This window comes from Streptacidiphilus sp. PAMC 29251 (assembly GCF_054208735.2).
The window spans coordinates 2,834,256-2,890,874 of the sequence record NZ_CM135725.2; the positions used below are offsets into that span (position 1 = coordinate 2,834,256).

Annotated in this window: 47 protein-coding genes, 9 pseudogenes and 2 riboswitches (1 of these 58 cut by a window edge); of the genes and pseudogenes, 30 read left to right on the top strand and 26 right to left on the bottom strand. The window is 71.3% G+C overall.

What is annotated here, in order from left to right:
- Positions 1-104: 104 nt before the first annotated feature.
- The 6 genes and pseudogenes from ACXKR8_RS13230 to ACXKR8_RS13255 all read right to left on the bottom strand — a co-directional run bounded on the left by ACXKR8_RS13230 (position 105) and on the right by ACXKR8_RS13255 (position 6,654).
- The gene (locus tag ACXKR8_RS13230) at positions 105-1,460 is read right to left on the bottom strand and encodes an RNA polymerase sigma factor (protein ID WP_458273102.1); all 1,356 of its coding nucleotides are present in this window, start codon (positions 1,458-1,460) and stop codon (positions 105-107) included.
- Positions 1,433-1,852, bottom strand: coding sequence for a YciI family protein (locus tag ACXKR8_RS13235; protein ID WP_458273103.1), 420 nt, complete (start codon positions 1,850-1,852; stop codon positions 1,433-1,435). Before ACXKR8_RS13235 ends, ACXKR8_RS13230 begins: the two co-directional genes overlap by 28 nt.
- Positions 1,853-2,050: 198 nt before the next feature.
- Positions 2,051-3,064, bottom strand: a complete 1,014-nt coding sequence (locus ACXKR8_RS13240) for a C40 family peptidase (RefSeq protein WP_458273104.1) — start codon at positions 3,062-3,064, stop codon at positions 2,051-2,053.
- Positions 3,065-3,122: 58 nt separating this feature from the next.
- A riboswitch (cyclic di-AMP (ydaO/yuaA leader) is annotated at positions 3,123-3,280 on the bottom strand.
- Between the two features lie 284 nt (positions 3,281-3,564).
- Positions 3,565-4,575: a C40 family peptidase gene (locus ACXKR8_RS13245; protein ID WP_458273105.1), complete on the bottom strand. Its 1,011-nt coding sequence runs from the start codon at positions 4,573-4,575 to the stop codon at positions 3,565-3,567.
- Between the two features lie 212 nt (positions 4,576-4,787).
- Positions 4,788-6,118: pseudogene (locus ACXKR8_RS13250) on the bottom strand (NYN domain-containing protein).
- 263 nt (positions 6,119-6,381) lie between these two features.
- The gene (locus tag ACXKR8_RS13255; RefSeq protein ID WP_458273107.1) at positions 6,382-6,654 is read right to left on the bottom strand and encodes a hypothetical protein; all 273 of its coding nucleotides are present in this window, start codon (positions 6,652-6,654) and stop codon (positions 6,382-6,384) included.
- A 156-nt stretch (positions 6,655-6,810) separates the two neighbouring features.
- Here ACXKR8_RS13255 and ACXKR8_RS13260 point away from each other — a divergent pair.
- Together ACXKR8_RS13260 and ACXKR8_RS13265 are read left to right on the top strand one after the other, a co-directional pair.
- Positions 6,811-7,607: pseudogene (locus tag ACXKR8_RS13260) on the top strand (rhomboid family intramembrane serine protease).
- On the top strand, positions 7,604-7,885 hold the full coding sequence (locus ACXKR8_RS13265) for an Lrp/AsnC family transcriptional regulator (protein ID WP_458273109.1): 282 nt from the start codon (positions 7,604-7,606) through the stop codon (positions 7,883-7,885). Before ACXKR8_RS13260 ends, ACXKR8_RS13265 begins: the two are co-directional and overlap by 4 nt.
- Positions 7,886-7,919: 34 nt before the next feature.
- On the opposite strand, the pseudogene ACXKR8_RS13270 reads toward ACXKR8_RS13265, so the two are convergent.
- The 3 genes and pseudogenes from ACXKR8_RS13270 to ACXKR8_RS13280 form a co-directional block, all read right to left on the bottom strand.
- Positions 7,920-9,292, bottom strand: a pseudogene (locus tag ACXKR8_RS13270) (aminotransferase class V-fold PLP-dependent enzyme).
- 55 nt (positions 9,293-9,347) lie between these two features.
- Positions 9,348-9,482, bottom strand: a riboswitch (SAM riboswitch).
- A 70-nt stretch (positions 9,483-9,552) separates the two neighbouring features.
- Complete coding sequence (trpD, locus tag ACXKR8_RS13275) at positions 9,553-10,623, bottom strand: anthranilate phosphoribosyltransferase (protein WP_458273111.1); 1,071 nt, start codon at positions 10,621-10,623, stop codon at positions 9,553-9,555.
- A 78-nt stretch (positions 10,624-10,701) separates the two neighbouring features.
- Positions 10,702-11,112, bottom strand: a complete 411-nt coding sequence (locus ACXKR8_RS13280; RefSeq protein ID WP_458273112.1) for a hypothetical protein — start codon at positions 11,110-11,112, stop codon at positions 10,702-10,704.
- A gap of 305 nt (positions 11,113-11,417) precedes the next feature.
- Here ACXKR8_RS13280 and ctaE point away from each other — a divergent pair, with 305 nt between their 5' ends.
- The 4 genes from ctaE (at position 11,418) to qcrB (ending at position 15,716) form a co-directional block, all read left to right on the top strand.
- On the top strand, positions 11,418-12,038 hold the full coding sequence (ctaE, locus tag ACXKR8_RS13285) for an aa3-type cytochrome oxidase subunit III (RefSeq protein ID WP_458273113.1): 621 nt from the start codon (positions 11,418-11,420) through the stop codon (positions 12,036-12,038).
- 107 nt (positions 12,039-12,145) lie between these two features.
- The gene (qcrC, locus tag ACXKR8_RS13290; protein WP_458273114.1) at positions 12,146-12,964 is read left to right on the top strand and encodes a cytochrome bc1 complex diheme cytochrome c subunit; all 819 of its coding nucleotides are present in this window, start codon (positions 12,146-12,148) and stop codon (positions 12,962-12,964) included.
- A complete protein-coding gene (qcrA, locus tag ACXKR8_RS13295) occupies positions 12,961-14,034 on the top strand; it encodes a cytochrome bc1 complex Rieske iron-sulfur subunit (RefSeq protein WP_458273115.1) in 1,074 nt (357 codons plus the stop codon). Before qcrC ends, qcrA begins: the two co-directional genes overlap by 4 nt.
- A 2-nt stretch (positions 14,035-14,036) precedes the next feature.
- Positions 14,037-15,716 carry a cytochrome bc1 complex cytochrome b subunit gene (gene qcrB, locus ACXKR8_RS13300; protein ID WP_458273116.1) on the top strand — a complete coding sequence of 560 codons (1,680 nt, stop codon included), beginning with the start codon at positions 14,037-14,039 and terminating at the stop codon, positions 15,714-15,716.
- Positions 15,717-15,786: 70 nt separating this feature from the next.
- On the opposite strand, the gene ACXKR8_RS13305 is transcribed toward qcrB, so the two are convergent.
- From ACXKR8_RS13305 to ctaC, 4 genes are all read right to left on the bottom strand, one after another.
- Positions 15,787-16,938, bottom strand: coding sequence for a L,D-transpeptidase (locus ACXKR8_RS13305; RefSeq protein ID WP_458273117.1), 1,152 nt, complete (start codon positions 16,936-16,938; stop codon positions 15,787-15,789).
- 268 nt (positions 16,939-17,206) lie between these two features.
- A complete protein-coding gene (locus ACXKR8_RS13310; RefSeq protein ID WP_458273118.1) occupies positions 17,207-17,605 on the bottom strand; it encodes a cytochrome c oxidase subunit 4 in 399 nt (132 codons plus the stop codon).
- Complete coding sequence (gene ctaD / locus ACXKR8_RS13315; protein WP_458273119.1) at positions 17,602-19,383, bottom strand: aa3-type cytochrome oxidase subunit I; 1,782 nt, start codon at positions 19,381-19,383, stop codon at positions 17,602-17,604. The genes ACXKR8_RS13310 and ctaD overlap by 4 nt, the downstream gene beginning before the upstream one ends.
- On the bottom strand, positions 19,380-20,249 hold the full coding sequence (ctaC, locus tag ACXKR8_RS13320) for an aa3-type cytochrome oxidase subunit II (RefSeq protein ID WP_458273120.1): 870 nt from the start codon (positions 20,247-20,249) through the stop codon (positions 19,380-19,382). The genes ctaD and ctaC overlap by 4 nt, the downstream gene beginning before the upstream one ends.
- A 338-nt stretch (positions 20,250-20,587) precedes the next feature.
- Between ctaC and ACXKR8_RS13325 the strand changes: the two genes are divergently transcribed.
- On the top strand, positions 20,588-21,955 hold the full coding sequence (locus tag ACXKR8_RS13325; protein ID WP_458273121.1) for a cysteine desulfurase/sulfurtransferase TusA family protein: 1,368 nt from the start codon (positions 20,588-20,590) through the stop codon (positions 21,953-21,955).
- 84 nt (positions 21,956-22,039) lie between these two features.
- On the opposite strand, the gene ACXKR8_RS13330 is transcribed toward ACXKR8_RS13325, so the two are convergent.
- On the bottom strand, positions 22,040-23,014 hold the full coding sequence (locus tag ACXKR8_RS13330) for a carbohydrate kinase family protein (protein WP_458273122.1): 975 nt from the start codon (positions 23,012-23,014) through the stop codon (positions 22,040-22,042).
- Between the two features lie 224 nt (positions 23,015-23,238).
- Between ACXKR8_RS13330 and ACXKR8_RS13335 the strand changes: the two genes are divergently transcribed.
- Entirely contained in the window at positions 23,239-23,460 is a 222-nt protein-coding gene (locus tag ACXKR8_RS13335) for a hypothetical protein (RefSeq protein ID WP_458273123.1), read from the top strand.
- Positions 23,461-23,570: 110 nt separating this feature from the next.
- Positions 23,571-24,143 (top strand): hypothetical protein, encoded by a 573-nt coding sequence (locus ACXKR8_RS13340; protein WP_458273124.1) that lies wholly within the window; start codon positions 23,571-23,573, stop codon positions 24,141-24,143.
- A gap of 66 nt (positions 24,144-24,209) precedes the next feature.
- Here the strand turns inward: ACXKR8_RS13340 and erpA are convergent, their stop codons facing one another.
- Positions 24,210-24,563, bottom strand: a complete 354-nt coding sequence (erpA, locus tag ACXKR8_RS13345) for an iron-sulfur cluster insertion protein ErpA (protein WP_458273125.1) — start codon at positions 24,561-24,563, stop codon at positions 24,210-24,212.
- Positions 24,564-24,740: 177 nt separating this feature from the next.
- Between erpA and ACXKR8_RS13350 the strand changes: the two genes are divergently transcribed.
- Entirely contained in the window at positions 24,741-25,619 is an 879-nt protein-coding gene (locus tag ACXKR8_RS13350; protein WP_458273126.1) for a GNAT family N-acetyltransferase, read from the top strand.
- Positions 25,620-25,634: 15 nt separating this feature from the next.
- On the opposite strand, the gene ACXKR8_RS13355 is transcribed toward ACXKR8_RS13350, so the two are convergent.
- The 3 genes from ACXKR8_RS13355 to ACXKR8_RS13365 all read right to left on the bottom strand — a co-directional run bounded on the left by ACXKR8_RS13355 (position 25,635) and on the right by ACXKR8_RS13365 (position 28,870).
- Positions 25,635-26,999 carry a pyridoxal phosphate-dependent decarboxylase family protein gene (locus ACXKR8_RS13355; protein ID WP_458273127.1) on the bottom strand — a complete coding sequence of 455 codons (1,365 nt, stop codon included), beginning with the start codon at positions 26,997-26,999 and terminating at the stop codon, positions 25,635-25,637.
- A 209-nt stretch (positions 27,000-27,208) separates the two neighbouring features.
- On the bottom strand, positions 27,209-27,664 hold the full coding sequence (locus ACXKR8_RS13360; protein WP_458273128.1) for an Lrp/AsnC family transcriptional regulator: 456 nt from the start codon (positions 27,662-27,664) through the stop codon (positions 27,209-27,211).
- A gap of 30 nt (positions 27,665-27,694) precedes the next feature.
- Entirely contained in the window at positions 27,695-28,870 is a 1,176-nt protein-coding gene (locus tag ACXKR8_RS13365; protein WP_458273129.1) for a low temperature requirement protein A, read from the bottom strand.
- Between the two features lie 165 nt (positions 28,871-29,035).
- Here ACXKR8_RS13365 and nadA point away from each other — a divergent pair.
- Positions 29,036-30,206, top strand: a pseudogene (gene nadA / locus ACXKR8_RS13370) (quinolinate synthase NadA).
- Between the two features lie 93 nt (positions 30,207-30,299).
- Here nadA and pspAA read toward each other — a convergent pair.
- Positions 30,300-30,578: a PspA-associated protein PspAA gene (gene pspAA / locus ACXKR8_RS13375; RefSeq protein WP_458273131.1), complete on the bottom strand. Its 279-nt coding sequence runs from the start codon at positions 30,576-30,578 to the stop codon at positions 30,300-30,302.
- A gap of 11 nt (positions 30,579-30,589) precedes the next feature.
- On the bottom strand, positions 30,590-31,360 hold the full coding sequence (locus ACXKR8_RS13380) for a PspA/IM30 family protein (RefSeq protein ID WP_458274973.1): 771 nt from the start codon (positions 31,358-31,360) through the stop codon (positions 30,590-30,592).
- 255 nt (positions 31,361-31,615) lie between these two features.
- On the opposite strand from ACXKR8_RS13380, the gene ACXKR8_RS13385 reads away from it, so the two are divergent.
- From ACXKR8_RS13385 to ACXKR8_RS13395, 3 genes are all read left to right on the top strand, one after another.
- Complete coding sequence (locus ACXKR8_RS13385) at positions 31,616-32,212, top strand: DUF3043 domain-containing protein (protein ID WP_458273132.1); 597 nt, start codon at positions 31,616-31,618, stop codon at positions 32,210-32,212.
- A 74-nt stretch (positions 32,213-32,286) separates the two neighbouring features.
- Positions 32,287-33,060 carry a class I SAM-dependent methyltransferase gene (locus ACXKR8_RS13390; RefSeq protein ID WP_458274974.1) on the top strand — a complete coding sequence of 258 codons (774 nt, stop codon included), beginning with the start codon at positions 32,287-32,289 and terminating at the stop codon, positions 33,058-33,060.
- Positions 33,057-34,115: an aldo/keto reductase family protein gene (locus tag ACXKR8_RS13395; RefSeq protein ID WP_462100489.1), complete on the top strand. Its 1,059-nt coding sequence runs from the start codon at positions 33,057-33,059 to the stop codon at positions 34,113-34,115. The genes ACXKR8_RS13390 and ACXKR8_RS13395 overlap by 4 nt, the downstream gene beginning before the upstream one ends.
- A gap of 61 nt (positions 34,116-34,176) precedes the next feature.
- On the opposite strand, the gene ACXKR8_RS13400 is transcribed toward ACXKR8_RS13395, so the two are convergent.
- Together ACXKR8_RS13400 and ACXKR8_RS13405 are read right to left on the bottom strand one after the other, a co-directional pair.
- Positions 34,177-34,383, bottom strand: a complete 207-nt coding sequence (locus tag ACXKR8_RS13400) for a hypothetical protein (RefSeq protein ID WP_458273134.1) — start codon at positions 34,381-34,383, stop codon at positions 34,177-34,179.
- Between the two features lie 79 nt (positions 34,384-34,462).
- Entirely contained in the window at positions 34,463-34,897 is a 435-nt protein-coding gene (locus tag ACXKR8_RS13405; RefSeq protein ID WP_458273135.1) for an Ig-like domain-containing protein, read from the bottom strand.
- A gap of 209 nt (positions 34,898-35,106) precedes the next feature.
- Between ACXKR8_RS13405 and ACXKR8_RS13410 the strand changes: the two are divergent.
- The 7 genes and pseudogenes from ACXKR8_RS13410 to ACXKR8_RS13440 all read left to right on the top strand — a co-directional run.
- Positions 35,107-35,658 (top strand): annotated as a pseudogene (locus ACXKR8_RS13410) (bifunctional adenosylcobinamide kinase/adenosylcobinamide-phosphate guanylyltransferase); the annotation flags it as partial.
- Between the two features lie 10 nt (positions 35,659-35,668).
- Positions 35,669-36,733 carry a nicotinate-nucleotide--dimethylbenzimidazole phosphoribosyltransferase gene (cobT, locus tag ACXKR8_RS13415; protein ID WP_458273136.1) on the top strand — a complete coding sequence of 355 codons (1,065 nt, stop codon included), beginning with the start codon at positions 35,669-35,671 and terminating at the stop codon, positions 36,731-36,733.
- Positions 36,734-36,736: 3 nt separating this feature from the next.
- Entirely contained in the window at positions 36,737-37,579 is an 843-nt protein-coding gene (locus tag ACXKR8_RS13420) for an adenosylcobinamide-GDP ribazoletransferase (RefSeq protein ID WP_458273137.1), read from the top strand.
- 177 nt (positions 37,580-37,756) lie between these two features.
- Positions 37,757-39,268 carry a leucyl aminopeptidase gene (locus tag ACXKR8_RS13425; RefSeq protein WP_458273138.1) on the top strand — a complete coding sequence of 504 codons (1,512 nt, stop codon included), beginning with the start codon at positions 37,757-37,759 and terminating at the stop codon, positions 39,266-39,268.
- Positions 39,269-39,551: 283 nt separating this feature from the next.
- A pseudogene (gene lpdA, locus ACXKR8_RS13430) lies at positions 39,552-40,941 on the top strand (dihydrolipoyl dehydrogenase).
- Between the two features lie 57 nt (positions 40,942-40,998).
- Complete coding sequence (sucB, locus tag ACXKR8_RS13435; protein ID WP_458273140.1) at positions 40,999-42,798, top strand: 2-oxoglutarate dehydrogenase, E2 component, dihydrolipoamide succinyltransferase; 1,800 nt, start codon at positions 40,999-41,001, stop codon at positions 42,796-42,798.
- Positions 42,799-42,980: 182 nt separating this feature from the next.
- Positions 42,981-44,336 carry an esterase/lipase family protein gene (locus ACXKR8_RS13440; RefSeq protein ID WP_458273141.1) on the top strand — a complete coding sequence of 452 codons (1,356 nt, stop codon included), beginning with the start codon at positions 42,981-42,983 and terminating at the stop codon, positions 44,334-44,336.
- A gap of 99 nt (positions 44,337-44,435) precedes the next feature.
- Here ACXKR8_RS13440 and ACXKR8_RS13445 read toward each other — a convergent pair whose 3' ends face one another.
- The gene (locus ACXKR8_RS13445; protein ID WP_458266773.1) at positions 44,436-45,389 is read right to left on the bottom strand and encodes a transposase family protein; all 954 of its coding nucleotides are present in this window, start codon (positions 45,387-45,389) and stop codon (positions 44,436-44,438) included.
- 453 nt (positions 45,390-45,842) lie between these two features.
- On the opposite strand from ACXKR8_RS13445, the gene ACXKR8_RS13450 reads away from it, so the two are divergent.
- From ACXKR8_RS13450 to ACXKR8_RS13480, 7 genes and pseudogenes are all read left to right on the top strand, one after another.
- Complete coding sequence (locus ACXKR8_RS13450; protein WP_462100490.1) at positions 45,843-47,090, top strand: hypothetical protein; 1,248 nt, start codon at positions 45,843-45,845, stop codon at positions 47,088-47,090.
- Between the two features lie 413 nt (positions 47,091-47,503).
- Positions 47,504-47,590: pseudogene (locus ACXKR8_RS13455) on the top strand (hypothetical protein); the annotation flags it as partial.
- Positions 47,591-48,015: 425 nt separating this feature from the next.
- Positions 48,016-48,678, top strand: a pseudogene (locus tag ACXKR8_RS13460) (tetratricopeptide repeat protein); the annotation flags it as partial.
- A gap of 199 nt (positions 48,679-48,877) precedes the next feature.
- Positions 48,878-49,102: pseudogene (locus ACXKR8_RS13465) on the top strand (tetratricopeptide repeat protein); the annotation flags it as partial.
- 284 nt (positions 49,103-49,386) lie between these two features.
- On the top strand, positions 49,387-51,075 hold the full coding sequence (locus tag ACXKR8_RS13470; RefSeq protein WP_462100678.1) for a tetratricopeptide repeat protein: 1,689 nt from the start codon (positions 49,387-49,389) through the stop codon (positions 51,073-51,075).
- A 19-nt stretch (positions 51,076-51,094) separates the two neighbouring features.
- Entirely contained in the window at positions 51,095-51,799 is a 705-nt protein-coding gene (locus tag ACXKR8_RS13475; RefSeq protein WP_458273143.1) for a CHAT domain-containing protein, read from the top strand.
- 82 nt (positions 51,800-51,881) lie between these two features.
- Positions 51,882-52,400 carry a DUF4240 domain-containing protein gene (locus ACXKR8_RS13480; protein ID WP_458273144.1) on the top strand — a complete coding sequence of 173 codons (519 nt, stop codon included), beginning with the start codon at positions 51,882-51,884 and terminating at the stop codon, positions 52,398-52,400.
- Here ACXKR8_RS13480 and ACXKR8_RS13485 read toward each other — a convergent pair.
- On the bottom strand, positions 52,388-53,374 hold the full coding sequence (locus tag ACXKR8_RS13485) for a PfkB family carbohydrate kinase (RefSeq protein ID WP_458273145.1): 987 nt from the start codon (positions 53,372-53,374) through the stop codon (positions 52,388-52,390). The genes ACXKR8_RS13480 and ACXKR8_RS13485 overlap by 13 nt on opposite strands.
- Positions 53,371-53,901 (bottom strand): GNAT family N-acetyltransferase, encoded by a 531-nt coding sequence (locus tag ACXKR8_RS13490; RefSeq protein ID WP_458273146.1) that lies wholly within the window; start codon positions 53,899-53,901, stop codon positions 53,371-53,373. The genes ACXKR8_RS13485 and ACXKR8_RS13490 overlap by 4 nt, the downstream gene beginning before the upstream one ends.
- A gap of 41 nt (positions 53,902-53,942) precedes the next feature.
- Between ACXKR8_RS13490 and ACXKR8_RS13495 the strand changes: the two genes are divergently transcribed.
- Positions 53,943-54,869 carry a TIGR01777 family oxidoreductase gene (locus ACXKR8_RS13495; RefSeq protein ID WP_458273147.1) on the top strand — a complete coding sequence of 309 codons (927 nt, stop codon included), beginning with the start codon at positions 53,943-53,945 and terminating at the stop codon, positions 54,867-54,869.
- 355 nt (positions 54,870-55,224) lie between these two features.
- Entirely contained in the window at positions 55,225-56,505 is a 1,281-nt protein-coding gene (locus ACXKR8_RS13500) for an NAD(P)/FAD-dependent oxidoreductase (protein WP_458274975.1), read from the top strand.
- Between the two features lie 54 nt (positions 56,506-56,559).
- Here the strand turns inward: ACXKR8_RS13500 and ACXKR8_RS13505 are convergent, their stop codons facing one another.
- Positions 56,560-56,619, bottom strand: partial view of a regulator gene (locus ACXKR8_RS13505; RefSeq protein WP_458273148.1) — the 3' end only. The gene runs 1,737 nt beyond the window's last position; 60 of the gene's 1,797 nt are visible here — the last part of the coding sequence; its start codon lies off the right edge, out of view — the gene reads right to left on this strand; its stop codon occupies positions 56,560-56,562.

Below are 56,619 nucleotides of genomic sequence, written 5' to 3' on the forward strand. Positions count from 1 at the left end.
ACGCCATGTCGCCGGGGGTGGCCCCGCCCTCCGCCGGAACCCGGTCCCCCCATTGGGGGACGCCCCCGTACGGCCGTTTGGGTACCCCCCGGCGTCCGGGGGCGTCACTCCAGCGCGGCCGCCTTCTGCAGCAGCACCGTGCGCTCGCGGGTGTTGCCGCACAGCCGGGCGGCGAGCTCCAGCTCGGCCCGGGCCTCGCGGGTGCGGCCGAGCCTGGTCAGCAGCTCGCCGCGCACGCTCGGCAGCAGGTAGGAGCCGGACAGCCGGCCGGAGACGGCCAGGTCGTCGACCAGGGACAGCGCCTGCTGCGGTCCGCTCGCCATCGCCACGGCCACGGCCCGGTTGAGCTCGACCACGGGTGAGGGGGCGAGTCGGCCGAGCGCCTCGTACAGCAGCACGATCCGCTCCCAGTCGGTCTCCTGCACCGAGGGCGCGGTGGCGTGGCCGGCGGCGATCGCGGCCTGCAGACCGTACGGTCCGAGGCCCCGTCCGGCGGCCGAGGCCCGGCCCAGTGCGGCCAGGCCGCGACGGATCGCGGACCGGTCCCAGCGGCGCCGGTCCTGGTCCTCCAGCAGCACCGCCTGCCCGTCCGGCCCGGTGCGGGCCGGGAAACGCGCGGCGGTGAGCTCGCACAGCGCGAGCAGCCCGTGCACCTCCGGCTCGCCGGGCAGCAGCGCGGCCAGCATCCGGGACAACCGCACCGCCTCATAGGCGAGATCGGTGCGCAGCAGGCGGTCGCCGGTGGTCGCCGTGGAGCCTTCGGCGAAGATGACGTAGACGACGCTCAGCACGGCGCCGAGCCGGGCCGGCCGCTCCTCCGGCGGCGGTAGTTCGAACGGCACGTGGGCCGCGGCGATGGTCTTCTTCGCCCGGGTGATCCGGGCCTGGACGGTCGCGGTGGGCACCAGGAACGCCCGGGCGATCTCCTCGCTGGACAGCCCGCCGACCACGCGCAGGGTGAGCGCCACCCGGGCCTCGGGCGAGAGCACCGGGTGGCAGGCGGTGAACATCAGCGCGAGGACGTCGTCCGGGACGTGGTCGGGATCCCAGAGCAGGTCCTGCTCCGACCGGCCCGGCGCGGGGGCCTGCACGCCCGCGCTGAACTCGCCCTCGGCCAGCCGGCCGGCCAGGCCGGCGTACCGCTGCTCCAGGGCGGACCTGCGGCGGAAGCCGTCGATGGCGCGCCGGCGTGCGGTCGCCAGCAGCCAGCCCACCGGGCTGGCCGGCGCACCGTCGCGCGGCCAGGCCACCAGTGCCTCCGCCAGCGCCTCCTGGGCCAGGTCCTCGGCGAGGGCGAAGTCCCCGGTGTAGCGGGTCAGCGCACCGATGATCCGGGCGGACTCGATCCGCCAGACCGCCTCCAGGGCCCGCCGGGCCGCAGTGTCGCCCGGCGGGCCCCCGCCCGCCGGGCCGTCGTCGGCCGCGGGGGGTGTCAGATCTGGCCGGTCCGCTCGCGCCACGCCCGCTCCTTGGTGATCCACTCGTTGTCCTGCGGGAACTCGTCGATGCTCGGCACCCGGCGGACCTCGCACTTGGAGCCGGGGAGGGCGGGCAGCCGCTTGGCCCACTCGACCGCCTCCTCCTTGGAGGCGACGTCGATCAGGTAGAAGCCGCCGAACAGCTCCTTGGTCTCGCCGTAGGGGCCGTCGGTGACCACCGGGGTCTCCGCACTGAAGTCGACCACCACGCCCTGGGACGGGTCGTCCAGGCCCTCGGCGGCGACCAGCACGCCGGCCCGGATCAGCTCCTCATTGAAGCGGCCCACCGTCTCGAGCATCTCCTCGAAGGGCGTCTCCATCATCTTCGCCATGGACTCGTCCGTGCCGCGCATGATCAGCATGTACTTCGCCATCGTCAGTCTCCTCACTCGGGGGCCGCTTCCCGACCCTCTCTATCCCAGGTCGAACGGCGCCGCCACGGATCGACACGACAGACCCACCAGAACCATTTTCTTTTTTCGCCCAGCAGAAAACTCAGAGGCTGTCGCCGGGGACGGGCCGGCGACAGCCTCTGAGAAGGGGGAAGACCTGCGGAGAGTCCGGGGTGTGGCTCAGACCCGGCGCATGGCGTAGATGGAGCCGATGGTGGTCAGCGCCTCGTACTTGACGACGGTGCCGGTGTGCGGAGCGTGCAGGACCATGCCGCCGCCCGCGTACATGCCGACGTGCGAGTCGCCGTTGAAGAAGATCAGGTCGCCGATCTGGAGGTCGGAGACCGAGCCGACGGCGGAGCCGACGTCCACCTGGTCGTAGGTGGTGCGGCCGATCGACACGCCTGCCTGCTTGAAGGCCCACTGCATCAGGCCGGAGCAGTCGAAGGAGTTGGGCCCGGTGGCCCCGTAGACGTACGGGTCGCCGAGGCGGGTCTGCGCGGCGTGGAAGGCCGCCATCGCGGCACCGGAGCCGGCCTTGGTGGAGCCGGGGCTGTACGTGGTGCTGCCGGTGCTGGAGCTGCCGCTGCTGTGGCTGGTGGTGCCGGCGTTCTGCAGCTTGGTGACCGCGGCGCGCTGGGCGGCGGTCAGCGAGGCGAGCTGGGCCTTGGACGCGGCGAGCTTCTGCTGCACGGAGGCCTTGGCCGCGGCGAGCTGCTTGCTGGTGGCGTCGAGCGCCTTCAGCTTGCTCTCGGCGTCGGCCTTCTCACGGTTCAGCGTCTTCTGCTCAGCCGTCAGCGAGTCGAGCAGCGCGGCCTGGCTACCGGTCACCTGGCTCATCGTGGAGGCCTGGTTCAGGTACTCGGTGGGGTTCGCGGACAGCATCAGCTGCACCGAGGGGTCGATCGACCCGCTGCGGTACTGCGCGCTGGCGACCGCGCCGAGCGCGGCGGACTTGGCGCTGACCGAGGCCTGCTGGCGGGCCACCTGGTCCTGCAGGGTGTTGACCTGCTTCTGCAGTGTCTGCTGCTGCGACTGCGCGGCGTCGTACTGCTGGATCGCCTTGTCGGCGTCCTGGTTCTGCTGGTCTATCTCTGCCTTGAGCTGCGCCGTGGTCTGCTTGGGTGCCGCCTGCGCCGACTGGGTGGCGGTCGCGCCGAGCGCGACGGTGGTGGCTGCAGCAGCGGTAAGCACGGTTATCCGCGATCGGCTGGGACTTTTCGGACGACGATGGGACGCCACGAAGGCGAGCTCCTTCTTCCTACGGCCGCCTACCGGGTGAGCTGACGGGTTCGGGCTGGAAGACGTGCCCTACGACGCTTCACCGGCGGACCGGCCTGGCGTCGATTCACCCCGAGGGAACTTGGTTCCCCGGCTCCGAACTGACGGCTGATCCAGCGTGCCCCGCTGGATGCGGAACAGCCTGCCGTGCGGTCGAACTCGGCGGAAACCGCCGCTGCCACCCTGCTGGGTGATCGACTTCGCGGTGGTTCGATCGCTGACACTAGTGACCCGAACGTGATCTATTCAAATCCTTGTAAGTAAAAACTCTTTTAGGTTTCGAAAGAGCATCGGGTCGGCGACTGAACGTAGTCGCTGAATGACCATCCGATGACGACATGGCACCCAAATCGGTCATCTGGTCGAGACGGCAGCAACGCGTGTGACGTGAGTCACAGTCGAGTAAATAACCGTCAGAAGCGGCGAATGGCAACGATGGTGCCGAAATAGGACAGCGGCTGGATGTCCACCGTGAGCCCCGGGTGGGGAGCGCTCAGCAGCATCCCCTTCCCGGCGTAGAGGCCCACGTGGTCGCCGCCCATGTTCACGATGATGTCGCCGACCTTGAGGTCCGCGTAGGACACCCCGGTGCCCACCGTCTCGTCCGAGTACGAGTAGTGCGGCAGGGAGATGCCGGCCTTGCCGTAGGCCCACATCACCAGGCCCGAGCAGTCGAACACACTGGGTCCTGAGCCGCCGGAGACGTAGGGGGCCACATTGACCTTGCTCATCGCGGCCAGCATCGCGGTACGGGCCGCCGGGGAGATCCCGGAGAGGTCGATGTCGGACACCGACATGTAACTGCTGCCGGACGAGGGCGGAGTGAAGCCGCCGCCCCCGGCACCGCCGGTGTTCACCTGGGTGCGCTGCTTCGGGGTGAGGGAGTCCAGGATCGCCTGGGCGTGCTTGAGCTTGGCGGCGATGGCCGCCTTGGACTTCTGCATCTGCTTCAGCAGCACCTGCTGGGCGCCCAGCTCCTGGGCCGCCTCGGCCTTCTCGGCCGCCAGCGCGTGCTGCTGCGCCACCAACTGGTCCATCAGCGCTGCCTGGTTGCTGTTGACCTGGTCCTCGTCGGAGGCGCGGTTCAGGTACTCGGTCGGGTCCGCGGAGAGCATCAGCTGCACCGCCGGGTCCACCGAACCGTCCCGGTACTGCGCGCTGGCCACCGCGCCCAGGACCGCCATCTCCTTGTTCACCACGGCCTGCTGACGGGCTATCTCGTCCTGCAGGTTGTTGACCTTCTTCTGCAGCGCCTGCTGCTGGGCCTGCGCCCCGTCGTACTGCTCCGTCGCCGCCGCGGCCGCGTTGCGGTCCGCGTCGACCTGCGTCTTGGCCTGGCCCGTCGTGGTGGCCGGCGCCGCGCTGGCCGCGGTCTGCGCCGCCAGCGCGACCGCCGTGGCCGCCGCAGCCGTGAGGATGGTCACGCGGGCACGGCCTGGCTGCTTCAAACGACGGTGTGAGACCACGGAGCCGGGTTCCCTTCAGGACGACACAGAAGTTCGAAGGGAGACACTAGTGAGGAACATGTGAGCTTGTCGCCCCCGCCGGGGAGTCCGGCCGGTAATGCCCCTAATGTCCGGTACAGGTAAGAGGTTTGAAGCCCTGACCCCCGCCCTCAGGTGCGACTCTGCAGCCCTCAGGTGCGGATCAGCCGCTTCAGCAGCATCGCCGAGGGGACGGGGCGGGCCCCCGCCTTGCGGACGCCGTCGGCGACCTCGCGGTCGGTGGACACCACCACCACCGGACGGCCCTCCGGCTCGGCCCGGACCAGCCGGCGGATCAGCTCGTCCGCGGTCTCCCCGGAGCGGCTGAACAGCACCCGAACGCCGCGCGGCGGGGCCATCGGGACCGGGGCGTCCAGATCCTTGCCGTCGAACACGCAGGTGACCTCGGCGCGGCTGTGCATCGCCAGCATGGACAGGCCGTTCAGCAGCCGGGCCCGCTGCTTCTCCAGCGGCAGGGTCGGATAGCCGCTCTTGGTCACGTTGTAGCCGTCCACCAGCAGATGGGTGTGCGGCAGCGCCAGCAGCTGGTCCAGCAGCGCCGGGTCGTCCCCGTCCAGGGCCCGCCGCGCCACGTCGTGCGGGGAGGCCGTCACCGGCAGCACCGCCTCCACCGTGTCGGCCGGACGGCCCTCGGCCAGCGGCGGCAGCCCCAGCTCTCGCTGCAGCCCCTGCGCCCCCTGGAGCACCACGTCGAGCAGCAGCCGCAGCCGCATGTCCTCGGTGCTCCGCCCCTCCCTGGCGGCCCTCCTGGACGTCTCCAGGGCCGCCTCGGCCTCGGTCAGCCGGTGCTTCAGCCGGCGCACCTCGCTGTCGACCGCGCCGCGCTCGGTCAGCCCGGCCGAACGCAGCGCCTCCAGCTCGGCGCCGACCTTGCGGGTCGCCGCCTCGGCGCGCTTGGTGTCCGCCTCCAGGCTGCGCAGCCTGCGGCGGAGCGAGTCCCGCTCCTTCTTCACCTCGTCCAGCTCGGCCCGGCCCCGGTCGGCCTCGGTCCTGGACGACTCCCGCAGCGCGGCCAGCTCCGCCTGGAGCTTCTCCACCAGGCGCGCGGCCTCAACCGCCGCGCCCTCGGACTCGGCCCGCTCCACCTCGTCGCCGGCGTCGCCGACCAGCTTGCTCCAGCCCAGCGGCCGCAGCAGGTACGCCACCGCGGCGACGTCCTGGGGTCGGCGGCGGCGGGGACCTGCCCGGCCTCCAGCGCGGCCACCAGGTCCGGCTGGCCCAACCGCACCCGTTCCGCTATCCGCGACCGGAACTCCGGCTCGGTCTCCAGCGCGGACGCGATCGCGGTGGCCCCGCGCCTGGCCCGCTGCACCGGGGTGAACTTGGCGTACGGGCGCAGCCGGTGCGGCAGGTCCGCGGCCGGCACGGAGGCGAGGCCGTCCGCGGCGATGCCCACGACCCGCCGCCGCACCCCCTCCGGCAACGGCCGGTCCAGCCGCTCCGCGGCTGCGCCTCCGGGCAGAACTTCGTCTCCGACCTCGGAGGCAGCGGCGGCCTCGGAAGCAGCGGCGGAGTCGGGCGCGTCAGCCACGGCGGGGTCGGCGGCAGCGCCCCCGGAGGGGGCGTCGTCGGCGGCGGGCACCGCGAAGTGCGGCGCGGCACCGCCGTCCGGCCTGTCGTCTCTCTCCACCACGCCCTGTGCTCCGATCCGGTCCCGGCCCTCGTGGTCCGGAGGACCATTCTCGCCCGCTGTGCCCCCTACTCGTCACCGCGCCACTCGGATGCCTACTGCTCGGCCTTGGCCACCTGCGCCGCCGCCTCGGCGGCGGCCCCCGGCCGGTCCACCAGTTCGATCTGGTCCACCGCGTTGCACCAGCGGCAGCGGACCGACTCGACCACCTCGCTCAGCACCTCGCGCTCCTCCACCCGGGGCTCCCCCGCCAGGTCCAGGTGGATGAACTCCACCACCCGCGAGGACCGGGTCACGTCGAAGCGGGTCAGGTTGCCGCACAGGGTGCAGCGCCACCGGGTCCCCTCGGTGGGAAGGGGAACAGACATGGGTGGTCCTCTCGGGTCGGCACGGCTCGGCTCTGGTCGGCTCGCAGGAGTTTCCGCTCCGTCAACCCTATGGCCTCGCTGACCGGCGCGAAGACCTTCCCCCACATGGAGGGGTGGTCCGGTGTCAGATTTGTCCGATGAAGGAATGCTTACTGCATGGTGATCCCGGTACGCACGGCAGGCGACGACAGCCCGGCTCCGTACGTCCCGGTGGTGACCTGGGCGCTGATCGCGCTGTGCACCCTGGTCTTCCTGGTCGGCCCGGTCTCCGGCGTCGACCCGCTGTACGGCAGCGGCAGCGCCCGGGCCTGCTCGGAGCTGGCGTACTACCAGCACTGGGGGGTGATCCCCGGAGAGCTGCTGGACAACCGGGCGGCGGCCCCCGCCGCCGCCGGCGGCTGCCCCGCCCCGGTGCGTTCCCCAAGGTCCCGGCCCTGTCGGTGCTGACCGCGATGTTCGTGCACGGCGGCTGGATGCACCTGATGGGCAACATGCTCTTCCTCTACGTCTTCGGCGCCATGGTCGAGGAGCGGATGGGCCGGCTGCGCTACCTGCTCTGCTATCTGGGGCTGGGGTACCTGGCGACCTACGGCTACGCCCTGTTCGCCGTGCACGGCAGCAGCGGCACGCAGACCCTGGTGGGGGCCTCGGGGGCGATCGCCGGGGTGCTGGGGGCGTACCTGTGCCTCTACCCCAAGGCACGGGTGACCAGCCTGCTGCCGTTCCTGCTGTTCCTGCCGCTGCGCTTCCCGGCCTGGCTGGTGCTGGGGGTGTGGTTCGCGATCCAGTGGGCCTCGGTCGGCGCGCCCTCGGCGGCGGTCACCGGGGTCGCCTACACCGCCCATCTGATCGGCTTCGCCGGAGGCTTCCTCTTCTGCTGGCTGCTGTACTGCCGCAGGCGTGGATACTCTGGCCGGACGAAGCCGTCCATCCTGCCAGGAGAACCCCCGTGATCACCGCGATCGTGCTCATCAAGACCAGCGTCGACAGGATCCCTGAGATCGCCGAGACGATCGCCGCGATCGACGGCGTCAGCGAGGTGTACTCGGTGACCGGGCAGCACGACCTGGTGGCGATGGTCCGGGTGCGCGCCCACGACGACCTGGCCGAGGTGATCCCCGGCCAGGTCAACAAGGTGGCCGGGGTGGAGTCCACGGAGACCCACATCGCCTTCCGCACCTACTCCCGGCACGACCTGGACGCCGCCTTCGCGATCGGCCTCGACGAGTAGCCGCCGCTGGGAGGGACCCAGGCCAGGCGGCGAGTCAGGCCTGGCGGCGGGTGTCGGGCACGCAGCGGCCCCCTCGGTCCGGTAGGCCCACTGCGCGCCCTGGGTGACCAGCTCGCGCACGGCCGCGACGAAGCGGTCGATGTGCTCGTCGGGGGTGCCGGCCCCGAAGCTGACCCGGATCGCGTTGAGGCTGCGCTCCCCCGGCAGCGAGGCCTCGGGGGCGCCGCACTCGGACGGGGAGGCCTCCTCGCCGCCGAGCAGGGTCCGCACCAGCGGGTGCGCGCAGAACAGCCCGTCCCTGACGCCGATGCCGTACTCGGCGGACAGCGCGGCGGAGAAGTGCGAGCTGTTCCAGTCCTGGACCACGAAGGAGAGCACGCCGACCCGCGGGTGGTCCTCGCCGAACAGGGTCAGCACCTTGACCTGGGGGATGTCGGCGAGCCCGGCCCGCAGCCGGCCGATCAGGTACTGCTCCCGGGCCACCAGCCGGTCGAACCCGGCCTCGGTGAGCGCCTTGCAGGCGGAGGCGATGGAGTAGGCCCCGATCACATTGGGCGAGCCGGCCTCGTGCCGGGCCGGCCCCTGCTGCCACTCCACCGCGACCGAGCCGTCGGCCTCCCGGGCCACGGTGCGGCTGGCGCCGCCGCCGGCCAGGTAGGGCTCGGCGGCGTCCAGCCAGTCGCTGCGGCCGGCCAGCACGCCCGCGCCGAAGGGGGCGTAGAGCTTGTGCCCGGAGAAGGCGACCCAGTCGACGTCGAGGTCGCGGACCGACACCGGGTGGTGCGGGGCCAGCTGGGCGGCGTCCAGGACGATCCGGGCGCCGTGCCGGTGCGCGGTGGCGGCCAGCTCGCGGACCGGCCAGATCTCCCCGGTGACATTGGACGCCCCGGTGACGCAGACCAGCTTGGGGCCCTCGGGACACTCCCCCAGCGCCTGGTCCAGCGCGGCCACCGCCTCCTCGGGGGAGCGCGGGGCGCGCAGGTAGCTGACGGTCAGGTCCTCGCGGCGCCACGGCAGCAGCGAGGCGTGGTGCTCGGTCTCGAAGGCGAACACCCGGGTGCCGGTCGGCAGCACACCCGCCAGCAGGTTCAGCGAGTCGGTGGTGGCCCGGGTGAAGACCACCTGGTCACCGCCGCGCAGGTCGAGGAACTCGGCGACGGTGGCCCGGCTCTGCTCGAACAGGTCGGTGGAGAGCTGGGACAGGTAGCCGGCCCCGCGGTGCACGCTGCCGTAGTAGGGGGCGTAGGCGGCGACGTCGTCCCAGACCCGCTGCAGGGCCGGAGCGCTGGCGGCGTAGTCCAGCGCGGCGTAGGTGACCTTGTCCCCGTCGACCAGCGGCACCTCGACGTCACGGCCGAGCACGGCCAGCGGCTCGCAGACAGCGACGACATCAGAGTACGTGGACATAGCGGCCCCTCCAGGGCATCCAGTGGACCCCTGGCCAATGGCCGTACAACAGAGGGATCCGCGCTTGCCCTGCGGCAGTGTTGCCGAAGGGCCTGGTCGTCACCCGGAAGCACCCCGCCACGGAAGGAGGGTTGCCGGACAGCAAGCCGGGGCCGCTGCGGATTTTCACCGCGTGCTGTCACTCGTGACCTGTGAAGAAGTATGACAGGGGTCCGCCCACCGGGAGAACCCCTGTCCAACATGTGGAACAGCCGTTGGGACTACTTGTGCGTCGCCGCAGCCCAGCGGGCCAGCGCCGCCTCCGCCGCGCCCGAGTCGATCGACTCGGCGGTGCGCTTCATCGCCGCCGCCAGCTGCTCCGCCAGCGGGGCCGCGGTCTGGTCCAGGGCGACCAGCGCCGAGGCGGAGTTGAGCAGGACCGCGTCCCGCACCGGGCCGTGCTCGCCGGCGAAGACCCGGCGGGCGACCTCGGCGTTGTACGTGGAGTCGGCCCCGCGCAGCGCCTCGATGCCGACGTACTCGATGCCGACGTCGTGCGGGTCGAAGGTGCTGCGCTCGACCTCGCCGTCGCGCACCTGCCAGACCGTGGAGGTGCCGGTGATGGTCAGCTCGTCCAGCCCGTCGTCGCCCCGGAAGACCAGCGCGGACGCGCCGCGCCTGGCCAGCACGCCGGCGATGAGCCCGGCCATCCTGCTGTCGAAGCAGCCCACCGCGTTGGACAGGACCCGGGCCGGGTTGGTGAGCGGGCCGAGCAGATTGAAGAAGGTGGGGATGCCCAGGTCGCCACGCGCCGGACCGGCGTGCCGCATGGCGGGGTGGAACACCGGGGCCGGGCAGTAGGTGATGCCGACCTCGGCGGCCACCTCGGCCACCCGCCGCGGCGTCAGGCCCAGGTTCACGCCCAGCTTCTCCAGCACGTCGGTGGCCCCGCTGGCGGAGGAGGCGGCCCGGTTGCCGTGCTTGACCACCAGCGCGCCGGCGCCGGCCGCGACCACCGCCGACATGGTGGAGATGTTCACGGTCTTGGCCCGGTCGCCGCCGGTGCCGACGATGTCCACCGCCCGCCCCGGCACCTCGATCACCGTGGCGTGCCCGTACATGGCCTCGACCAGGCCGGTGATCTCCTCCACCGTCTCGCCCTTGGCGCGCATCGCCACCATGAACGCGGCGACCTGGGCCGGGGTGGCCTCACCGGTCATGATCCGGTCCATCGCCCAGCCGGTCTCGGCGGCGGACAGGTCGGTACCCGCGATCAGCGTGCTGAGGACGTCCGGCCAGGAGCGCGCCTGCACGGGGTCGCCGCCGCCGTTCGCAGGAAACACGTGAGCCATGGCCGTGGGCCTCTCATTGGATGGGATGAGGGAGAGGCCCCAGCCTAGCGACCGGGCACATCGCCCGGACGGGAGATCTCAGCGAACGAGATGCGCGGCGCCCCGGAGCAGGGTGGTGGCCGCCTCGGCCAGCGCCACCGGGTCGACCGGCGCGGCGATGGCCGCGTCCGCCCGGCTCCAGGCGGCCAGCCAGGAGTCCTGCGGACGGCCGATCAGCACCAGCACCGGGGGGCAGCCGTAGACCTCGTCCTTGAGCTGGCGGCACAGGCCCATCCCGCCGACCGGGGTGGCCTCGCCGTCCAGCACCAGCAGGTCGAGCCGGCGGCCGCCCTTGGCGTGCGCGTCCAGGGCCTTGATCACGGCGGGCTCGGTGGCGCACTCCAGGTACTGAAGCTCCGCCAGGTCCGCGGCGGGGCGCTTCCCCAGGGCCAGCAGGACCTGCTCGCGCGTGTTTCGGTCGTCGCTGTAGACAAGAACGTTCAGTGCCATCGTCCGTTATCCCCCTGGGATGTGATCGGGACCACTTCGGCGTCCCGCGGATGCTACTCCGCCGGAGGGGGCTGTAGCACCGGTGCGTACCGGGGAGATCGTCGGGGCAGCCGTCCGGCGGTCCGGGGTTCACCATTTCGAGGGACCCACGGCCAGTCGCGCGAGGGCGGCCCGGTGCGGGGCTCCCCGCCATTCGGGCTACCTGCCTGGTCGTCAGGGGTCCGGCACCCGGCGGAGGGTACGACAGGGTGCGGACACACCGAGGAACCACCCCCGGAGTGAAGACGGAATAAGCGACCGACATAATGGCGGTCGTGGCGACAGCAACTGCAGTAGAAACCGGACACGCTCACGGATCGGTCAACCGGCCGAACCTGGTCAGCGTGGGAACCATCGTCTGGCTCGCGTCCGAGTTGATGTTCTTCGCGGCCCTGTTCGCGATGTACTTCACACTCCGCTCGGTGACCGGGACGGAATACTGGCATTCCCTCAACGAGGCCCTGAACGTTCCCTTCGCGTCGGTGAACACCACCGTCCTGGTGCTTTCTTCCTTCACCTGCCAGATGGGTGTGTTCGCCGCCGAGCGCGGCGACGTGAAGAAGCTCCGGGCCTGGTTCATGCTCACCTTCGTCATGGGCGCGATGTTCATCGGCGGTCAGATCTACGAGTACACGGACCTGGTGAAGGTTGACCACCTGTCCCTGTCCTCCTCCCCCTACGGCTCGGTGTTCTACCTGACCACCGGGTTCCACGGCATGCACGTGACAGGTGGCCTGATCGCCTTCCTGCTGGTCCTCGCCCGTACGTACGCCGCGAAGCGGTTCACGCACGAGCAGGCAACGGCCGCGATCGTCGTGTCCTACTACTGGCACTTCGTCGACGTGGTCTGGATCGGCCTCTTCGCGACCATCTATCTGATCAAGTAGTGCAGGGTCGGACCGTCCCCTCGGCTCACCGCCGGGCGGTCCCCACAGACCGACCTGACGGTCAACCAGACTCCAGACGCTCCAGATCCTCACACCGGGGTTAATCCGTGCCCAAGAATTCCAAGAAGCCGCTCTCCGCTCGACGACGCCACCCGCTGGCAGCGCTCGTCGTCCTACTCTTCGCGCTGGCGACCACCGGCGGGCTGTACGCCGCTTTCGCGCCTGCCAGCAGTGCGCAGGCGGACTCCGGCCAGTCCCTGTCGGTCGAGCAGGGCAAGAAGCTGTTCGCCGTCGGCTGCTCCAGCTGCCACGGCCTGAACGGCGAAGGCACCAAGATCGGCCCGACCCTGGTGGGTGTGGGTTCGGCCGCGGTGGACTTCCAGGTCGGCACCGGCCGGATGCCGGCCCAGCAGCCCGGCGCCCAGATCCCCGCGAAGCGCAACATCTACTCGCAGGCGCAGATCGACCAGCTGGCCGCCTTCGTCGGCTCGCTCGGCGCCGGTCCGACCGTCCCGACGGCCGACCAGTACGCCGCGGGCAATGTGTCCCGGGGCGGGGAGCTGTTCCGTACCAACTGCGCGATGTGCCACAACTTCGCGGGAGCCGGCGGCGCTCTGTCCGAGGGCAAGTTCGCGCCCTCGCTGGACGGTGTGAGCCCCAAGCACATGTACGAGGCCATGCAGACCGGGCCGCAGAGCATGCCGAACTTCCCGGACACCACGATGAGCCAGCAGAACAAGCAGGACATCATCGCCTACGTCACCCACACGACGGACCAGGCGAAGAACCCCAACTACGGCGGTCTCACGCTGGGCTCCCTCGGCCCGGTCACTGAGGGTCTGTTCGGCTGGATCTTCGCGCTGGGCGCCCTGATCGGTATCGCGATCTGGATCGCCGCCCGCACTCCCAAGGCCAAGAAGTCATGACGAGCCAGGACAACATGTCTGAAGAACACCTGCCGGTGGCCCAAGGGGCCCACGGCGGAGCGGTCGCCGTGGTCGGCGACTCCTTCGCCGATCCGGGGCTGCCGCCCCACGAGCACCGACGTACCGACATCGACGAGCGGGCCGCGGCCCGGGCCGAGCGCCAGGTGGCGTTCTGGTTCCTGCTCTCGATGATCGCGACGATCGGGTTCATCGCGTCCTACGTGGCGATCCCGCGCTCCAACGGCGACGGCCACACCGGGGTCGTGTACCTGTTCCCGCTCGGCCACCTCAGCGCGCTGAACTTCGCGCTGGGCATGACCCTGGGCGTGTCCCTGCTCGGCATCGGCGTCGGCGCGGTCCACTGGGCCCGCACGCTGATGTCGGACGAGGAGCACGCCGCCGAGCGGCACCCGATCGAGGCCTCCCCCGAGGTCCGCGAGCAGGTCTTCGCGGACTTCCGCCAGGGCGCCAAGGAGAGCGGCTTCGGCCGCCGCAAGCTGATCCGCACCACGATGATCGGCGCCATGGCGATGGTCCCGCTCTCGGCCGTGGTGCTGTTCCGCGACCTGGGCCCGCTGCCGGAGAAGAAGCTCGACTCCACCGCCTGGGCCAAGGGCAAGCTGCTGGTCAACATGAACACCGACGAGCCGCTGAAGGCCTCCGACATCAGTGTCGGCTCGCTGACCTTCGCGATGCCCGAGGGCGTCAAGGAGAGCGACGAGGACTTCCAGGAGGTCATCGCCAAGGCCGCGGTGATGCTGGTCCGGATGCAGCCGGACGACATCAAGGACAAGAAGTCGGCGTCCTGGGGCTACGAGGGCGTCCTGGTCTTCTCCAAGATCTGCACCCACGTCGGCTGCCCGATCAGCCTCTACGAGCAGCAGACGCACCACGTCCTGTGCCCGTGCCACCAGTCGACCTTCGACCTGGCCGACGGCGGCCGAGTGATCTTCGGCCCGGCCGGCCACCCGCTGCCGCAGCTGCAGGTGTCGGTCAACAGCGACGGGTACCTCGAGGCACTCGGCGACTTCAGCAAGCCCGTCGGCCCCGGCTTCTGGGAGCGCAGCTAACCATGACCATTCACGCGGAAACACCCGAACCGGACGACTCGCACGACGACCACCAGATCGGTCACAGCGAGGCCGGGGTCGAGCAGGCCCACATCGGCGAGAAGGCCGCGGACTGGGCCGACGGACGCCTCGGCATCTACGGCCTGGCCAAGGCCAACATGCGGAAGATCTTCCCGGACCACTGGTCCTTCATGCTCGGCGAGATCTGCCTCTACAGCTTCATCATCATCATCCTGACCGGCGTCTACCTGACGCTGTTCTTCACCCCCAGCATGGGCGAGGTCGTCTACCACGGCGCCTACACCCCGCTGGACGGCATCCGGATGTCGGAGGCCTACAAGTCGACGCTGGACATCAGCTTCGACGTCCGCGGCGGCCTGCTGATCCGTCAGATCCACCACTGGGCGGCCATCGTCTTCGTGGCGGCCATGCTGGTCCACATGATGCGCGTCTTCTTCACCGGCGCGTTCCGCAAGCCCCGCGAGATCAACTGGCTGTTCGGCTTCCTGCTGCTGTTCCTGGGCATGTTCGACGGCTTCATGGGCTACTCGCTCCCGGACGACCTGCTCTCCGGTACCGGTATCCGCTTCATGGAGGGCGCGATCCTGGCGACCCCGGTGGTCGGCAGCTACATCGCGATGTTCCTGTACGGGGGCCAGTTCCCCGGAACCGACATCATCCCGCGCTTCTACACCATCCACGTGCTGCTGATCCCGGGCATCATGCTGGGCCTGCTGGTGGCCCACCTGATCCTGGTCTTCTACCACAAGCACACCCAGTTCGCGGGCCCCGGCCGGACCGAGAAGAACGTCGTCGGCATGCCGCTGATGCCGATCTACATGGCCAAGGCCGGCGGGTTCTTCTTCCTGGTGTTCGGTGTGATCGCGATGGTCTCCGCGGTCGCCTCGGTCAACCCGATCTGGGCCTACGGCCCGTACCGCCCCGACCAGGTGTCCACCGACGCCCAGCCGGACTGGTACATGGGCTTCTCCGAGGGCCTGATCCGGATCATGCCGGGCTGGGAGATCAGGGCCTGGGGCCACACCCTGGTGCTCGGCGTCTTCATCCCGCTGGTGATCTTCGGCGGGGTGATGATCGTGATCGCCGCCTACCCCTTCCTGGAGGGCTGGATCACCGGCGACAAGCGCGAGCACCACATCCTGGACCGCCCGCGCAACGCGCCGATGCGCACCGCGTTCGGCGTGGCCTGGATCGCGGAGTACCTGATCCTGCTGGTGGCCGGCGGCAACGACCTGTTCGCCACGCACTTCCACCTCTCGATCAACACCATCACCTGGGCCTGCCGGATCCTCTTCTTCGTCGGCCCGGTGATCGCCTTCACGGTCACCAAGCGCTGGTGCATCGGGCTGCAGCGGAACGACCGCGAGAAGGTGCTGCACGGCCGCGAGTCGGGCACCATCAAGCGGCTGCCGCACGGTGAGTTCATCGAGGTGCACACCCCGCTGGACGCCGAGTCGCTGCACACGCTCACCGCGCACGAGCAGCTGCAGCCGCTGGAGCTGCCGGCCGCGGTGGACGAGAACGGCGTCAAGTCCAAGGTCCCGGTGCTCACCAAGGTCCGGGCCAAGCTGTCGCAGAGCTACTTCGGAGAGGCGGCGCAGATCCCCAAGCTGACCCCCGAGGAGCACGCCGAGCTCACCAGCGGCCACGGCCACCACTGAGTTCGTTCGTCAGTAGCAACGGAAGGGCCCCAGCCTCAGGCTGGGGCCCTTCCGTTTGGCTGCCGGGTCGTCAGGCCTGCGGGCGGAGGAGCCCGACCTGGGCGGCGGCGGTCCCGGTCGCTGCGGTCGCCGCCGAGGTGTCGACCGGCTTGCCGAGGGCGCTGCCCTTGAGCCAGTCCGCCCAGGAGAGGTTCCAGTCGCCGTAGCCGTTGCCGAAGGGCTCCATGGCGTGGCCCTTGCTGTTGACCACCTGGACCACGTCGCCCTTGTGGAAGGTGTCGTAGAACCAGTGCGCGTCGTCGGTGCTCATCCCGGTGCAGCCGTGGCTGACGTTGGACACCCCCTGCGAGCCGACCGACCAGGGCGCGGCGTGCACGTACTCCCCGCTCCAGGTGACCCGGGTGTCCCAGAGCACGTTCAGGGCGTAGGCGTTGGAGCTGCCGGCCGCGATGCCGACGGTGCTGGAGTCCATGAACACCGACTGCTCCTGCTCCAGCACCACCTTGATGCCGTTGCGGGTGTCGAAGCCCGGCTTGCCGGTGGTGACCGGCAGTGACTTGATCTTCTGGTCGTTGCGGTAGACCGTCATGTAGTCGCTGCCCGCGTCGGTCAGCGCCAGCAGCTTGTCCCCGGTGCTGAAGGAGATGCTGCTGGCCTTGCCGCCGTAGAGGTCCCCGGAGACCTGCCGGCCCTGCATGTCGAAGGCGGCGCTGATCCTGGCGTGGGCCGGCCAGTAGGTCTGCGGCCGGAAGTGCAGCGTGCGGTCGTCCACCCAGTACCAGCTGCCCTGCACCGAGGGGGTGGAGCCGACGGTCAGCCCGCGCTCCACCGCCTGCCGTCCGGCCGGGTCGTGCACCGGCAGGCTGAGCGTCGCGGTGATCGGCTCGCCGACCCCGTAGACGGCCTTGTCACCGGGCGTCAGCTGGGCGGTGAGGGTCTTGGCCGCCGCGACCGTGGAGAACTGCTGGACGGTGCTCCCACGGCCGCCGTGGCCGTCGTCGGCGCTGACCCGCACGGTGTAGTGCTGCCCGGCGCTGAGCGGGGTGCTGGAGGTCCAGCCGCGGCCGTCGGCGGTCAGCACGCCGGCGACGCCCCGGCCGTCGGCCGAGGTCACCGTCACATCGGTGAGCGTCCCCTTACCGGCCTTGACCACCAGCGGGACCGACGGGTCCACCTGGGACTTCCCGGCGTTGCTGACGCTGACCAGGGCAGCGGCGTCCACGGACGTGTCCTGCCCCCCGGGCGGGGCGTCGCCGCCACTGCATCCGGAGAGTGCCAGTGGAGCCGTCAGCAGTGCTGCCACAACCAGAGACCGAGCCCGCATCGGGTGTCCTTCCAGGGTGCCGCGTCGAAATCCGACGTACCGTCACACTCTAGGAAGTCATTGCACAAACCACCTTCCGGGACGGCTGGAAGGGTGAACGCCGAAGGGGCCGGACACGGTGTGTGTCCGGCCCCTCCACTCAGCGCCGTTCAGCGCCGAGGCGCTGTCACTGCGTCTGGCTCTCGCCCCGGTAGTACTCGAAGACCCAGCCGAAGAGGCCGATCAGGAGGATCGGGACGGAGAAGTACATCAGCCACCAGCCGAAGATGACGCCCATGAACATCAGCGCGCCGCCGATGCCCAGCGAGAGCGGCATCCAGCTGTGCGGGCTGAAGAAGCCCTGGACCCCGGCGTCGTCCGACACCTCGGCCTGCGGGTTGTCGCCGGCCCCGGTGTCCACCCGGCGGGCGGTGAACAGCAGGTAGAAGGCGATGAACGCGCCCAGCGCGAAGGCCATGAACAGCGCCGTGGTGCCGGTCGGGTCCTTGGACCAGATGCCGTACCAGATGGCGATGCCGAGGACGAAGACGGCGAAGCCCGCGAAGATCTTGCCCTGTTCCCTCATCGGTCACCCTCCTTCGTTCCGGTGTCGCCGGCCTGCGCGGCGGCGGCCCTGGCCTCGAGCACCGCGGTCAGGTGCGGGGGCACCTCGCCGTGGTTCTCCAGGTAGTCCTGTGCGGCGATCTCCGGGTGGTGCAGGTCGAACGCCGGGGACTCGGAGCGGATGCGCGGCAGCGTCAGGAAGTTGTGCCGCGGCGGCGGGCAGGAGGTGGCCCACTCCAGCGAGCGGCCGTAGCCCCACGGGTCGTCGACGTCGACCTTCTCGCCGTACTTCGCGGTCTTCCACACGTTGTAGAAGAACGGCAGCATCGAGGCGCCCAGGATGAACGAGCCGATCGTGGAGATCAGGTTCAGCGTGGTGAAGCCGTCCGTGGACAGGTACGTCGCGTAGCGGCGCGGCATGCCCTCGGCGCCCAGCCAGTGCTGCACCAGGAAGGTGGTGTGGAAGCCGACGAACAGCATCCAGAAGGTGATCTTGCCGAGCCGCTCGTCCAGCATCTTGCCGGTCATCTTGGGCCACCAGAAGTGGAAGCCCGCGAACATCGCGAAGACGACCGTGCCGAAGACCACGTAGTGGAAGTGCGCCACCACGAAGTAGGAGTCCGAGACGTGGAAGTCGATCGGCGGGGAGGCCAGCAGCACGCCGGTCAGACCACCGAAGAGGAAGGTGACCAGGAAGCCGACGGTCCACAGCATCGGTGTCTCGAAGCTCAGCGAGCCCCGCCACATGGTGCCGATCCAGTTGAAGAACTTCACCCCGGTCGGGACCGCGATGAGGAACGTCATGAAGGAGAAGAACGGCAGCAGCACCGCGCCGGTGACGTACATGTGGTGCGCCCACACCGTCACCGAGAGGCCGGCGATGGCGATGGTCGCCGCGATCAGGCTCTGGTAGCCGAACATGGGCTTCCGCGAGAACACCGGGATGATCTCGGAGATGATGCCGAAGAACGGCAGCGCGATGATGTACACCTCTGGATGGCCGAAGAACCAGAAGAGGTGCTGCCAGAGGATCGGCCCGCCGTTGGCCGGGTCGAAGACGTGCGCCCCGAACTTCCGGTCCGCTTCCAACGCCAGCAGGGCCGCCGCGAGGACCGGGAACGCCAGCAGCACCAGGACGGCGGTGAGCAGGACGTTCCACACGAAGATCGGCATCCGGAACATGGTCATGCCGGGGGCACGCATGCAGAGGATGGTGGTGATGAAGTTCACCGAGCCGAGGATGGTACCGAAGCCCGAGAGCGCCAGACCCATGATCCACATGTCCGCGCCGACGCTCGGCGAGTGGATCGCGTCCGACAGCGGCGAGTAGGCGAACCAGCCGAAGTCGGCCGCGCCCTGCGGGGTGAGGAAGCCGCCCACCGCGATCAGCGAGCCGAACAGGTACAGCCAGTACGCGAACATGTTCAGCCGCGGGAACGCCACGTCGGGCGCGCCGATCTGCAGCGGCATGATCCAGTTGGTGAAACCGGCGAACAGCGGGGTGGCGAACATCAGCAGCATGATCGTGCCGTGCATGGTGAACGCCTGGTTGAACTGCTCGTTCGTCAGCACGCCGCCGTTGGGCTGGGCGAGCTGCGCACGCATCGTCAGGGCGAGGATGCCACCGATGATGAAGAAGGCGAACGACGTCACCAGGTACAGGGTGCCGATCGTCTTGTGGTCGGTGGTGGTCATCCACTTGATGATCTGGGTGCCGGACTTGCGCTGCAGCGCGGGCTTCCGGACCGTGGTGGAGCTACCGCTGAGGGTCGACCCCTGGGGTTCGTTGAGGATCGTCATTTGGCGTTGTCCACTCCGGTGGTCGTGATGCCCGCGGGCACGTACCCCTTCTGGCCCTTGGCACGCAGGTCGTCGAGGTGCTGCTGGAACTCAGCAGGGGTGACGACCTTGACGTTGAAGAGCATCTGGGAGTGGTCCACGCCGCAGAGCTCGGTGCACTTGCCGCGGAAGGTGCCCAGCACGGTCGGGGTCACCGTGAACTTGTTCACGACGCCCGGGATGACGTCCATCTTCATCAGGAAGTCGACCGGCCAGAAGCCGTGGATGACGTCGCGCGAGGTCAGCTCGAACTTGACCGACTCGCCCTGCGGCAGCCACAGCGTGGGGATCGCGTCAGGGGTGCCCACGTCGTAGGCGCCGTCCTGCGGACCGTTCGTCGCGGACTGCTTCTGCGGGTCCACATCGTGGCCGTAGTTGAACGCCCAGCTCCACTGGAAGCCCACCACGTTGACGATCTGCTGCGGTTTGTCGTTCTTCAGCAGGTAGTCCTCGTCACGCGCGGTGTAGAAGAAGAACACCGACACCATGATCAGCGGAACGATGGTGAACAGTGCCTCGACCGGCATGTTGTAGCGGAACTGAACCGGCACCTCGATCTTGGAGCGGCTGCGCCGGTGGAAGAACACGCTCCACAGGATCAGCCCCCAGACGAGTGCGCCGACCGCCAGGGCCGCGATCCATGAGCTCTGCCAGATGAAGAGAACGGTCTTGCCCTGCTCATCACGCGGAGTGGGCAGGCCGAGCCGGGGCAGTTGCGAGGACGAGCAGCCGGTGGCGGTGGCAAGGACGAGGCCCAGCGTCAGCGCAGAGAGCAGCTTCCGCCGCATCGAGCGCCGCGGCGAGCGGTCGGAGCCGTTGGGACTCACGTAGCGCCTTCCCGAAGTCTCGCCCGCTCACGCGCCACTCGGGTCTCTGTGGTCCCGGTGGCCCGGTCAGCGGGCAGGGTTTGGATGTTTATGCGGGCCAAACCCTACTCCAGCCCCGACGGGGCTTCGCGGGCAGGTCCGGCTAACGCGCCGAACTGGCCCCCGGATGGCCCCCGAAAGGATGGATTCCCTGGTCAGATGGGCACTTCGCACACCTGCGGACCGTCCGGGCGACACACCGGCGACGCCCGGCTGACACACCATAAGCCACCCAAACAAGCACCTCGCGGACGGCCCCCTGACGAGTCGCCAGCAGCGGCTCCGACTACCGTGGGCAGGTGCCGTACTTCGACGCCGCCTCGACCGCCCCGCTGCATCCGCTCGCCCGTCAGGCGCTGCTCTCCGCGCTCGACGAGGGCTGGGCCGACCCGGCACGGCTGTACCGGGACGGACACCGGGCCCGGATGCTGCTGGACGCCGCCCGCGAGACCGTCGCGGCCGAGCTGGGCGCCCGTCCGGACGAGGTCTCCTTCACCACCTCGGGCACCCAGGCCAACCAGCTGGCGGTGCTGGGCGCACTCGCCGGAAATCACCGGAACGGGCGGCGACTCGTACACTCCGCCGTCGAACACTCGTCCGTTCTGCATGCCGCGGAACTGCATGAGGCGGCCGGGGGCGAGGTGGAGACCGTGCCGGTGGACCGTCAGGGGCGGGTCTCCGTCGAGGCGTTCGGCGCGGCGGTGCGCGGCCCCGGCACCGCCCTGGCCGTGCTCCAGTCCGCGAACCACGAGGTGGGGACGCTGCAGCCGGTCGCGGAGGTCGGCGCGCTGTGCGCCGAGGCCGGCGTCCCGCTGCTGGTCGACGCGGCGCAGTCGGCCGGCCGGCTGGACGTCCCGGCCGGCTGGTCGCTGCTGACCGCCTCGGCCCACAAGTGGGGCGGGATGGCCGGCGTGGGGGTGCTGGCGGTGCGCAAGGGGGTCCGCTACCGCTCGCCGCTGCCGGCCGACGAACGCGAGGCCGGGCGGGTGCCCGGCTATGTCAACGTCCCCGCGGTGATCGCCTCGGCGGTGGCGCTGCGGGCCGTCCGGCAGGAGGCGGCAGCACTGAACGCGGCGCAGCGGCGCTGGATCGACCGGCTCCGGGGCGAGCTGCCGCGGCTGGTCCCCGACCTCGCCGTGCTCGGCGACCCGGAGCGGCGGCTGCCGCACCTGATGACCTTCTCCTGCCTCTATGTGGACGGCGAAGCGCTGCTGGGCGCGCTGGACCGGGCCGGCTTCGCCGTCTCCTCCGGCTCCTCCTGCAGTTCGAGCACGCTGACCCCCAGCCATGTGCTGGCCGCGATGGGGGTCCTCACCGAGGGCAACGTCCGGGTGTCGCTGCCGCCGGACTGCACCGACGCCGACATCGACCTCTTCCTTGAGGTCCTGCCGGCAGCGGTGGCGGGGGTCCGCGCCCAGCTCGATCCCCCGTCGACCGCGGTGGCGGGTCCGGAGACCCTGGTCCTGGACACCCTGGGGCGGCGCTGCCCGATCCCGGTGATCGAACTCGCCAAGCACATCGGTTCGGTGCCCGTCGGTGGGCTGATCGCGGTGCTGTCGGACGACGAGGCGGCGAGGTTGGACATCCCGGCCTGGTGCGAGATGCGGTCGCAGGAATATGTCGGCGAACCTGAGGCCCATCGGTACCTGATCCGCCGTTTGAGCTGAGGTTTGCGCAGTTCCCCGCGCCCCTGGGGCCTCAGGGGCGCGGGGAACTGCGCGAACGTTCAGCCCGCAGAGCTGCACCAGCAACTAGGCCAGATGCGAACGGACCTCGTCTGCAGCTTCTTCGCCGTAGGCCACGGCGAAACGATCCAGGAAGTGCCCCCGCCGCAGCTCGTACTCCTGCGTGCCCACGGTCTCAATCACCAGCGTCGCCAGCATCGACCCGATCTGCGCGCAGCGCTCAAGCCCCAGCTCCCAGGTCAGCCCCGCCAGGAACCCGGCCCGGAAGGCGTCGCCGACGCCCGTCGGGTCCGCCTTGACGGTCTCCTGCGGGCACGGCACCAGAATCGACGGCTCGCCCTCGCGGTCGATCCGTGCCCCCTTCGCACCCAGCGTGGTGACCCGCACGCCGACCCGGCCCAGGATCTCCTCCTCGGACCAGCCGGTCTTGGTCTCGATCAGCGCCTTCTCGTACTCATTGGTGAACAGGTACGCCGCGCCCCCGACCAGGGTGCGGATGTCCTCGCCGTCCATCCGGGCCAGCTGCTGCGACGGGTCGGCCGCGAAGGCGTACCCGCGGCTTCGGCACTCCTCGGTGTGGCGCACCATCGCGTCCGGGTCGTCGGCGCCGATCAGCACCAGGTCCAGGCCGCCGGCCCGGGCCGCGATCGGCTGCAGCTCGATGTTCCTGGCCTCGCTCATCGCGCCGGTGTAGAAGGACGCGATCTGGTTGTGGTCGGTGTCCGTGGTGCAGACGAACCGGGCGGTGTGCCGGGTCTCCGAGATCCGCACCGCGCTGGTGTCGACGTTGTGGCGGTCCAGCCAGGAGCGGTACTCGGCGAAGTCCGCACCGGCCGCGCCGACCAGGATCGGGCGCAGGCCGAGCAGGCCCATCCCGAAGCAGATGTTGGGTCCGACCCCGCCGCGCCGCACGTCCAGGGTGTCGACCAGGAAGGAGAGCGACACCGTGTGCATCTGCTCAGCCACGAACTGCTCGGCGAATCGACCCGGAAAGGTCATCAGGTGGTCGGTGGCGATCGATCCGGTGACGGCAATACGCACGGAAGTGGCTCCTTGGGGATGCACGCACGGGCGAGTGCGAACGGGCGGGTGCAGACGAGGTGCGAACCGGGGGCTTACCGGCCTACCGTACCGGCCCCTCGCGCTGCGTCACCGCATCGGGGGCATGCGGTTACTCAGCGGTAGGGCTGGAATGCCACTCCGTGCCGATCTAGTGTCGATATCGGGTGACCCACCTGTCGCCCTCAGACTTGTTGGAGCCCCGGATGATGCCCAGGAGCAACCCGATCCAGATTCCCGCCTACCTTCGCGGGGACGCCGACGCCGACACCCTCGCCGGGCTGGTCAGCACCTCGCGGAGGTTGGGGCTGTTCTGGCCGCTGCTGGCGGCCGCGGAGCCCGCGCCCGCGCCGGCCCGCCGCCCCGGGTTCCCGGTCAGCGCCCACTCCTCCGCGCTGGTCGAGGATCTCTCCGAATTCGGCTCCTGAATCGGCTGCCGAGGGTCGCCGATTGACGCAGGCCTGACAGATTTCGGAACCGGGAGCGTGCCTTCCGCGTCCCATCGTCGTTCAGACAGGGACACCAGCTGGAGGCAGCAATGACTCATAGGTCGACGACACGAGGGCTGGCCGCATTCGCCGTCCTCGGAATCGTGGCCCTGGGCGGCACCAACGCGTGCGCGTCCGGCTCGGCCACCACCCCCGGCGGCGGGGGGAGCAGCGGTCCGCCCTCGGTGGGCGCGAGCAGCGGGACCCCGGTTCCCTCGCTGGTCCCGCTCCCCACCGTGGTACCGCCCTCGGCCACCTCGCCGAGCACCACGGTGGCACCCCCCGGTTCGGCTCCGGCCTCCCCCAGCGGGCTCAAGGCCGAGAGCTACACGACCAGCGGCACCACCCTCACCGTGAACTTCTACGCCGGCGTCTGCTCCACGTACTCGCTGCGCGCCGACCAGTCGGCGGCCGGGGAGGTGAAGATCACCGTGCTGGCGAGGCCGAAGGGCGCGAAGGGCCAGATGTGCCCGCAGCTGGTCCAGCTGCAGTCGGTCTCCGCGAACCTGGGCGCACCGCTGGACCAGCGGACCGTCCTGGACACCGCCTCGGGCAAGGCGGTCCCCCTGGCGAAGGTCGTCCCCGGCGGCACCAAGATGACCCACGGCCCGGTGCACCAGTAGGGCGGGACGCAAGAGAGTGGCCCCGGTCCGGAGATGATCCGGACCGGGGCCACTCTCTGGTGCCTACTAGCTGAACGAGTCGCCGCAGGCGCAGGACCCGGTCGCGTTCGGGTTGTCGATCGTGAAGCCCTGCTTCTCGATGGTGTCGACGAAGTCGATGCTGGCGCCACCGAGGTAGGGCGCGCTCATCCGGTCAGTGACGACGCTCACGCCGTCGAAGTCCTTCACGACATCGCCGTCGAGCGAGCGCTCGTCGAAGAACAGCTGGTAGCGCAGGCCGGAGCAGCCACCGGGCTGCACGGCGACGCGCAGCGCGAGGTCCTCGCGGCCCTCCTGCTCCAGCAGGCTCTTGACCTTGGCCGCGGCGGAATCGCTGAGGAGAAGTCCGCTCTCGACGTGGGTCTCGTCCTGGACGGTCATCTGCATACTCCCGGGTTGTGACGACGTACTGCTGCTACCAGCGGCTAACCGGCGGTGGTCCCGGAGTATTCCGGGGGCCTCATCATTGCTATGCCCCCATGCTCGCATACGGCTCGACCACGGTCACTGTTCCCGAGTCGCTGTTGCCCGGCCGGGGTGACGCGCAAGACTGTGCGGATGATCCTGCGCCCAGTCCGCGACTCAGCAGCGGACGCCGCCGTCGTACGGGAGATCCACCGCGCCGCCTTCGCCGCGCTGGAGCAGCAGCTCGGGGAGGAGCCCTCCCCGTGGAGCAGTGACCGCGTAGCCGGACACGAGGCGATGACCCGGCATCTGGCCCGGACCGACCCGGGCGGCTGCTGGCTCGCCGAGGAGGACGGGGAGGCGGTGGGGACGGCGCTGGCGCTGAAGCGGGAGGGCCTCTGGGGCCTCTCGCTGTTCTGCGTGCTGCCCTCGGCGCAGGGCAAGGGGGTGGGCCGGCTGCTGCTGGACCACGCCCTGGCCTACGGCCACGGCTGTCTGCGCGGCATGATCGTCGCCTCGCGGGATCCGCGGGCTGCCCGCCGCTACCACGCGGCGGGCTTCCAGCTGCATCCGATGATGTCGCTGACCGGAAAGGTCGACAAAGCGGCCCTGCCGGACCCCGGCAGCATCCCGGTGCACCTCGGTGACGCCTCGCACCAGTCGCTGCTGGACTCGGTGGACCGGGCCGTGCGCGGCGCCGCGCACGGCCCCGACCACGAGACGCTGCTGCGCACCACCGAGGAGCTGCTGGTGGTGGACACCCTCAGCGGCAGCGGCTACTGCTACCGCGACGGCGGCCGGGTGGTGCTGCTGGCGGCGACCTCCAAGCGGCTGGCCGGGCGGCTGCTGACGGCAGCGCTGACCCGGATCCCGCCGACCGACGAGGCCGAGATCACCCATGCCACCGCCGAGCAGGACTGGGCGGTGGACGTCGCCCTGGCCGGCGGGCTGACCGTGCGCACCCGCGGCTTCCTGGCCCTGCGCGGGATGCGGCCGCCGGCCCCGTGCCTGCCGTCCGGCTTCTATCTGTGACTCCGACGCTCCGGGTCAGACCATGGTGTCCAGGATCTCCCTGACCATGTCCATGGTGGTGCCGGGGTGCAGGAAGGCGAAGCGGGAGACCACCTCGCCCTCCCAGCCGGTCGGGGTGACGAAGCCGGTCTGGTCCGCCAGCAGTTGCTGCGACCAGGCGTAGTAGTCCTCGGCCTGCCAGCCCTTGCGCCGGTAGACCAGGCTGGACAGCTCCGGCTCGTGCACCACCTCCAGGTCCGGGTAGTCGGCCCGGATCAGCGCGGCGGTGTCCCTGGCCAGGGCGATGCCGGCCTCGATCGCCTCGCCGTAGGCGTCGGTGCCGTGCACCGCCAGCGAGAACCACAGCGGCAGCCCGCGGGCCCGGCGGGTGAGGTGGTAGGCGTAGTCGGTGGGGTTCCACTCGTCGTTGTCGCCGGTGTGCAGCACGTCCAGGTAGGAGGCGTCCTGGGTGTGCACGCCCTTGGCCAGCCAGGGCTTGCGGTAGATCAGCGCCGCGCAGTCGAACGGCGCGAACAGCCACTTGTGCGGGTCGACCACGAAGGAGTCGGCGTGCTCGATGCCGTCGTACTTGGCCCGGACCGAGGGGGCGAACAGCCCGGCCCCGCCGTAGGCGCCGTCCACGTGGAACCAGAGGTCGAACTCGCGGGCGACCTCGGCAAGACCGGCCAGGTCGTCCACGATCCCGGCGTTGGTGGTGCCGGCGGTGCCGACGACGCCGATCACCGAGCCGGGGTCGCCGTCGGCGGCGAGGGCGGCCCGCAGCGCGTCCCCGGTGAGCCGGTGCCCGGTGGTCGGGACCAGCAGCTTCTCCACGCCGATGATGTGCAGGGTGTTGGTGACCGAGGAGTGGGTCTGGTCGCTGACCGCGATCCGCAGCCGGGCGCCGGGGGCGAGGCCGCGCTTGTGCCGGGCCGTGTCGCGGGCGACGACCAGGGCGGACAGGTTGCCGGCCGAACCGCCGGAGACGAAGCAGCCGCCCGCGGTGTCCGGCAGTCCGGCCCGGTCCGAGATCAGCCGCAGCACCTGGTTCTCGGCCGCGATCGCCCCGGCCGCCTCCAGCCAGGAGATGCCCTGCAGCGAGGCGCAGGACACCACCATGTCGAACAGCAGGGCGGCCTTGGTAGGCGCACAGGGGATGAATGACAGATAACGGGGACTGTCAGCTGAGATCACGGCGCGCGACAGCTCGTGGTCGTAGAGCTTCAGCACATCGGCAGGATCGTTTCCGCCCGCGTTCAGCAGCCCTTCCAGCGCCCCGGCCAACCGCTCCCCGTCGCCCGGGTGGTCCAGCGGCACCGGGTCGTACTGCAGCCGCTCCCGCATGTAGTCGAAGACCAGGTCGACCATCCTGGCGTCGTACCGGTGCATGCGCTGGGTCACGGGCAGGGTCCTCTCGGGGCGGTGTCGGCAAGATCAACCCTAGGCAACAGAGGCCCCACCCGGCATGTCGGAACCAGGCTCCCCACGCAGCATTCCTGCGCATTCGCGCCCCGCGCGCAGGATGCCACCGCACACCTGTTTCCCTCGTCAGAGCTCATCGCGCCGCGATCGAATGGGTACGACTTCGCCGACATCGACAAGCGTCGGCTCTAGCCGATCAGCCGGCTCAGCACCACCTGGCTGCGGCTCCGCTGCACCCCCGGCTGCTTGCGGATGCGTTCGATCACGGCCTCCAGGTGCCCGGTGTCCGCCGCCCGCAGGTGGACCAGGGCGTCCGCGTCGCCGGTGACCGTCCAGGCGGCGACGACCTCGGGGAACTGGCGCAGGGTCGCCAGGATCTCCTCCGGCGAGGTGCGCTCGCGGCAGTAGACCTCGACGAAGGCCTCGGTGCGCCAGTCCAGCGCGTCCGGCTCCAGGACCACCGTGAAGCCGCGGACCACGCCGCGCTCCCGCAGCCGGTCCACCCGGCGCTTCACCGCCGTCGCGGAGAGGTTCACCAGCAGGCCGATCTCCGCGTAGGAGGCGCGGCCGTCCCGGCCGAGCAGTTCCAGGACCTTGCGGTCGGTCTCGTCCAGTCGGGCGGCGGAGTTCAGCGGTGCGGGCACGGGTACAGGATTAGCACAAGGACATGCCGCTCAGGCAGCCTGTTCGTCCCGACGATGCAGCCGCACCCCGACCGCCACCGCCGCCGCGCACACCACTCCAGCGCCCAGGACGGCCGCGCCGCCGCCCAGGAAGGTCACCGCCAGCGTCCCCAACGCGGCCAGCGGCATCACCAGTTGGGCCGCGCCGTGCTTGTTGTGCCGGGCGTGGATCGCCCACACCGTGACCAGGAACAGCGCGGTGGGCACGGTCACCACCAGCGCGGCGCCGGCCGACGACAGCCGGGACTCGCCGACGGCGTGCTCGATCGCCGCCTCGAGACCGGCCCCGATCCCGGCCGCGCTGAGGAAGACCAGGTAGTGGCCGTAGCCCCAGAGGAAGCCCTGCCGGTTGGACTTCAGATACCCGTGGACCGGCCGGGCGAAGTAGATCCACCAGGCGGAGAAGCAGATCAGCAGCCCGCCGGCGGCGATCGGCAGCACCTCGCCCAGTTCGTCGCTGCGGTTCAGCCCGGACTCCACCGCCACCGTCGCCGCCGCCACCGTCTCGCCCAGCACGATCAGGGTGAACAGCCCGTAGCGCTCGGCGATGTGCTCGGGATGCCAGGTGGTCGTCCAGTGGCGTTCGGCGAAGACCGGGACCAGCAGCTCCAGCAGCACGGTCGGCAGCAGCACCCACCGCTGCACCTCGTGCGGCAGGAAGACGGCGACCACCCAGATGCTCTGGCACACCGCGATCCCGCAGGCGTAGCGCAGCGCCATGGCCCGTTCGGCCCCCTGGGCGCCGGACGCCACCCGAAGCCACTGGATGATGATCACCGTCCGCATCACCACATAGCCGAGGACCCCGACCGCGAGATGCCCGGCGAACATCCGCGGCACCCCGGCCGCGAAGATCAGCGCCCCGGTGATCTGGACGAAGGTCGCCACCCGGTAGGGGACGTCGTCGGTGTCGTAGGCGGAGGCGAACCAGGTGAAGTTCATCCAGGCCCACCACACCCCGAAGAACGCGAAGAGGTAGTGCGGCAGCGCGTTCCAGACATGCCCCGCGGTGTAGGCGTGGGCCAGCTGGGTTCCGGCCTGGGCGACCGCCACCACGAAGCAGAGGTCGAAGAACAGCTCCAACGGGGTGGACGCCCGGTGCTCCTCGTCCCGCCGCCTGGGCACCATCCGCCGCACCGCGTTCGACCTGTCGCTCACCGTCCGCATACCCTTCCGGTCACCCCCACCTGCGAGCTTTTCACAGAGCGGTGTACGTCACACTCCCACAGCGCCCGTCGTCAACGAGGCGCAACCGGGTTATGATAGATAACGTCAGTTAGACGAAAAGGGCGAGGCGCCGCTGCCACGCCCCCACAGGAGGGCAGTCCGCCCGTGACCACCACGTATGAAGAGCCCGCGCCCACTCCGCTGGCCCTGCTGCTGCTCGGCCGCGAGGCCGACACCGCCAGTGAGCGCGGCGTCGACTGCCCCGGCGACCTGCCCGCCGCCTCCGACCCGGACCTGGTCGCCCGCGCCCGCGCCGCCAAGGCCGCCCTCGGCGACCGGGTGTTCATCCTCGGCCACCACTACCAGCGGGACGAGGTGATCGAGTTCGCCGACGTCACCGGCGACTCCTTCAAGCTGGCCCGCGACGCCGCCGACAAGCCCGAGGCCGAGTTCATCGTCTTCTGCGGCGTGCACTTCATGGCCGAGAGCGCGGACATCCTCACCGGGCCCGAGCAGCGGGTGATCCTCCCCGACCTGGCGGCCGGCTGCTCCATGGCCGACATGGCCACCGCCGAGCAGGTCGCCGAGTGCTGGGACGTGCTCACCGACGCCGGGATCGCCGACGGCGTGGTCCCGGTCGCCTACATGAACTCCTCCGCCGACATCAAGGCCTTCACCGGCAAGCACGGCGGCACCATCTGCACCTCGTCCAACGCCCAGCGGGCGCTGGAGTGGGCCTTCGAGCATGGAACGAAGGTGCTGTTCCTGCCGGACCAGCACCTGGGGCGCAACACCGCCGTCCGCGACCTCGGCATCAGCCTGGACGAGTGCGTGCTCTACAACCCGCACAAGCCCAACGGCGGCCTCACCGTCGAGCAGTTTGCGCGCGGCGAAGATGATCCTCTGGCGCGGGCACTGCTCGGTGCACGGCCGCTTCTCGCTGGACTCGGTGAACGAGGTCCGCGAGCGGGTCCCCGGCGTCACCGTGCTGGTGCACCCCGAGTGCAAGCACGAGGTGGTCGAGGCCGCCGACCTGGTCGGCTCGACCGAGTACATCATCAAGGCCCTGGACGCGGCCGAGCCCGGCAGCAAGTGGGCCATCGGCACCGAGCTCAACCTGGTCCGGCGGCTGGCCAAGGCCCACCCGGACAAGGAGGTCGTCTTCCTGGACCGGACCGTGTGCTTCTGCTCCACCATGAACCGGATCGACCTGCCGCACCTGGTCTGGACCCTGGAGTCGCTGGTCGAGGGCCGGGTGCCGAACGTGATCACGGTCGACCCGGAGACCGAGAAGTACGCCAAGCTGGCGCTGGACCAGATGCTGGCCCTCCCCTAGCGCACGGCAGCACGGCAGCCACGGCAGCCACGGCGAAGAGAAAACAGCGAAGGGGCACCCGAACGGGTGCCCCTTCGTCGTGTCGCGCCGCACTCAGCCGGGGATCAGCCCGTCGTGCTTCAGCAGCGCCCTGACCTCGTCGACCGTTGCCTCGTCGAAAGGCAGCGTCGCGTCGGAAGGCACCAGCGCGTCGTGCTCCACCGGCGTCCCACCGGCCCGCACCGCTGCGAGAAGCGCGGCCAGGCTGACCCGGAAGTCGGCCTCGTCGGCCACGTCGAGGGCGGCCAGCACGGCGTTGTCCAGCTCGTTGAGCCGGTCCACCAGGCTGTCCGGGACCTCGAACTGCCCCTCCCCCATGATCCTGACGATCACGTGGTCTCTCCCTACTTGTCGAAGCGGGGCTGGTCGGTCGGAGTGCTGCCCGGCTGGCCCGGCTCGATCGCCGGAGTGGCCGGGGCGGATCCGCCGGACAGTTCTGCCTTCATCCTGGCAAGCTCGAGCTCCACGTCCGAACCGCTGGACATGCGCTCCAGCTCGGCCGTGATGTCGTCCTTGCGCATGCCGGACGAGTCCTCGAGCGCGCCCGAGGCGAGCAGCTCGTCGATCGCGCCGGCCCGCGCCTGCATCTGCGCGGTCTTGTCCTCGGCCCGCTGGATCGCCAGACCGACGTCGCCCATCTCCTCCGAGATACCGGAGAAGGACTCGGCGATCCTGGTCTGCGCCTGCGCGGCCGTGTAGGTGGCCTTGATGGTCTCCTTCTTGGTACGGAAGGCGTCCACCTTGGTCTGCAGCCGCTGGGAGGCCAGCGTGAGCTTCTCCTCCTCGCCCTGCAGCTGCTGGTACTGGGTCTCCAGGTCGGAGACCTGCTGCTGGATCCCGGAGCGGCGGGTGAGCGCCTCGCGGGCCAGGTCCTCGCGGCCGAGGGAGAGCGCCTTGCGGCCCTGCTCCTCCAGCGTCGAGGACTGCTTCTGAAGCTGCTGGAGCTGGAGCTCCAGGCGCTTGCGGGACGTCGCCACATCCGCCACTCCACGACGCACCTTCTGCAGCAGTTCGAGCTGCTTCTGGTACGAGTAGTCGAGCGTCTCCCGTGGGTCCTCCGCACGGTCCAAGGCACTGTTCGCCTTGGCGCGGAAGATCATAGACATCCGCTTCATGATTCCGTCGCTCATGGGCCTCGCGCGCCCCCTTCTCCGGCCTGCCGGTTCTTGTACCCAAGACTACGGGGCACGGGGCGTCCACCGCAGCGCACCTGCCTGCAACAAGAGTGCTACAGCCAGGCTGCGTCAGCGTCATCCGTGCGGGGGATTCGACCGGACCCGGCCTCGCCCCCAGGGCGGAGCACGACCCTGACGAGCCACTGTTCCCTGCAGGGCTAGGGATTAGTCCCCTGACCACGTACTCTTTCCACTGTGTTCCGACGAAGCTCCCAGGATGCCCCCGCAGACGCCGTCACGCTCGAGAAGCCTGACGCGCCCGAGCGGCCCGACGCAGAAGCGAAAAAGGGTCGCCCCACGCCCAAGCGCAGCGAGGCCGAGGCCAACCGCCGCGGCCGCGCCTATGTGCCCAAGGACCGCAAGGAGGCCGCCAAGGACGCCCGGGTGCGTCAGCGCGCCGAGCGTGAGAAGGCGCGCGCCGCGCTGATCACCGGCGACGAGGCCGCGCTGCCGCCCCGCGACAAGGGCCCGGTGCGCCGCTTCGCCCGTGACTACATCGACTCCAGGATGACCGCCGCCGAGTGGTTCCTGCCGTTCGCCGTGGTGATCCTGCTGCTGAGCGTGACCAGGAACAGCGCGCTCAGCTTCCTGTCGCTGGTGCTCTGGGTGGTCATCATCGCGGTGATGGTGGTGCACTCGGTCGTCCTCACCTTCGGTCTGCGCAAGCAGCTCCGGCTGCGGTTCCCGGACAAGAGCCACAGGGGCGCGGTCCCGTACATGCTGATCCGCACCCTGCAGATGCGCCGCTTCCGGCTGCCGAAGCCGCAGGTCAAGCGAGGGCAGAAGCCCTGATCGAGACGTTCGCCCACCGGGGCCGGCTGCCGGAGCAACGGCAGGCGGCGTTCGGCGCGGCCGCAGGGACGTGGCTGTCCGGCCTCGGCGGGATCAGGAACATCGTCCGCCAGGAGCTGGTGGCCCGGCAGCTGGCCGAGCAGATCACCGAGCACTTCGATCCGGCCGACCGGGCCGACGGGATGCCGCTCCGGGTGCTGGACGTGGGCTGCGGCCAGGGCACCCAGGCGGTGCGGCTGGCCCGGGCCGGGCACCTGGTCACCGGTCTCGACCCGAACCCGGTCTCGCTGGGCGCGGCGCAGGCCGCCCTGGCCCAGGAGTCGGTGGAGGTCCAGCACCGGATCAGCCTGCTGAGCGGCGAGGGCGGCGACTGCGGCCGCTGGTTCGGCCCCGGCAGCTTCGACGTGGTGCTCTGCCACGGCGTGCTGATGTACATGCCCGAGGCCGAGCCGATGCTCGCCGGTCTGGCCCGGGTGCTGGCGCCCGGCGGGATGCTGTCCGTGGTGGTCAGGAACGGGGACGCGCTGGCGATGCGGCCCGGCTGCGGCGGGGACTGGGCCGGTGCGGCCGAGGCCTTCAGCAGCGACCGCTACACCAACCGGCTCGGCGTGCCCACCCGGGCGGACCGGCTCGAACCGCTGAGCCGCACCCTGGCCGAGATCTCGGTGCCGCTGCGCCGCTGGTACGGGGTCCGGGTGTTCACCGACCAGGCCCCCGACCACGAGCCGCCGCCGGCCGACGGACGGCAGCTGATGCAGCTGCTGGACGCCGAGGAGCAGGCCGGGCGGACCGACCCGTACCGCTCGGTGGCGGCGCTGCTGCACCTGGTGGGGACCCGTCCGGGATGATCGTCGGGCGGTGCCGGGGTTCCGGCGGTGACGGCGTAGGGTCAGCGGCATGGAGTTTCCGACACCTTGGCCGCAGCGGCCTGATCATCAGTGAGATCGCCTACGGCAACTGGCTCACCCACGGCTCCCAGGTCGAGGAGGACGCCGCCACGGCCTGCGTCCGCGCCGCCCTGGACGCCGGGATCACCACCTTCGACACCGCCGACGTCTACGCCGCGACCCGGGCCGAGTCGGTCATGGGCCGGGCGCTCAAGGGCGAGCGGCGCGAGGGCCTGGAGATCTTCACCAAGGTCTACTGGCCCACCGGGCCCGGCCGCAACGACCGCGGCCTGGGCCGCAAGCACATCATGGAGTCGATCGCCGGCTCCCTCCGCCGCCTGCAGACCGACTACGTCGACCTGTACCAGGCCCACCGCTACGACGTCTCCACCCCGCTGGAGGAGACCATGACGGCCTTCGCCGACGTGGTGCACTCCGGCAAGGCCCACTACATCGGCGTGTCCGAGTGGACCGCCGAGCAGATCCGGGCCGCGCACACGCTGGCCCAGGAGCTGCGGATCCCGCTGGTCTCCAGCCAGCCGCAGTACTCCGCGCTGTGGCGGGTCATCGAGGCCGAGGTCGTCCCGACCTGCGAGGAGCTGGGTCTTGGCCAGATCGTCTGGTCCCCGATCGCCCAGGGCGTGCTCACCGGCAAGTACCTGCCCGGCGCGCCGCTGCCGGAGGGCTCGCGGGCGACGGACGACAAGGGCGGCGCCAACATGGTCGCCCGCTTCCTGAACGACGACGTGCTGGAGCGGGTGCAGCAGCTGAAGCCGCTGGCGGAGCAGGCCGGGCTGACCCTGGCCCAGCTGTCGGTCGCCTGGGTGCTGCAGAACAGCAATGTCTCGGCGGCGATCATCGGGGCCTCGCGTCCCGAGCAGGTCACCGAGAACGTCAAGGCCTCCGGCGTGAAGCTGGACGCCGAGCTGCTGAAGCAGATGGACGCGATCCTGGCGCCGGTCGCCGAGTTCGACCCGGCCAAGACCGCGGCGAACACGCCGAAGAGCCGGCCGTAAGTGACCCGAAGCGGGCGGCCCCTCCGCGGAGGGGCCGCCCGCTTCGCCGTTCACCCGATGGCTACTCGGCGTCGTGCAGGCTCATCGGGCCGTAGACCTTCTCGCCGTCGTCCAGCAGCACGGCCTGGTCGATACCGCCGTCCACCAGGCCTTTCCAGAACTCGCCGATCCAGGACTCGGCGTCGCCCTGGGTCGGGAACTCCTCCGTCCCGTCCGGGGCGGGCACTGACGAACCGTCGGCCTTCTCGAACCGCCACGTCCACACCATGCTGAGGCTCCCTTTCGCCGCGCTGACTCGTCCCGTCGCAGGCTACCCACATCTTCAGGCCGCGTACGCACTCACCGGCTCAGGCCGCGTACGCACTCACCGGCTCGGCGCCGTGGGAGACGGTGACGGCGACGGTGACCCGGGCGGTGCCGCCCCGGTCGTCGGTGAAGCGGTAGGAGAAGGAGTCGGTGCCGGCATAGCCGGGGACCGAGGTGTAGGTGGCGGTCACGTCGTCGTTGAGGACCACCCGGCCGTGCGCCGGGGTGGCGGTCAGCGCCACCAGCGCGCGGTCGGCCGGCAGCCTCCCGGCGAGCAGGTCGACCGTGGCCGGGCTGCCGGAGACGGCGTCCGCGCGGTCGCGGGCCCCGAGGGCGGTCACGGCCCCGAGGGTGGTCGGGGTGGCGGCGCGGGCCACCCCGCCGCCGAGGACGACCACGGCGGCCGCGGCGGTGGCGGTGGTCGCCTGGGCGATCCTGCGGGCGTTGATCCCGCGCTGACGGTTGACGGAGTTCATCCGGTCCCCTTCCCGAGCATCCAGGGCTGGCTGGATACCAACCTCTCAGGAGGTTCGGCTTGTACCAAATCACACATTTATGCCTATCCGACCGCGGGGCGCCCGGGTCCCGGCAGAATGACCCCATGCGGATCTTCACCGAGCTCTCCCCCACCGGCGCCCGGCGCCTCGGCGTCGAGCTCGGACGGCGGCCCGGGCGGGCCGGACCGCCCCGGCGGACCCTGCTGCTCGGCGGCGCCCGGTCCGGGAAGTCGGTCACCGCCGAGCGGATGCTGGCGGACTGTCAGGACGTGCTCTACGTGGCCACCGGCGGCAGCCGTGACGGCGACGCCGAGTGGGCCGAGCGGGTAGGCCTGCACCGGGCCCGCCGCCCGGCCGCCTGGCGCACCGCCGAGACCTGCGACCTGGAGCCGCTGCTCACCGAGGCCGGCGCGGGACCGCTGCTGGTCGACTGCCTGGCGCTGTGGCTGACCGCCGCGCTGGACGACTGCGGCGGCTGGGACCAGGCCAGTTGGGCTGGCGGCGGCGAGGCCGCGCTGCGGGCCCGTACCGCCGGACTGGTCGCGGCCTGGGCGGCCAGCCCGCGCCGGGTGGTCGCGGTCAGCAACGAGGTCGGCAGCGGCGTGGTCCCGGCGACCGCGTCCGGGCGGCGGTTCCGGGACGAGCTGGGGCGGCTGAACGCCGCGGTCGCGGCCGCGTCCGACGAGGTGCTGCTGGTCGTCGCCGGTCAGCCGCTACGCCTCAAAGGGCCGGGGCGGTAACGTTCCGCCGGTGAGTACCTTCGACAGTGCCATCGACCTCGACGAGTTCTCCGCCCTGGTGGCGCGCCCCGACGACGAGTACCGGCTGGCCGCCGAGGAGCGCTGGGCCGCGCTCGACCAGCCGCCCGGCGGCCTCGGCCGGCTGCAGGAGCTGGGCAGCTGGCTCGCCGCTGTCCAGGGCCAGTGCCCGCCGCGCCCGGTGCGCCGGGCCAAGGTGCTGCTCTTCGCCGCCGACCACGGGGTCGCCGCGCTGGGCGTCTCCGCGCTGGCCCCCGGCACCACCGCCCGCCGGGTGCGCGCGGTCCTGGACGGCACCGCCCCGGTCAGCCTGTTGGCGCAGCAGTACGGCGCCCAGGTCAGGGTGGTCGACCTGGGCGTGGACGCCGATCCCGAGGACTTCCCGGCCGAGGTGGTCCGGCACCGGATCCGCCGCGGCTCGGGCCGGATCGACATCGAGGACGCGCTGACCCGCGAGCAGGCCGAGGCCGCGTTCCTGGCCGGGGTCGCGCTCGCCGACGAGGAGGCCGACGCGGGCACCGACCTGGTGGTCCTCGGCGACCTGGGGGTCGGCTCGACCACCGTCGCCGCGGTCCTGGTGGCCGCGCTCTGCGGCACCGACGCCGCGGCGGTGACCGGGCGCGGCTCGGGCATCGACGACCAGGTGTGGATGGTGAAGTGCGCGGCGGTCCGGGACGCGCTGCGGCGGGCCCGTCCGGTGCTCGGCGACCAGCTCGACCTGCTGGCGGCCTCCGGCGGCGCGGACTTCGCCGCCACCACCGGCTTCCTGCTGCAGTCCGCGGTGCGGCGCACCCCGGTGCTGCTGGACGGCGTGGTGTCGGCGGCCTGCGCGCTGGTGGCGCAGCGGATCGCGTTCCGCGCCCCGGAGTGGTGGCGGGCCGGCCAGAGCACCGGCGAGCCCGCGCAGGGCAAGGCCTACGAGCGGATGAGCGTGGAACCGCTGCTGGACCAGAAGGTCGGCCTGGGCCAGGGCGTGGGCGCGCTGCTGGCGCTGCCGATGCTGCAGGCCGCGTCCACCCTGCTGGCCGAACTGCCGCTCGCCCCCGTCAAGGACTGACGGATGCGGCGTACTCCGGCCCGGGCCGCCGCGGCGGCCACGGCCGGGCTGCGGTTCGCCTTCGGCACGCTGTCGGTGCTGCCGGTCCGGGTACGGCGCTGGGACCGGCCGACGGCGGGGCGGGCGATGCTGTGCGCGCCGCTGGTGGGCGCGGTGCTGGGGCTGCTGGCCGGGGTGCTCGGCGGCGGGCTGCGGCAGCTGCACGGCGGCCCGCTGCTGGCCGCGGTGGCCTGCGTCGGAGCGCTCGCCGCGCTGACCCGGGGGCTGCACCTGGACGGGCTCGCGGACGTGGCGGACGGCCTGGGCAGCAACAAGCCGCCGGCCGCCGCGCTGAAGATCATGAAGGCCTCGGACATCGGTCCGTTCGGGGTGCTGGTGCTGCTGCTGGTGCTGCTCACCCAGGTGGCGGCACTCGCCCAGGCTTTCGACAGCGGGCTGCGGCTCGGCTGCCTGGGGGTGCTGCTGGCCACCGTCGGCGGTCGGCTCACCCTGCTCAGGGGCTGCCTGGCGGGCACCCCCTCGGCCCGTCCGGACGGCCTCGGCGCGACCGTGGCCGGCACCGTGAGGCCGTGGCCGGCCCTGGCCGTGGCGCTGGCCTGGCTGGTGCTGCTGGGCGCGGCCGGCTGGGCGGTCGGGGCGCTGCCGGCGGCCGGCACGAGCACGGCCGGGCTGCGGCTCGCCCTGGGCGCCGTACTGGCCCCGCTCTGCGGCCTGGCCTGCGCGGCGCTGCTGCTCTCGCACTGCGTACGGCGTTTCGGCGGCATCACCGGCGATGTGCTGGGTGCGATGGTGGAGACGTCCACCACCGCCGCACTGGTGGTCTGGACCCTCTTCGCCGCCGCCTGAACGGGTATCCACAAGCTGCCACCACAAGCCGGGGTGACTAACCGCGCCCAGAGGGGCGCGGGACTCCGGCATGCGGACTACGATGCTCAACGGGCCTTTGTGCTTACCGTTCCCCCCGCATCTTTTCGCCTTTCCCGGCACCCGGCCGGGGACCGCATACAGAACAGGACGCATTACGTGACATCAGTGTCTCTGAGCACCTCCGCGGCCAACGCGCTGCGCGCGGACGCCGTCGTCGTGGCCGTGGCCAAGGGCCCCAAGGGCCTCGTGCTGGCCCCGGGCGCCGAGACCGTCGACGAGGCGTTCGACGGCAAGCTGGCCGACGTTCTCAGCACCCTGGGCGCCACCGGCGCCGAGGGCGAGGCCGTCAAGCTGCCCGCTCCGGCGGGCGTCAAGGCCGCGCTGGTCCTGGCCGTCGGCCTGGGCGAAGCGGCCGAGGACGGCAGCTACCCGGTCGAGGCCCTGCGCCGCGCGGCCGGCACCGCCGCCCGTACCCTCCAGGGCTCGAAGAAGGCCGCGTTCGCGCTGCCCTCCGCCGACGCCGCCTCGGTCGAGGCCGTCACCCTGGGAGCGCTCCTCGGCGCCTACACCTTCACCGCCTTCCGCGGCGACGCCGCCAAGGCCGCCGCCAAGGCCCCCCTCGCCGAGATCGCCCTGGTCGGCGGCAAGCGCGGGGACAAGGCAGCCAAGGCCGCCGCCGAGCGCGCGACCGTCCTCGCCGAGGAGATGAACCGCACCCGCGACCTCATCAACACCCCGCCGAACGACCTCTTCCCCAAGTCCTTCGCCGAGCTGGTCACCGCGGCCGGCAAGGAGCACGGGCTCAAGGTCGAGGTGCTGGACGAGAAGGCGCTGGCCAAGGGCGGCTTCGGCGGCATCCTCGGGGTCGGCGTCGGCTCCGGCCGCCCGCCGCGGCTGGTCCGGGTCGGCTACACCCACCCCAAGGCCACCCAGACCCTCGCCTTCGTCGGCAAGGGCATCACCTACGACTCGGGCGGCATCTCGCTGAAGCCGGCCGGCCACAACGAGACCATGAAGTGCGACATGTCCGGCGCCGCCGCCGTGTTCGCCTCCGTGGTCGCCGCCTCGCGGCTCGGCCTGCAGGTCAACGTCACCGGCTGGCTGGCGCTGGCCGAGAACATGCCCTCGGGCACGGCCACCCGCCCCGGCGACGTGCTGAAGATGTACGGCGGCAAGACCGTCGAGGTCCTCAACACCGACGCCGAGGGCCGGCTGGTGCTGGCCGACGCGATCGTCCGGGCCGGCGAGGAGAACCCGGACGCGATCGTCGACGTGGCGACCCTGACCGGCGCGATGATGGTGGCCCTGGGCAGCCGGATCTTCGGCATCATGGCCAACCAGGACGCCTTCCGCGACACCGTGCACGCCGCGGCGACGGCCGGCGGCGAGCCGTCCTGGCCGATGCCGCTGCCCGCCGAGATGCTGAAGAGCCTGGACTCGCCGACCGCCGACCTCGCCAACATCGGCGACCGGATGGGCGGCGGTCTGACCGCCGGACTCTTCCTGCAGGAGTTCGTCACCGAGGGCACCGCCTGGGCCCACCTGGACATCGCGGGCCCGGCCTTCAACGAGGGCGCGGCCTTCGGCTACACCCCCAAGGGCGGCACCGGCACCGCCGTCCGCACCCTGGTGCGGCTGGCCGAGCAGGCCGCCGCGGGCGCGCTGTAGCGTTCCCGCCGGACCGTGCGAGCCATGGCGCCGGGGCGCCCCTCTTCCGCCGTGGAGAGGGACGCCCCGGCGTTCGCCATGAGCGCAACCGGACCTGTATTCGAGTCGCCAAGGGATCACTGGGCGGCACCGGCACGTCCAGAGAGCGGCCCCGGACATCAAGCACGCCGAACAAGTGCGAGGATGTATCTCCGGCATGACTGGTTCTCCCCACAAGGGAGAACCGCTCCCCGGCCGGGGACCGACCGGGACGATCCGCACCCTTTTGCATGGAGGACGTGACGTGGCGAACGACGCCAGCACCGTTTTCGACGTAGTCATTCTCGGAGGCGGAAGCGGCGGATACGCCGCAGCGCTGCGGGCGGCCCAGTTGGGCCTGCAGGTCGCGCTCATCGAGAAGGGCAAGCTCGGCGGCACCTGCCTCCACAACGGCTGCATCCCCACCAAGGCGCTGCTGCACGCCGCCGAGGTGGCCGACCAGACCCGTGAGAGCGCCGGCTTCGGCGTGAAGGCCACCTTCGAGGGCATCGACATCAGCGGTGTCCACGCGTACAAGGACGGCGTGGTCAGCGGCCTGTACAAGGGCCTGCAGGGCCTGGTCGCCAGCCGCAAGATCACCTACGTGTCCGGCGAGGGCCGCCTCTCCTCCCCGACCACCGTGGACGTGAACGGCGAGCGCTACACCGGCCGCCACATCGTCCTGGCCACCGGCTCCGTGCCGAAGTCCCTGCCGGGCCTGGCCATCGACGGCAAGCGGGTCATCTCCTCTGACCACACGCGCTCACCCTCGACCGGGTGCCGAACTCGGTGATCGTGCTCGGCGGCGGCGTCATCGGCGTCGAGTTCGCGTCGGTCTGGAAGTCCTTCGGGGCCGAGGTCACCATCATCGAGGCGTTGCCGCACCTGGCCCCGCTGGAGGACGAGAGCTCCTCCAAGCTGCTGGAGCGGGCCTTCCGCAAGCGCGGCATCAAGTTCGAGCTGGGCGCCCGCTTCTCCGGCGTCGAGTACACCGAGACCGGCGTCCGCGCCTCGCTGGAGAACGGCAAGCAGATCGAGGCCGAGCTGATGCTCGTCGCCGTCGGCCGCGGCCCGGTCTCGTCCGGCCTGGGCTACGAGGAGGCCGGGTCACCGTCGACCGCGGCTACGTCATCGTCGACGAGTACATGCAGACCAATGTCCCCACCATCTCCGCCGTCGGCGACCTGGTGCCGACGCTGCAGCTGGCCCACGTCGGCTTCGCCGAGGGCATCCTGGTCGCCGAGCGGCTGGCCGGCCTGAAGGTCGTCCCGATCGACTACGACGGCGTCCCCCGGGTCACCTACAGCAGCCCCGAGGTCGCCTCCGTCGGCATCACCGAGGCGAAGGCCAAGGAGCTGTACGGCGCGGACAAGGTCGTCACCGCCAAGTTCAACCTGGCCGGCAACGGCAAGAGCAAGATCCTGAAGACGGCCGGTGAGATCAAGCTGGTCCAGGTCAAGGACGGCGCCGTGGTCGGCGTGCACATGGTCGGCGACCGCATGGGCGAGCAGGTCGGCGAAGCACAGCTGATCTACAACTGGGAGGCGCTGCCCTCCGAGGTCGCCCAGCTGATCCACGCGCACCCGACCCAGTCCGAGGCGCTCGGCGAGGCCCACCTGGCGCTGGCCGGGAAGCCGCTGCACAATCACGACTGACCTCCCCCGGTACGCCGCCATCCATCCGCACGCATCAAAGTAGGAGTACCTGAACTCATGGCAGTCTCAGTAACACTGCCCGCTCTCGGCGAGAGCGTGACCGAGGGCACCGTCACCCGCTGGCTCAAGGCCGAGGGAGATCGCGTCGAGGCCGACGAGCCGCTGCTCGAGGTCTCCACCGACAAGGTCGACACCGAGATCCCGGCCCCCGTGTCCGGCATCCTGGCCTCGATCAAGGTCGGCGAGGACGAGACCGTGGAGGTCGGCGCCGAGCTGGCCATCATCGACGACGGCTCCGGCGCTCCGGCCCCGGCTGCTGCTCCGGCTGCTGCTCCCGCGCCGGCTGAGGCGCCTGCCGCTCCGGCCGCCGCCCCCGTCGCTCCCGTCGCTGAGGCGCCCGCTGCTCCGGCCGCTCCCGCCGCCCCTACGGCTCCGGCCGGCGGCGCGGTGTCCGGCACCCCGGTGCTGCTCCCCGCCCTGGGCGAGAGCGTGACCGAGGGCACCGTCACCCGCTGGCTCAAGGCCGAGGGCGACACCGTCGAGGCCGACGAGCCGCTGCTCGAGGTCTCCACCGACAAGGTCGACACCGAGATCCCGGCCCCCGTGTCCGGCGTCCTGCTGAAGATCTCGGTCGCCGAGGACGAGACGGTGGAGGTCGGCGCGGAGCTGGCGATCATCGGCGCGCCTGGTGCGGCTGCGCCGGCTCCGGCCGCGCCTGCTGCTCCGGCGCCTGCTGCTGCTCCGGCTCCGGCCGCTGCTCCGGCCCCGGCTCCGGTTGCTGAGGCGCCTGCTGCTCCGGCTCCCGCTGCCGCGCCGGCTCCGGTTGCCGCTGCTCCGGTGGCCCCGGCCGCGCCCGCTGCCCCGGCTGCCGCGCCGTCCGCTCCGCTGGTCGCTCCGGCGCCCGCCGCCGAGAGCGGTGACGCCTACGTCACCCCGCTGGTCCGCAAGCTCGCGGCCGAGCACGGCGTCAGCCTGAACTCGGTGCAGGGCACCGGCGTCGGCGGCCGGATCCGCAAGCAGGACGTCATCAGCGCCGCCGAGGCCGCAGCCGAGGCCGCCCGCGCGGCTGCCGCGCCGGCCCCGGCCGCCGCGTCGTCCGCCAAGGCGCCGACGACCATCGCCGAGGCGTCCCCGCTGCGCGGGCAGACCGTCAAGATGAGCCGGATGCGCAAGGTCATCGCCGACAACATGCTCAAGGCGATCCAGACCACCGCCCAGCTGACCACGGTCGTCGAGGTCGACGTCACAAAGGTGATGCGCCTCCGCAACCAGGCCAAGGCCGGTTTCGCGAGCCGCGAGGGCGTCAAGCTGTCGCCGATGCCGTTCTTCGTCAAGGCCGCGGCCGAGGCGCTGAAGGCCCACCCGATCGTGAACTCGACCATCAACGATGCCGAGGGCACGATCACCTACCACGCCGCCGAGCACATCGGCATCGCGGTGGACACCGAGAAGGGCCTGATGGTCCCGGTCATCCACGACGCGGGCGACCTCAACATCGCCGGCATCGCCAAGAAGACCGCCGACCTGGCCGCCCGTACCCGGGACAACAAGGTCAAGCCGGACGAGCTGTCCGGTGGCACCTTCACCATCACCAACACCGGGTCGCGCGGCGCACTGTTCGACACCCCGATCTTCACGCCGCCGCAGGTCGCGATCCTCGGCATCGGCGCGACGGTCAAGCGTGCCGTGGTCGTCACCACCCCGGAGCTGGGCGAGACCATCGCCGTCCGCGACATGGTCTTCCTGGCCCTGTCGTACGACCACCGCGTGGTCGACGGCGCCGACGCCGCCCGCTTCCTGGGCAGCGTCAAGGCCCGCCTGGAAGAGGGCGCCTTCGAGGGCGACCTCGGGCTGTAGTAGGCACGAGCTGTAACGCTGCTGCCCCCGGTCCCGCTTCGGCGGAGCCGGGGGCAGCGGCGTTTGACGGCAGTGCCGTTTCCCGAATGTGCTGACCCGTCAGAAAGCCCGCGCGTACGGTGGTTCCCACCAACAACGGGTGCGAACGGGGAGCAATGGGGCGGCAGCCGGTAGCTGACCTTGTGGTTGTCGTCCCAGGGATCCTGGGCAGCAGACTCGCCAAGGACGGGAAAGAGGTCTGGGGCACCTCGGGACCGGCGCTGTGGCGCGGGATCCGGACCTTCGGCGGCTCGGCCCGGCAGCTGCGACTCCCCCAGGACCTCGGGGACGGGCATCCGGGCGACGGCGTGGAGGCGGTCGGACTCGTCCGCGACGTCCACGGCCTGCCCGGCATGGGACCGCTGGTCAACGGCTACAGCGACCTGGTCGACTGGCTGGAACTCAACTTCACGCTGCGGCGGGCGATCCCCGGCGGCGGGTCCGTCCCCAACCTGATCGAGTTCGGCTACGACTGGCGGCTCTCCTGCCGCTACAACGCGGAACGGCTGCGGGAGCGGATCGACCAGGCGCTCGGCGCCTGGCGCGCGGGTGGACCGGCCACCGCGGAGGCCAAGGTCACCTTCATCTGCCACTCGATGGGCGGCCTGGTCACCCGCCACTACGTCGAGCAACTCGGCGGCGCGGAAGTGACCCGCCGGGTCATCACCCTGGGGACGCCGCACCGGGGCTCGCTGGACGCGCTGGAGACCCTCGTCAACGGGATGCCCCTCGGGCTCACCCCGTTCGCGCAGAGCCTGCCCTCGCTGCACCAGTTGGCCCCGGACTACGCCTGCATCGTCGGCGGCAGGGGTCTGCTGCGCGTCGACGAGACGGGTGGACTGCCGGGAGTGGACGCCCACCTCCTGCGGGACGCGGCCTCGTTCCATGCGCGGCTCCGGACCGGCCCTGTCGGCTACCAGCTACTTCCGGTGACCGGCGTGCTGCAACCCACCCTCACCACCGCCACCTACGCGGCCGGGAGGTTGACCGGGCTGGACGCCATCGAGGGCACCGACGAGGGCGGGGACGGCCGGGTGCCCCGACTGTCCTCAGGCCCGCACGGCGTGGACATCGCCTACACCCCGGCCGAACAGCACGGCTCGCTGCAGAACAACGCCGGGGTGCGGGACTTCCTGTGGGGGATCCTCGCCGGAGCCCCGGCCTACCACCGCGGGCCGGGCGACGAGATCCAACTCGGCGTACGGGCGGAGGCGTTCGTCCCGGCCGGGACGCCGTACCGGGTGACGGCCGTGGTGCCGGCCAGCGTCAAGCGGCACGACGAACTGGCGCTGCGGGCCACGCTCAGCCCGGTGGAGGAGGGCGACCGCCTCGTTGTGCGGCAGACCATGGGAAACCGGGGCGGGGGCCACTACACGACCGACTTCGCGCCGCCGACCCCTGGGCTGCTGTACCGGCTGACAGTCCAGCCGGTCTCGGCTGAACAGGCAGGGGTGACCCTGCACATGATGGTGGCCGACGGGGGAATTGACGGTGGATGAGATGGTGGGGAGCCTGCTCGGCGTGGTGACCGAGCACTATCGGCGCTGTGTGCGATTGAGGTCAGGGCGTGTCGGCCTGGCGGGTTGTCTGATGGGTGATCACCTCTCGGCAGCGCGGTCGGAGACCAGGCCGGCTACGGCTGTGTAGGTCTCGTCGAAGTCTTCGCGGCGGCCGAGGAAGCGTTGCAGGGTGCGCCATTGCTTGTGCTCGGCGTTGGCGTGCTCCACGCAGATGCGCTCCGACGACTGCTGGTGGCGTTCCGCGTTCCAGGCCGCGAGTTCCTGGGGTGTCGCGTCCTTCTTCGGTTTGAGCGGCGGAGCCTGGACCTGGTCGGGAAACTCCTTCGCCAGGCCCCGGTATCCGGCGTCGACCTTGGCTTTGACCTGTGGGAACTGCCTGAACAGGTCGGCGATTCCCTCGGTGCGCACCGCCGTCTGGTCGTGCATCCGCCCGGGGCGGAACGCCCCGGCCCACAGAGTCCGGCCCTGGCCGTCGGTGACGACGGTGGCCTTCTTGGTGTTCATCTTCTTTTTGCCCGAGACGAACGCACGTCGGCCGGGCTTGTTGGCGCGCGGGCGGCGGACCTGGACCTCGGTCCCGTCGAATCGCAGCTCGACGCCCTCGGCCGCCGCGTAGGCGAAGACGTCGGCCAGGGTGCGAAGCCGCAGCTCGGGATGGTCCTTGACGGCGAATCCGCGTGCGGCCAGCAGCGGTCTGATCTCACGGATCGCGCGGGTGACCGTGGAGCGGTCCACTCGGTACAGCTCGGCCAGGGCCGCGTGCGGGAGCTGGAAGCGCAGCGCCACCAGGGTCACGATGATCCGGTCCACGAACACCAGATCGTGGTCGGGGCCGGCCCCGGCCGCACGCAACCGCTCGTGGCCTCGGCGTTCACGCAGCCGGGATTCCTCGGCAGCAGTCCAGACGCCGGCGAGTTCGGCGACGAGTTTGCCGAGTCGCCGCGGCTGGAGGCCGGTGAAGATACGCTTGGACAAGGCCGTGCGGCCCGGGTGATGCGTCACAACACCACTCCACCGCACGGCCTGCTTCATGTCCGGGCAATACCACGATCGTTATTCGTACACCGCGCCGTATGCGCACTTCGACCGGCTTGAGGGCGCGGTCGGCCAGGTGGAGCAACTTGCTCAGCAGCTGGGGCCGTTCGGCTACCAGTCCGAGATCGTGAACGACCGGCCGCTTTCCGAGATCAAGGACCGGGTCAAGGCCTGGGCAGAGTGGCACCGCGCGGAACATGGTCATGGCTCCGCGCTGATCATCTGGTCGGGGCACGCAAAGCTCCTGGGCGGCACGCAACTTCGCCTGGCAGCCACGGACACCACCGACATCCGGGACCGCGACGAGACCTACGACTCCGCCGTACTGACCCAGCGCTCCCTGGACAGCGGCGCGGACCAGATCCTCATCCTGATCGACACCTGCGACTCCGGAGCCTTCGCGGAGGAGTCGCTGAAGGAAGTGCTGGGACTGCGGAGGGGCAGTCGCTGGTGGCAGGGCGCGCGACCTGGGTCGGCATCCTCACCAGCTCCCAGGCGAACGAGGACGCGCAGGGGACAGGCCTGCTGCTGGAGACGGCACGTCAGCTGCTCAGCAGTGGACCGAGCGGATCCGCCTACCGGCACGAGTGGAGCGTCCGCAACAAGGGCATCAGCGGGGCAACCCTCGCCCAGGCGATCCTGGCGGAGTGGCCCACCGCGGATCAGCGTCCGGTGCATGTGACCGAAGGGCAGCCCAGGACGATGTTCCACAACCCGAACTGGCTCCCGGAACAGCGCGAGGCGCTGGTGGAACACCTCGTCGTCGCCTCACAGGGACGTGCCCCGACCGAGGAGGGCTGGTTCTTCACCGGCCGGACCAGGGTGCTGCGGCAGATCATCGACTGGCTGGAGGAGGAACAGCCCGGCCTGTTCCTGCTGACCGGCGGCGCGGGCTGCGGCAAGTCAGCCGTGGTCGGACGTATCGCGGCTCTCTCCGACCCAGACCAGCGTGACGCCGCAATCAAACACGGCGCGCTCAGTGCCGACGACCCGGATCCGGGCGAGCGAAGCGTCGACGCCTCCGTGCACCTGCGCGGGATGACCACCCTGCGGCTGTCGGTGGAGCTGGCGCAGCAACTCGGCCTCCCCGAACCGGAGACAGCAGCGGCCCTGCTCAACGCACTCCAGCAGCGCGGAAACGCCGACGACCCTCCGACCGCGATCCTGCTGGACGGCCTGGACGAGGCCGCCCCCAACGAGGCCCACAGCATCGCCGAGGACCTCCTCATTCCGCTGAGCAAGATCGCACGAGTACTCCTGGCGACCAGGGACCGACCCTTCCAGCTGCAACGGCAACCACAGGAGCCCCTGGCCGTAGCGCTGACCAGGACCATCGGGTCCAGGGTCATCCCGGTCGAGCTGGACAAGGAGCCGAACACTCTTGAGGATCTTCAGGATTACCTGACCGCGCGCCTCCGAGCTGTCGAATTGACGGCAGATCAGGTGAGCGAGATCGCGCCCTATCTCGCGCGGCGGGCCATCGACAGCGACGGAGGCTTCCTCTTCGCCCGGATCGTCTCCACCCATCTCGCTAAGGAGCTGCTGGCCAGGCCCGATACTCTCTGGCGCGAGGAGATCCTGGCTCCATCGCAGCAGCCTTCGCAGCCGACCTCGATGGCGGAGCGCGGAGCGCCGCGCCTGGCGCTGCCGGAGGGCAACGGATTCCCGCTCAGTGGGAGGCAATGGCGTCAGCCTTGAGCCCAGACAGACCTCAGCTGCTTGACGCCGCTACGTCGTGGAGGCGGACGGCGAGCAGGGATGTACTACCCGCTACCAGATCGGCAGCGACCTGGCGGTGGGATCGAGCCGCGGGATCGAGCCACGCCGGAGGGAGCAATGCCGGCGAGCCTACACGCGGCGGTGCCTGGCGACCTGCGCTCAGCCCCTGCCGCCTACCTTCGCAACAACGCGCCATGCGGCGTGTGTGGTCCCCGTGGAGTCGGCCGACCTACGTGCCCTGGCGGGCCTACCGCCGCCTACCTCGACCTCGCTCAACAACTCGCCGCCATCCGCTGCGTTGGGCAGCGCGAGTTGCCCTGGCCCCCGCCAGGAAGCCGCCGACACACCCCGTGGCCCAGGCCAACCCCGCCGCCTACCTCCCCGACCTCGCCATGTCCCTCAACAACCTCGCCAACCGCCTGGCCAGCGTTGGGCAGCGCGAGGCCGCCCTGGCCCCCGCCCAGGAAGCCGCCGACACCTACCGTGCCCTGGCCCAGGCCAACCCCGCCGCCTACCTCCCCGACCTCGCCACATCCCTCAACAACCTCGCCAACCACCTGGCCGGCGGGCAGCGCGAGGCCCTGGCCCCGCCTGAAGCCGCCGCCCGAAGCCGTCACCCTGCGCCGCACCATGGCCCAGGCCAACCCCGCCGCCTACCTCCCCGACCTCGCCATGTCCCTCAACAACCTCGCCAACCACCTGGCCGGCGTTGGGCAGCGCGAGGCCGCCCTGGCCCCCGCCCAGGAAGCCGCCGACACCGCAACCTGGCCCAGGCCAACCCCGCCGCCTACCTCCCCGACCTCGCCATGTCCCTCAACAACCTCGCCAACCACCTGGCCGGCGTTGGGCAGCGCGAGGCCGCCCTGGCCCCCGCCCAGGAAGCCGCCGACACCTGCGCCGCACCATGGCCCAGGCCAACCCCGCCGCCTACCTCCCCGACCTCGCCAGCTCCCTCAACAACCTCGCCAACCGCCTGGCCGGCGTTGGGCAGCGCGAGGCCGCCCTGGCCCCCGCCCAGGAAGCCGTCGACACCTGCGCCGCACCATGGCCCAGGCCAACCCCCGCGCCTACCTCCCCGACCTCGCCACATCCTCAAACAACCTTGCCATCCGCTTGGCCGAGGTTGGGCAGCGCGAGGTTGCCCTGGCCCCGCCCAGGAAGCCGCCGACACCTACCGTGCCCTGGCCCAGGCCAACCCCGCCGCCTACCTCCCCGACCTCGCCGCAGCCTCAACAACCTCGCCCTCAGCCTGGCCGGCGTTGGGCAGCGCGAGGCTGCCTGGCCCCCGCCCAGGAAGCCGCCGACACCATACGTGCCCTGGCCCAGGCCAACCCCGCCGCCTACCTCCCCGACCCGCAGCCTCCAACAACCTCGCCCTCAGCCTGGCCGGCGTTGGGCAGCGCGAGGCTGCGCTGGCCCCCGCCAGGAAGCCGCCGACACCTACCGTGCCCTGGCCCAGGCCAACCCCGCCGCCTACCTCCCCGACCTCGCCACATCCCTCAACAACCTCGCCCTCAGCCTGGCCGGCGTTGGGCAGCGCGAGGCCGCCCTGGCCCCCGCCCAGGAAGCCGTCACCTGCGCCGCACCATGGCCCAGGCCAACCCCGCCGCCTACCTCCCCGACCTCGCCACAGTCCCTCAACGACCTCGCCCTCAGCTGGCCGGCGTTGGGCAGCGCGAGGCCGCCCTGGCCCCGCCCAGGAAGCCGCCGACACCTACCGTGCCCTGGCCCAGGCCAACCCCGCCGCCTACCTCCCCGACCTCGCCATGTCCCTCAACAACCTCGCCAACCCACCTGGCCGGCGTTGGGCAGCGCGAGGCCGCCCTGGCCCGCCCGCCAGGAAGCCGTCACCCTGCGCCGCACCATGGCCCAGGCCAACCCCGCCGCCTACCTCCCCCGACCTCGCCAGCTCCCTCAACAACCTCGCCAACCGCCTGGCCGGCGTTGGGCAGCGCGAGGCCGCCCTGGCCCCCGCCCAGGAAGCCGTCACCCTGCGCCGCACCATGGCCCAGGCCAACCCCGCCGCCTACCTCCCCGACCTCGCCACATCCCTCAACAACCTTGCCATCCGCTTGGCCGAGGTTGGGCAGCGCGAGGTTGCCTGGCCCCCGCCCAGGAAGCCGCCGACACCTACCGTGGCCCTGGCCCAGGCCAACCCCGCCGCCTACCTCCCCGACCTCGCCGCAGCCTCCAACAACCTCGCCCTCAGCCTGGCCGGCGTTGGGCAGCGCGAGGCTGCGCTGGCCCCCCGCCCAGGAAGCCGCCGACACCTACCGTGCCCTGGCCCAGGCCAACCCCCGCCGCCTACCTCCCCGACCTCGCCGCAGCCTCCAACAACCTCGCCCTCAGCCTGGCCGGCGTTGGGCAGCGCGAGGCTGCGCTGGCCCCCGCCCAGGAAGCCGCCGACACCTACCGTGCCCTGGCCCAGGCCAACCCCGCCGCCTACCTCCCCGACCTCGCCACATCCCTCAACAACCTCGCCAACCACCTGGCCGGCGTTGGGCAGCGCGAGGCCGCCCTGGCCCCCGCCCAGGAAGCCGTCACCCTGCGCCGCACCATGGCCCAGGCCAACCCCGCCGCCTACCTCCCCGACCTCGCCATGTCCCTCAACGACCTCGCCAACCACCTGGCCGGCGTTGGGCAGCGCGAGGCCGCCCTGGCCCCCGCCCAGGAAGCCGCCGACACCTACCGTGCCCTGGCCCAGGCCAACCCCGCCGCCTACCTCCCCGACCTCGCCACATCCCTCAACAACCTCGCCAACCACCTGGCCGGCGTTGGGCAGCGCGAGGCCGCCCTGGCCCCCGCCCAGGAAGCCGTCACCCTGCGCCGCACCATGGCCCAGGCCAACCCCGCCGCCTACCTCCCCAACCTCGCCAGCTCCCTCAACAACCTCGCCAACCACTTGGCCGACATCGGACAGCGCGACACCGCCCTTGGCGCATTCCGTAGTGCCATTGATGACTTCCAGGAGCTCCCGGATGCCGCAGCACAGTTGAGCTGCGCTCTCGCTGAATTTCTGTTCCAGCACCACGACGCTGAGGCAGGCATCCGCGCACTGATATCGCTGGTCGATAGCGAGAACACCGAGATCTCTGGTGCGACCGTCCTAAGAGCCCGCTATCTCCTGCGCTCCCTACCTGACACAGCACCCACGCTCCGCTCCGTCTGGCTATCCGCCACCGGCCAACCACTCCCTGCATGGGCTGCCATCTCCTCCGAGTCCATCGACCTGGTTTCCCAGTGGCTCAACACTCCTTCCTGGCAAGCCTCCTTCGCCTATTTGGAGGAGCACTCCCCGGAGCTGCTGTCCCCCGAATCTTCAATCGCCCTGGAGGAACTCAACCTTCACTACTCAGGTGCCGACTTCCATCTCCAGCTGATCGAATCCGTGCGTTCGACGGGCGCAACAGCCACCTACCGTCCGCTGCTGCTATCGGAGTTGCTCACCGAATGGATAGAGAAACCAAGTTGGTCTGAGTCACAGGAATTTCTACTCGCCCATCCGGAAATCCTGGACGCCGACAGTGTGACGATCTTGGAGGATCTCTCCGCAAGCGAGAACGCCGACGTGTCAGTCTTTCTTCACGCTGCGCTGCTCGCTCTGGCACTGCGACTCGGCGTCAGCCCCACATACAACTTCCTCACTGACCGTCACTCCTTGCATGACCTCGTCCAGCAAGCGCTTGAGTCAGCCGACCCGGAACTCTTGGCTCGAGCAGCCGAAATCGAGGGCACTGTCTTCGGCGAGGAGTACCCCGCAACCGTTCACTTCCTGATCGCTGCTCTCCTCGCCGACACTCCCACCAACGACCCCGCAGCCGTCCTCGCCGAGGTCACCGCTGCCAGCACAGCTGACGCCCGTGATCGCTGCGCGGCCGAGATCGCCGCGCTCATCGGCCGGAGTCCCGACCACGCCCGCGCGCTCAGCACCCTCCTCCAGGCCGTGCTCGCCACACGGCCCTGACCCGCCCCCGCCGCCCGCCATGACCGCCGCCACCAGGATCCTGATGCTGCAGGCAGGCTCTCCGCGTCAGGACGGCCCGGATACCGGCACCGAGTACCGTGCGATCCGCGAGGCAGTCGCCCCCGCGCCCTACGCCGCCGGCCTGGCGTTCCACTGCGCGCAGGCCGTCCGGGCCGAGGACCTGCTGCCGTTGCTGCTTGAGCACAGCCCCGCCGTCGTCCACTTCTCCGGGCACGGCAGCGCAGAGTACGGTCTCCGCTTCCGTACCGCCGACGGCGGGGACGCGCCAGTCGTCCTCGCCGGCCTGGTGAAGCTGCTGCGGGAGTTCGCTCCGCCGCTGCGGCTGGTCGTGCTCAGTGCCTGCGCGAGCGCGTCCCTCGGGCGCGGGCTCGCCGAAGCTGTCGGGTGCTGTGTGCTCTCGGCCGCCGGGCAGCTTCCCGACGCTCAGGCCGCGCTGTTCGGGGAGGGGTTCTACCGGGCCCTCGGCTACGGCCATTCCGTGGCGAAGGCCTTCACTCTGGCGGCGGCCAACACCGAGTTGTTCGGATATCCGGGAGAACTGCTCCTCCACGACGGGTCCGCGGAGGCCGCCGAGGCGCTCTTCCTCGTCCCGCCGGCCCTGATGGTGCCGCTCCCCCGGGACCCGTCCAAGCCCGACGCCACCGCCTACGCGGCCCGTACCCGTAAGCGCGTCCTCGGCGCGCGGCCGGCGGATCCACGCTGACCAGAGGCCCCGGGCGGTCAAGGCCCGGGAGTGTTCAGCAGGGGCGTGGGCAGTGGCTTGAAATACCTGCGAGGATCAGGGCATGGACGAGACGGACTTCTGGCAGCTGATCGACGACACGCGCGAGGGCGCCCAGGGCGACCCTGTGGAGCACGCGGACCTGCTGGTCGAACGCCTTGGGGAGCGGACACCGGACGAGGTCATCGACTTCGCACGGCTGTTTGAGGCGCGGTTGGCGCGGGCCTGGCGCTGGGATGTGTGGGGCGCGGCCGACCTGCTGCTCGGCGGGGCCAGCGAGGACGGCTTCGAGTACTTCTGCTGCTGGCTGGTCGGCCAGGGCCGCGAGGTCTTCGAGGGCGCGCTCGCCGACCCGGACGAGCTGGCGGAGCTGGTGCCCGACTTCGACGAGGAGGACGACGGCGACGCCGAGGAGCTGGGCGACGCCGCCGCGCAGGCATATGAGCAGCTGACCGCACTGCCGCTGCCGGATCTGGGGATCCGTACCAAGTCGGGCGAACCCTCCGGCGACAGTATCGACTTCGACAACTCACGGATCATGGCGGAACGTTTCCCCCGGCTCTGGGAGCGCTACGGCTCCTGAGCCGCCCGAAGCTCGTCCCGGTCCGGCGGATTGGCCCCGGCCCGGGAGACGGTGATCGCGGCCGCCGCCGCGGCCTGCCGCAGCACGGACGTCAGCGCCGCCGCGTCCAGCGCGGCCAGGGCCGGGCGGGCCGCCGCGCCGAGCAGCCCCAGCCCGGCAAGCGCGTCCAGCGCGGCGGACATGAAGGAATCGCCCGCCCCGACCGTGTCCACGACCGTGGCGGGCCCGGCGGGGACCGTGGCGCGGGCGGTCGTGGTGAAGCCGACCGCGCCCTCGCCGCCCAGCGTCACCAGAACGGCCGCTGGCCCGAGCGCGAGCCAGCGGTCCGCCACGGCCTGGGGCGAGTCGCCCGGGTAGAGCCAGGCCAGATCCTCGTCACTGGCCTTGACCAGGTCGCTGAGCGCGACACAGCGCTCCACCCGGCGGACCACCCCGTCCCGGGCGCCGAGCAGGGCCGCCCGGATGTTGGGGTCGTAGCTGACGGACGCCCGCGGCCGCAGCGCCGCGGCCAGTTCCAGCGTCGCGGCGGCTCCTGGCGCCTGGACGGCGGCGATGGAGCCCAGGTGGACGTGGGTGGGCGCCGACTCAGGCGCTGCCCCAGGCGTTGGGGCGGTGCTGCGCAGCGTCCAGGCGATGTCGAAGGTGTAGGAGGCGTGCCCGTGGCCGTCCAGGGTGACCAGGGCGGTCGGGGTTCGCACGTCCTGCTGGCCGTCCGTGCGGATCCGGACGCCGGCGGAGCGCAGGTGGGCGCCGATCAGGTCGCCCATGGGGTCCGCGCCGAGCTGGGTGAGCAGGGTGGCGCCGCGACCGAGGCGGGCCAGGCCGTAGGCGACGTTGGCGGGGCTGCCGCCGGGGTGCGGGACGTCGGGGCGGCCGGGGGCCCGCACGATGTCGGCCACGCACTCGCCGATCACCAGGAAGTCGGCAGCGGCGTCATCGGCCACGACGTCGTCCGTCACCGCCTCGTCGGTCACAGAGTCAGGCCCATCGCGACATCGTCCACGTACTGGCCGTCGAGGTAGAACTCCTCGGGGGCCACGCCCTCGACGACGAAGCCCAGGGACTCGTAGAGCTTGCGGGCCGGCGTGTTGTGGCCCAGCACCCGGAGGGTGACCCGGCGGGCGCCCGCCCGGCGGGACTCGGCGATGACGGCCTCGATCAGCACCCGGCCCACCCCGTGGCGGCGGGCCGAGGGGTCCACGGCCAGGCCCTGGATCATCCGGACATGGGCGTTGCTCGGCAGCGGAGTCGGCCGGATCAGGCGTATGTAGCCGATGAGTTCGTCGTCCAGCAGGGCGAGCCGGTACTGCTCGGGCTGGTGGCGCTCGTCGAAGAAGACGGTGTCGGGCCCGGGCGGCGCGGAGCGCTCCTGCACGTCGCTGAGCCGGGACCAGCAGCGGTGGTCGAGCGCGGCGAGGGCGGGGCCGTCGGCGAACTCGGCGGGACGGATGACGGGGCCGTCAGGGGGCGTGCGGCCGGCGGCGGTAGTGAGAGCGGACATGGGGGCAAGCCTAAAGCTGACGGACAGGTCGGCCTGAGAGAATGTCGGGCATGCGTATCGCTGTCACTGGATCGACCGGACTCATCGGCTCACAACTCGTCCGCTCGCTGCTCGACGACGGGCACCAGGTGGTCCGTCTGGTGCGGAAGCCACCGGCCGTACAGGCCGACGGCAGCACGGAGGTCCGCTGGAACCCCGGGCTGCGCGAGATCGACCGCAAGGGGCTCGCGGAAGGCGCTGACGGCAGCCCGCTGGACGCCGTGGTGCACCTGGCCGGCGCCGGGGTGGCCGACCGGCGCTGGAGCACCGCGTACAAGCAGCAGATCCACGACAGCCGGGTGCTGGGCACCACCACCCTCGCCGAGGCCCTCGCCGGGCTGGACCAGCCGCCGAAGGTGCTGGTCAGCGGCTCCGCCGTGGGCATCTACGGGCAGACCGACGACGAGGTCGTCGACGAGACCGCGCCGGCCGGCGGCGACTTCCTGGCCCGGGTCTGCGTGGAGTGGGAGGAGTCCACCGCGGCAGCGGCCGAGGCCGGGATCCGGGTGGCCCACGCCCGCACCGGGCTGGTCGTGGCCGGGAACGGCGGGGCCTGGGGGCGGCTGTTCCCGCTGTTCAAGCTGGGTCTCGGCGGGCGGCTCGGCAGCGGGAAGCAGTACTGGAGCTTCATCTCGCTGCGGGACGAGGTGGCCGCCCTGCGCTACCTGGTCGACACCGAGTCGCTGAGCGGCGCCTTCAACCTGACCGCCCCGGAGCCGGCCACCAATGCCGAGGTGACGGCGGCGATGGGACGGGTCCTGGGGCGGCCGACGGTGATGGCGGTGCCCGAGATCGCGCTAAAGGCGGTGCTGGGCGAGATGGCCGTGGAGGTCATCGGCAGCCACCGCGTGGTCCCGGCCCGCCTGCTGGCCGCCGGCTTCCACTTCGCCCACCCGACGGTGGACCAGGCCATCGAGGCCGCCCGCTGAGCCCTGGTCGGGCGGCCGAGATGCAGACGGGCCCGGGGCGTGCCGGGCAGCGGGGCGCGGCGTACGGGGGCACGGAGGGGGCGCATGCGGGAGCACCGATCACCCTCCGCGCTCATCGGCGTCCCGCCATCGCGCGATGGTGACCCACCGTGCCCATGCTGTCGCTTTCCGTCAAAACAGGACGCGGATCGCTGTCTGGCGTCGAGATTGACGGGGCATCACCTGGGCACCGGTCGGGTCCGCCCATAGGGAGGGGGCCCTGGCCACGGAGGGAGCCGTCAACGTGCCCGCAACGCCACTTCCCAGGTACCGCACCCACCCCGCCCCAGCCGCCCGGCGAGCGGTCGACGTCGTCGTGGTGGGGGCCGGCCTGGCCGGACTCTCGGCCGCGCGCCGGGTCGCCGACGCCGGGCTCTCCGTCACCGTACTGGAAGCCGCCGACCGGATCGGCGGACGGATGGCCACGCACCAGCGGGACGGATTCCGGCTCGACCACGGCGCCCACCTTCTCAACACCGCCTTCGGCGAGCTGGCCGACGTGCTCGACCTGCCCCGGCTCGACCTGCGCCCTTTGCTGCCGGACCTGCTGGTGCACCGTCAGGGGCTGCGCTCCCGGATCGGCGGGGCGGAGGCGGAGGCGGACGGAATCCGTGCCGAAGAGGCGCGGGACGGGCTCCAACTGGCCGCGACGCTGTCCAGGCTCGCCGCGACGTCCACCGAACGGCTGATGCGGCATCCGGAACGGACCACCGCCGAGGCCCTGGCCGATCCCGGACCGTCCGGGCTCACCCCGGCGGGCCTGCTGCGGCCGCTGCTGGTCGCCCTGCTCGGCGACCCCGGCCTCGGCACCAGCAGCCGGGTGGCCGAGCTGGCCCTGCGCGGCTACGCCCGGGGGCGGCTCAGCCTGCCCGCGGCCGGCATCGGGGCGCTGCCCCAGCAACTCGCCGAAGCGCTGCCCGCGGGCACCGTCCGGCTGGGCATCCGGGTCACCGCCGTGGCCGCGGACGGGGTGGAGACCCAGCGGCACGGGCGCTTCGGCTGCCGGGCGGTGGTGATCGCCACCGACGCCCGTGCGGCCGGGGACCTGCTGCCGGGGCTGCACCAGCCCGCCTACCACCCGGTCACCACCTACTACCACGCCGCCGCCGAGTCGCCCTGCCCGACGCCGCACCTGCTGCTGGACGCGGAGCCGGGTGCGCCCGGCAGTCCCCGCCTGGACGGTGGAGGCGCGGGCCTGGTCTCGCACGCCCTGGTGCTCAGCGAGGTCGACCGCTCCTACGCCCCGGCCGGGGCGTCGCTGATCGCCGGCACGGTCCTCGGCCGGCGCTCCTTCGACGCGGACGGCCCTGCCGCCCTGGAACCGGCGGTCCGCCGTCGGCTTGGCGCGCTCTACGGGGTGGACAGCGGCGGCTGGGAGTTCGTGGCGGTGCGTCATCTGCCGGACGCCCTTCCGGCGATGCCACCGCCGCACCACTTCCGCCGCCCGGTCCGGGTGCTGCACGGGCTGTACGTCTGCGGCGACCACCGGGACACCAGCAGCGCCCAGGGCGCCCTGTCCTCGGGCCGCAGGGCCGCCGCGGCGGTCCTGCGCGACCTGGGGCTGCCGGTGGCCCCGGGCGCCGACCTGGCGGCCTAGGACCGGGGCCCGGAACTGGGGCCGGCCGGGGGCCGACCCAGGGCCGGCCCCCGGTCAGATGATGCCCGCCCCGTGGGCCGCCTCCTCGAAGGCCCGTACCGCCGCGGTGCCGCG

Excerpts from the sequence above, each read along its gene's own strand:
- ACXKR8_RS13380 (WP_458274973.1), bottom strand. The coding sequence starts at position 31,360 with ATGAAGCGGATGTCTATGATCTTCCGCGCCAAGGCGAACAGTGCCTTG.
- ACXKR8_RS13445 (WP_458266773.1), bottom strand. The coding sequence starts at position 45,389 with ATGAAGCAGGCCGTGCGGTGGAGTGGTGTTGTGACGCATCACCCGGGC.
- ACXKR8_RS13475 (WP_458273143.1), top strand. The coding sequence starts at position 51,095 with ATGACCGCCGCCACCAGGATCCTGATGCTGCAGGCAGGCTCTCCGCGT.
- ACXKR8_RS13490 (WP_458273146.1), bottom strand. The coding sequence starts at position 53,901 with ATGTCCGCTCTCACTACCGCCGCCGGCCGCACGCCCCCTGACGGCCCC.
- ACXKR8_RS13480 (WP_458273144.1), top strand. The coding sequence starts at position 51,882 with ATGGACGAGACGGACTTCTGGCAGCTGATCGACGACACGCGCGAGGGC.
- ACXKR8_RS13420 (WP_458273137.1), top strand. The coding sequence starts at position 36,737 with ATGCGGCGTACTCCGGCCCGGGCCGCCGCGGCGGCCACGGCCGGGCTG.
- ctaE (WP_458273113.1), top strand. The coding sequence starts at position 11,418 with ATGGCGGTCGTGGCGACAGCAACTGCAGTAGAAACCGGACACGCTCAC.
- ACXKR8_RS13340 (WP_458273124.1), top strand. The coding sequence starts at position 23,571 with ATGACTCATAGGTCGACGACACGAGGGCTGGCCGCATTCGCCGTCCTC.
- erpA (WP_458273125.1), bottom strand. The coding sequence starts at position 24,563 with ATGACCGTCCAGGACGAGACCCACGTCGAGAGCGGACTTCTCCTCAGC.
- sucB (WP_458273140.1), top strand. The coding sequence starts at position 40,999 with ATGGCAGTCTCAGTAACACTGCCCGCTCTCGGCGAGAGCGTGACCGAG.
- ACXKR8_RS13405 (WP_458273135.1), bottom strand. The coding sequence starts at position 34,897 with ATGAACTCCGTCAACCGTCAGCGCGGGATCAACGCCCGCAGGATCGCC.
- ACXKR8_RS13495 (WP_458273147.1), top strand. The coding sequence starts at position 53,943 with ATGTCGGGCATGCGTATCGCTGTCACTGGATCGACCGGACTCATCGGC.
- ACXKR8_RS13235 (WP_458273103.1), bottom strand. The coding sequence starts at position 1,852 with ATGGCGAAGTACATGCTGATCATGCGCGGCACGGACGAGTCCATGGCG.
- ACXKR8_RS13310 (WP_458273118.1), bottom strand. The coding sequence starts at position 17,605 with ATGAGGGAACAGGGCAAGATCTTCGCGGGCTTCGCCGTCTTCGTCCTC.
- ACXKR8_RS13255 (WP_458273107.1), bottom strand. The coding sequence starts at position 6,654 with ATGTCTGTTCCCCTTCCCACCGAGGGGACCCGGTGGCGCTGCACCCTG.
- ACXKR8_RS13395 (WP_462100489.1), top strand. The coding sequence starts at position 33,057 with ATGATCGTCGGGCGGTGCCGGGGTTCCGGCGGTGACGGCGTAGGGTCA.
- qcrB (WP_458273116.1), top strand. The coding sequence starts at position 14,037 with ATGACCATTCACGCGGAAACACCCGAACCGGACGACTCGCACGACGAC.
- ctaD (WP_458273119.1), bottom strand. The coding sequence starts at position 19,383 with ATGACGATCCTCAACGAACCCCAGGGGTCGACCCTCAGCGGTAGCTCC.
- ACXKR8_RS13335 (WP_458273123.1), top strand. The coding sequence starts at position 23,239 with ATGATGCCCAGGAGCAACCCGATCCAGATTCCCGCCTACCTTCGCGGG.
- ACXKR8_RS13280 (WP_458273112.1), bottom strand. The coding sequence starts at position 11,112 with ATGGCACTGAACGTTCTTGTCTACAGCGACGACCGAAACACGCGCGAG.
- ACXKR8_RS13350 (WP_458273126.1), top strand. The coding sequence starts at position 24,741 with ATGATCCTGCGCCCAGTCCGCGACTCAGCAGCGGACGCCGCCGTCGTA.
- ACXKR8_RS13365 (WP_458273129.1), bottom strand. The coding sequence starts at position 28,870 with ATGCGGACGGTGAGCGACAGGTCGAACGCGGTGCGGCGGATGGTGCCC.
- trpD (WP_458273111.1), bottom strand. The coding sequence starts at position 10,623 with ATGGCTCACGTGTTTCCTGCGAACGGCGGCGGCGACCCCGTGCAGGCG.
- qcrA (WP_458273115.1), top strand. The coding sequence starts at position 12,961 with ATGACGAGCCAGGACAACATGTCTGAAGAACACCTGCCGGTGGCCCAA.
- ACXKR8_RS13400 (WP_458273134.1), bottom strand. The coding sequence starts at position 34,383 with ATGGTGTGGACGTGGCGGTTCGAGAAGGCCGACGGTTCGTCAGTGCCC.